A 56,211-nucleotide genomic window follows, 5' to 3' on the forward strand; every position below is an offset into this window, starting at 1 on the left:
CTCGCCGTGCGCGAAGGTCGGTGCGGGGATGCGATCTTTGGCCGACGCGATCTCGAGCGCTTGAGCGTAAAGCGTCGAATAGCGCCGGTCGGACTCCAGGACCGCGACACTGCGCGCATTGTGCACATTCACCCAGTCCATCGCGCGCGGGGAGCTCACTTCCTCGAGCCAGAGGTACGGATCTTCTTCGCTCGATTGAGCGGGGACTGCCGAAGGTACACGATGGAGAGAAGAAGTGCAGCTGGTATCAGACGCATCATCGAATTAAATCACCTTTATTGCTCGGGGAGTAAGTACATGTAGGTTCGCTGATCGCGAAGGATATTTTCATCGTTGGACGACCGCGAAAGCCCGTCAAATTTTATCCGTTTTAACGGCTTCGAACGTCACACCGGGTGCATTCTCGGCCCGCTGTTTGTTGTCGAGAGCGAACCGGCCCAAATCATTTTAACGCTGAACCAACGTCCGCCTTCGGGGAGCCAAAAGGGACTTTGGGATGGTCTGGGATTAAGTCAAATGATTGCAAGCAAGCGGAACGTCTAATACCATACAGCGCATCGATGATTCAAAGGTTGTTCATTGATATGGCTTAAGCGGTTTTCTCATGGCTAAGGATGCTGGCGCGATTGAAAATACCGTCAGACAGGCCGCGCGCATGTCGGGCGAACTTGGGATCCGTACGCTCGATCTCCAAGCGGATATTGCTGCCTTGGCAGGACGGGTAACCGCTCAGGCGACAACCATCGACGAGGTCGGATCTGATGCGAACATACTTGCGGGCGATGTCGACAATGTCGCTGCCGCAGCACGCGAATCGCGTAACGACACCACTGCCGCAAAGCATGTTATCGACGATTCTACCGCCCGATTAAACGCGGCGATCGGCAACGTGGTCGAACTGATTGAACAAGTTAGTCATATCCACGACGGGCTGGGCTCATTCAACACCGCGCTGAATGAAGTGGGATACATCAGCGCCAGCATCAATGTCATCGCGCGACAAACCAACCTCCTTGCACTTAATGCAACGATTGAAGCTGCGCGAGCGGGAGACGCCGGTCTAGGCTTTGCGGTTGTCGCAAGCGAAGTGAAAAAGCTGGCGGGGGAAACCGCCTCCGCGACCAAGCGCATCGAACAGTCGATCGCCACGCTTACCGTTGAGGCGGGCGGTATGCTGGAGCGCATCGGGGATGGGGTTGGAAAGGCCCAGTCGGCTCATCGTGGCGCAAAAGGGATCGAGACGCTGGTGGATCAATTGCGAGCGCTAATGCAGGGATTGGAGCGCAATGGTGACAGTGTTGCTGACCGTGTCGACTCCATGGTGAACGCCGTCAATCGTGTCCGCGCTGGACTGGAGGCCCTGACCGGTACGTCTTCACAGAACGCGACCGGGCTTCAGCAGCTCGCAAGCCGCGTTAGTGTCGTAAGCGACGACACAAACGCAATGTTGCAGATGCTGGCGGAGAGTGGAGCGGATATGCCGGACTCGCCTTACATTAACTTCGGCCTGCAAGTCGCGCGTTCGGTCGGCGAGGCTGCAACGGCGGCGATCGCCTCAGGCGAGATCGACCTCGCAACGATGTTGAGCGACGCTTACACTCCCGTGGAAGGGAGCGATCCGCCGGTGTTCACGCATCCTGCGCAGGCACTGCTGACCCGGTTGGCACGACCTCATCAGGAAAACGCACGGCACCTTGCCGGCTTTTTTGGGATGAGCTTTACTGACCGAAACTGTTTCGGCGCGGTGGCTATGCCGGAACGCTCACTTCCACAGCAGAAGGGCGATCGGACGTGGAACGCGGAGTATTCGCGCGCGGGCCTGATATACACCTATCCCGAGACCCAAATTCAGGTCCGCATTGAGACACCGTTTTGTTTAAAAGCCTATCGGCGTCCGCTTACCAGCGGCGGAGTCGTATTGTTGAAGCAGGTGATTGCGTCGATATGGGTGGCGGGCCGACATTGGGGCATTTTGCAGCTCGCTTACGAAAATCAAGGCTGACGCGGAATAATGCGCTCCGCCCGCCGGTGCGTCGTCGGACCGTTCCTCGCCAAAGCCCCTAAGAGCGACATCTTTTAACCTGAGGAAACAGGTGGTCCGGACGTTGTTTTATGACGGGGTCATGAGCTGAACCAACGTCCGGTTCCGGCTCGCACTAAGGGCCTCGCGAACGACCGGCATTGGGCCAGTTCCGCCGCGAGGCTGGCGACGGCTCTCGAGCGATCCAAGCCATTCCTCAACCGACGCGGGATGGCAGCACCATGCCAAACCCGCCATTCCCGATCCTTGAGCCGGCTTGGCAACTGTGCTCCCGTTTGCGACATCGCGGCGCGTCATGTCGGATTCCAAGAGCAGACGATCATGGGATCGACCGTTCCAGTGCGGCACCTACGTTAAAGCCTGAACCGATCGGCTTGGTCCGAGCGTAGCGGCGCGGTGAGAAGCCCATTTCACGCCGGAACGCAGTGTTGAAGGCATTCTCGGAACCGTAGCCAAGTGCATTTGCAATGCTACCCAGCGGCTCCCGCCCACTCGCCAAGCGGTCGGTCGCGAGCATCATGCGCCACCGTGTCAAATAGCCAATCGGTGTCTCGCCGACCCTGGCCCGGACGCGCAGCGTGAAGATTGACCGTTATAGTCCGGCCCGGCTTGCCAGTTGTGCCAACGTCCAGCGATGGGCGGGCTCTGCGTGCATCGCCTCGATCGCCTTTCCCAGATGCGGGTCGACGAGCGCATAGAGCAGGCCAACGCGGTCGCCGGCCTGCCGCGACAGATGAAGCCTAAACGCCCGAAGCAGCATCAGATGGGCCAGATGCCGCGCCGCGAGTATGCCGCCTGGCATTCCATCGCGCATCTCGGTCATCATATGGTCGCGCTGCTGACCGAGTATTTCGGCACGGTCGAGGCCTGCGACGTCCACGACTATGGCGTTGGCATCGTGGTGAGCGACTTCCTGTTCCCCGGCGATCTGCCGCTGGTCGACTTAAAGTCTCCAACCCGCCGTTCCGCCTGGCCGAGCAGTTCATCGAGCGCGCGCTCGAGACCAGCCGCGTAGGCGTCGCCGTGATCGTGCGCGCAGCGCTCCCGGAGGGCGTCGGGCGCTTCGACCGCCTGTTCTCGCGGCACCAACCGGCGCATGTGCTCCAGTTCACCGAGCGCGTCGTCATGCACAAGGGCAAGCTGTCCGCCACGGGACCGACGGCGACGACCTATTGCTGGATCATCTGGGGCGCGACTGGGGCGCGACCGACGTCGGCAGGATGGCGCATCCGTCGGCGCGGATCAGCTGGATCGTGCCGTGCGGGAAGCGGCTCGAGCGCGCGTCGAATTACCCCGTTGAGGGCAGCGACTTATATACGTGTGTGATCTAATGGTTACTAATAGCTATCTGGACCGACCAGGGTATTTCCGCCGTATGTTTATACCGTGTCGGTGGTAGAACAACAGGGCCGACCGAGGTGGGGCGAATCTCATCTAAGGTGGTGGGGCTAGGCTGGTGTCAGCGATGACGCCGGTCTAGCTTTCGGCGGTTGACCAACTATTGCGACGATCTTCGCGGCACAGCCATCTGCCAAGCTTAAGTGCGCTCGCTGGACGGATACGTCGCCCGATTTTGAACGAAGACCCCGTCGAGGTGTCCGATGCGGAACGGATCGCGGAGTATCAGGCAACCGACGGCGACCTAGTCGATCCCGACGTCGAGGCGAACATGCGCGCGATCGAGCGCCGCGGGCTCGACATCTAAGCCGGCAGATTGATTGACGACGAACCCAACGCGGAAACCGATACTAAACGCTGAATGCAGGCCGCTGCCTTCATCGATCTGCACGGCAAGACATGGCTGTATCTGTCACGGTCAGCATTAAATTCGGTCATCGATGGTCCGCGCGATACCGTTGAACACTGGGTGGACCTTATCGAGAAGATGCACACGATCGAGCAGTCGCCGCGGCATTAAGGTCGAACCGCTCCAGCGACACTCGGCGCCGACAGCTAGTTCGCGCTTGAGCAGCGCCGCGACGATCGTCTCGAACGGCCGGTGACAGCTATCCCCGGCATGGTTGCGCGGCGCCGCAGCCGGAAGGACTTCGTGGCAGTTTATGCGACGTGGAGGTACAAACCTTGCCCGTCATCAATTTTATATGCGCACGGCTTCGGCCGCGCGGTTTTCACCGCAGCGTTGGTCAGCATAAAAACTCATAGTAAGGAGCGACGTGGTCGTGAAGCACTCGAGTGGATCAAAAGCTCTGAGGCTCTAGTCTTGGCAGAAGAGGGTGCAACCTCATCTGACCGGCTTTTCGTCCTGATGATAGCCGACTGCCGCGCCATAAAGCGCAGCCAGACCCACCACTGCGACGAAGAGCCCGTAAAGACCGAAATAGACGGGATGAGATATACTTCGGAGGTGCACGCCGTGTATGCTGACCGCTCCGGCCAATATGTCGTGCACGAGCGATGCGAGCATTCCGATACCCACGCATCCAGACAGCAGCCGTTTTGCAGTTCTTTTCATCGGATAAGACTCCTTCGTTTCGGGAAGTAGAAGAAGGTTCGAACGTCTACAATTGGACGACGTCCGACGAGTCTAGCGAAGCGCTTCTTAACCGCGCCGATCAAGTACTCTATGTCGCAAAGCAATCAGGCCGCAACACCTCGCGTATCTCCGCCTTATTCTTGGACACAGGCGTTACCTCTGGAAACGGGAAGCAAGCCGGCATGCCCGAATTGAACGACGTCATCGCACTGACGGCGGCCGAGCGATTCGATTCCCGACGCCATCCTGCGCGAGGTCGAGCGGCGCGAGCTCGATATCTAGGCGCCCCGCAGCGAGGGCCTTACGGGGCGCGTCGCACGTTGGTTAACCAACTTTTGGGGCAACCAACATTGCCCGGCATCATTTCCTACCTGTCCGATTTCCAGGACGTGTGAAGGATATGAATTGCCCACAGCTGCAAAATGCCGCTCATGCGGCGCACCGCTCCTTGGCGGGAAATGCACGTCGCCGCTCTTGTGTCGAAGCCAGATCGACGACGCCCTCGTATCCGCAGAAGTGGAGGGCAAGGCGATCGGCGCAATAACCCGTCCCCGATTACAATCGAAACGTCCTACGTGGAGCGTCACCGAAGTTCGGCGTCTACCGAGAGCCCGCGCTTGAGCAGCGCCTTCATGATCGCTTCGAAGGGCCGGTGACAGCTATCCCAGGCATGGTCGCGCGGCGCCGCAGAGGCGTTCCAATAGACGCGCAGCGGCGCATCATCGCGCAGGAAGGGATAGAGCACCCCTAGCGCCAGCCGGACATCCGGCGGCGCGTTCGCCAAGCACGCGCGCGAAGGGCGCTTCTATTCCGACCGCTGTCGGTCTTGATGGGTAGTTCTTTCGCATTTAAGAGCAGAGATGCTAATACTCGTTACGTGCAGGGATATTTTGCGAGATTCTCGCTACCTTCACGTGTAAAAGGAAAATTGGCGTTGACTGAGGAAACCACGAATACCGTTGAACTTGCTGCTGAATTAACGATGGCGTGGCTGTCGAACCCAAATACGAGAACGTCGGCGGAGGATGTTCCGGCATTCTTGAAATCGATGCATCAGGCGGTCGTCGGCCTTTCAACAGACACGACCGCGGATGCGGCCGTTGCGGCGGGCACTGAATTTACCCCCGCTGTCTCTGTGCGCAAGTCGCTGGCAAGCCCGGACGTCATCATCTCAATGATTGACGGAAGGCCCTACAGGGCGCTGAAGCGGCATCTTTCTGGCAATGGCCTGACGCCGGAGCAATATCGCGCTCGCTATGATTTGAAAGACGATTATCCCATGACTGCGCCGTCCTATTCGGCAATGCGTAGTGATATGGCAAAGCGGATCGGCCTGGGCAGAAAGCCGGGACAGAAAGTCTCTTCCAAGGCTGAGACCCCCGCATTGACCGGCAAGCGTGGTCGCCCGCCCAAGGTGGTCGAGCCTGGTTAAAGTCAAAGGCGATGAGCATGGCGTTCATGCTCATCGCCCGGATGTGAGTGATTCCCCGTCGTGCGTAGGAAAGTTGGCGCCGGGGACAATCAAGTGACGGGAGCTTGATGCTTGCGGGCATCCTTGTAGGCTGCTGCCGACCGACCGGAATACCCCCGGCGCGAACTTCCGCGTTCCAGCGAGGTGGTTTGAGGAGGATCCCGCCGAGGCCTAAGGCAAGGTGCGGATGCGTTGCCTTGCCATAGGTTGGCGTCAACCAGATCGATACGTGTAAGTGACACGCCCTAAAAATCCGTGTAAAATTCGCGGATGTTGTATGGTTTCAACCTCATCGCGGATGACGATTTGCTTCTAGACGATGAGGGTGTCGAACTTCCCGACCTCGAGGCAGCAATCGCTCTTGCCACGCGCTTTGCCCGCGATCTGATTGCAGAAGAAGCTAGAGACGGCAGAGTTCCAATTGGATGGTCGATCACGATCGCCGATGACGCAGGAGCCGTGGTGGCGACTGTGCCATTCGCTGACGCGGTCGTCGTGCAGTAGAGGTAGCCACGACGCGGCATACCTGCCCGTACCCCGGCGAACCGGTGCCGGAGACCAAACCGCGCGCGAAGAGCTGAGGGAGGTAGGCGAGCTGGTACCGGACGGGATCAGGCGGCGCGCGCTTGATATTTGAGGAGATCCCGCTCGCCGCGTTCCATCGTGGTGGTTCGGGGAGGGTAAAACCGGCGGAACGGCACGCTCGACGAAGCCCATGGGCGAATGAGGGCCGATGCGCCAGCGCATCATCGTGACTTCGCCCACTCCGTAATCGATGTCCTGCGCGGTCGTCATCTCGCAATCGTATAGAGCAAGGCTCGCGTCGCAGCGCCTGCTGGCGCTGTCTCCCAAGGGGGCACCCATTCTCGTATTAGCCGGCACTTGTTGGCTTGCGACTGCGCTTTGCTGGTTCCGCCGCAACCACGGTTTTCGGCGTTGCCGCAGCCGCTCTGGGCTTCCGTCCCTTTGTGCCCAGGCCGATCTTCAGCGCCATGTCGCGGCGCGCAGCCGAGTAATTTTCGGCTACCATGGGATAGTCAGCCTTGAGGTTGTAGCGCTGACGATACTGCTCCGGCGTCATGCCGTGCGTCGAGAGATGGCGGCGCAGCGTCTTGTAGGGCTTGCCGTCGATCATCGAAATGATGTGGTCTTTCGAAGAGATCGAGCGGTGCGCGGAGACGGCCGATGTGTACTGCCTATCGGGTAAGCGGTCGTCGGTATTGAAACCAGAGGCGGTGGCGCCAGTCGCGAGTTCGGTGAGCGTGGCGTGCATCGTCCGCAGGAAGGCGGGCACATCTTCGCTCGACAGGCGATTGTTCTGATTGGACAGCCACGCGATCGTAAGTTCGGTGGCGAGTTCGACCGCGTGGATTGCATTCTCTTCGGACACTATCGCTCGCGCGACATCGGCTACTGCGCTGTCCATATCGTCGGCCGGGGTTAATTCCACCCAAAGGGCGGCACGGTTCGCTTGCTGGGATATATGTCTCAAATCCGCGTCGGACCTATCCTCATGACGGGGACATCGCGCAGACGAGGTGTTCGCAAGATCGCCGCATGATTGAACCGGAGCAAAAGCGGCCCCGCATTGGCCCGCGACCGCGGTCTGGGCCGCACCTTCGGCGCACCCCCGAGCCCCCTGCGGGTCTCGGCCATGTGGTGACGATCGCTGGGGCGGGCCGGCGTTGCCGTCCGGGATATGGACGCCGCGCAGCTGCGCGACGGCGTATTCGTGTGGCCACTCCCAGCAAGCGGGGAATGGTCGGCGCTCCCTGCTAGGCCCGCCCGCGGCGGCCGCAAGTCGGGCTGCGCCCGACTGCTCCACTACCGTTCCGCCCCTCACGGGTGCAGCCGCCGCTTAAGCGGGCCTCTCCAGTCGCTCTCGCCGCCCACCCCCGCTTTCCGGGGGTGGCCATGGTGGTTTTGGGCGGTGTTGGAGGTGAGCCATGCGGTCGAGCAACACATCGCGTCCCAAGGGTCGGCGTTCGGGAAAAGGCAAGGTGCAGGGTGCGGTTGCTCCGCCCGAGACGGTCAGTCCACGCGGGGACCTCTACAGGCAAGTTACCAACCGGATCATCGCCGAATTGGAGGCGGGGCGGTTTCCTTGGGTTCAGCCTTGGGAGGCGAGCGGCGCGGTCGCACCCGGGATGCCGCGCAACGCGCTGACCGGCCGGGCCTATTCCGGGATCAATATCCTGATCCTGTGGGCGACCGTTATCGAGCGGGGCTATCCATCGCAGAGCTGGCTGACCTTCCGGCAGGCGATCGAGGCGGGAGGGTGCGTACGCAAGGGCGAGCGTGGCACCACCGTGGTTTACGCCGACCGCTTCACCCCCGAGAGCGAAAAGGCGCGTGCGACCGAGAGGGGCGAAGGGGGTGGCGTACAGGGTTCGCTGCGGGGCAGCGAGGCCCGACAACCCCGACAGGTCGTGTTTCTCAAGCGCTTTACCGTCTTCAACGTCGCGCAATGCGAAGGCCTGCGCGAGGGGCTTGCGGCCGATCCTGCACCGCTCCCCGACGATTGTGCAGTGCCGCTTGCAGAGGAGGTCATCGCTGCAAGTGGTGTTCCGTTCCAGATTGGCGGAGCAAAAGCGTTCTACGCGCCCGGCCCCGATCTTGTGGTGGTGCCTCCACAGTCCGCGTTCTTCGATTCCGTCAATTATTACCGGACCTGCCTGCACGAACTGACCCACGCCACCGGTCACTCGACCCGGCTCGCGCGCGATCTCGCCAATGCGTTCGGGTCGGAAGGCTATGCGCGCGAAGAACTGGTCGCCGAACTCGGCTCCGCTTTCCTGTGTGCGGCGCTCGGCATCGTGCCGACCGTCCGGCATGCCGATTATCTGGCCAGCTGGCTCGACGTACTGCGCGGCGATGCCCGCGCGATCTTCCGCGCCGCCAGTGCCGCCAGCAAGGCCGCCGACTGGCTGCTTGCGCGGCATCACGACGCGGACGCCGAGCGCCCCGCGCTTCGCGACGCCGCGTGAGCGCGGTGTGTGTTCTCCCCTATCTGAAGGAGCAACCGTCATGGAATTGCTACCCCCAGACCTGCGCGCGGTGCTGCGCGCCAATGCGGAAAAAGCCGGTATGCCCACGCACGATCCCGCGCCTGTCCTCAAACTCTTTAACCCCGTCGGGCCCGCCACATGGCTGGCGACCGAATTGGACGATGACGGCGACGTGCTGTTCGGCCTTGCCGATCTCGGGTTCGGCTGTCCCGAGCTTGGCTATTTCAGCCTGTCCGAACTGGCGCGCGTGCGGCTGCCGTTCGGCCTCGGCATCGAGCGGGATATCGGTTTCGCCAGTGATTTCGCGCTGTCGCGCTGGGCAGAAGCCGCGCGGGTGACCGGCTCGATCCTGAGCGCCCAATCCATCCTGCGGCGGGCGGGGCGCGCGCCGGAGCCAGAGCTTCCGTCCGATCCCAAGGACGGCTGACGCGCCGCGCGTTTTCGCCGCAATCCAAACCGGTCCCGCTACCCCAGCGATCAATAAGGACGGGACCGGCACTCACAAGGAGCAAACCCATGAAGCTCGATTTTATTGCGCTCGACAAGCTGTCCGTCAGCAAGACCAACATGCGCTATGCGAAGAAAGCCCCAGACGTGTCGGATATCCTCCCCACCGTGCGCAGCCGGGGTGTCCTCCAGACGTTGCTGGTCCGTCCCAAACCCTGTTCTGAGCCTGCCGAAGGAGGCGATCTGCACGCTTTCGAGATCGTCGCGGGAAGCCGCCGCTTCCACGCGGCCCAGATCGTCGCCGCAGAGCGCGGCGAGGCCGAGCCGTTGCCGTGTGCGATCCTCGTTGACGGCGACGATGCCGCCGCCATCGAAGCCTCGCTGATTGAAAATCTCGCGCGGCTCGATGCCGATGAGGTGACCCAATGGGAAACCTTTACCCGACTGGCGCGCGAAGGCCGCAGTCTCGACAATATCGGCGATACCTTCGGCTTGCCCGCGTTGACGATCAAGCGCGTGCTGGCGCTCGGCAATCTGCTGCCGCGCATACGGACCCTCTACGCCGCACAGAAGATCGACCGTGGGACCGGCCGCCACCTGACGCTTGCCAGCAAGAGCCAGCAGAGAGCGTGGCTGGCCTTGCTCGACGATCCCGATGCCGGCGCCCCTGTCGGACACCAGTTGAAGGCATGGCTGTTCGGCGGCCAGTCGATCGCTGCCGCGCACGCGCTGTTCGACGTCGCGACCTATGCCGGTGCGATCGTCACCGACCTGTTCGGCGAGGACCGCTATTTCGCGGACGGCGAGGCGTTCTGGGCTGCGCAGAACGCCGAGATCGAGACGCGGCGCGCCGCCTATCTGGCGGCGGGCTGGGGCGATGTCGTGATCGTACCCCCGTCCGAGCAGTTCGCGTCGTGGGACTATGAAAAGACAGCCAAGCGCAAGGGCGGGCGCGTCTATGTCGATGTCCGCAGCAATGGCGAGGTGGTGTTCCACGAAGGCTATCTTAACCGCAAGGAGGCGGCGCGGATCGCCAAGGGGGAGAGCGCGGCTGCTGCGCCCAAGCCCGTCCGTCCGGAAATGACCGGACCGCAGCAAACCTATGTCGATCTGCATCGGCACGCCGCCGTGCGCGCCGCGCTGATCGATGCGCCGGGGGTCGCTCTGCGCTTGATGGTCGCGCACGCGATCACCGGCTCGCACCTGTGGGCGGTCCGGCCCGAGCCGCAGTCCGCGCATAACGACGCTATCGCAGAAAGCGTCGAGAATGCACAAGGCGAGGCCACGATCGACGCGCGGCGGCGCGCGGTGCTCGGGCTCCTCGGCTTCTCGCCCGAGGAGCCAACCCTGCTCGGCGGTCACGGCCACGCCTCTGGCCCGGCCAGAGATCGCGTCTCGGCGCTCTTCCTGCGCCTGCTCGACCTGCCTGATCCGGCGGTGCTCGATGTCGGCGCCATCGTCATGGGCGAAAGCCTTGCGGCAGGGAGCGCCGTCGTCGAGGCGGTCGGCCTCCATCTTGGCGTGCGGATGGAGCGCTACTGGCAGGCGGACGCGGCCCTGCTCGACCTGATCCGCGACCGCGACGTGTTGCTCGGCATGACCGCCGAGGTCGCCGGACCGATGGTCGCCGACGCCAATGCGGACGAAAAGGCAAAGACGTTGCGGCGGATCATCGCCGATCATGTCGGCGGCGTCGGCGGGCGCGAGCAGCGCAAGCATTGGGTGCCACGCTGGATGACCTTCCCGCCGTCGGCCTACACCGCGCGCGGCGGCGTCGGCACAGTCGCGGCGCATGCCAAGATGGTGGCAGCGCGAGCGGCGATCGATGCCGAACGGGTCGAGGAAGCGGCCGAGCAGGATGCCGCTCGGCCTGACAATGATGACACGCCTCAGGCAGTCGCTGCCTGACACGATCGAGGCGGCGGGCTCGCCCGCCGCCCCCTTGTACCCCGCGCCAAAATCCGGCCGCGCCGCGCGCCTGCGGCACGCGGCGCGGCCATAGGCAGCATGTCAGAGGTTCTGCGGAACAGCGGTGGGTGAACCCGTCCGGCGCGCTTTTCTCCGGGGCCCGAGCTGCTGTAGAGTGAAAAAACAGTGGCGCTGTGGCGGGTGGTGGAGAGCGCGTTCGATGACCCCGATCGTTCGGGAGAACGCTCGTGTTTCTGGCCGACCCGCGTCTGATCCTCGTCGCCTTCTTCATGGCCCGCCTGATGATCCACCTCGCGCTCAATGCCTTGCCGGTGGCCGCCGCCGTGGCGGCGTTCTTCGTCGTCCGCGCGGCGGACGGCACCCTCGTGCAATCGCTCCTCGCCGCCGGCGGCGAGGCGCTCGCGATCACTGCGTTCGGGCACGTCGCGATCCGGCATCTGACAACCCACTTGCGCGTGGCTTGGTGTTGCTCGCTTTTGTCGGTCCAGCGGCGTTGGTCGGGTACAATACCTTATGGACCGTATCGGCACCGGTCGGGAGCGTGGCACGCTGCGTCCTAGCGGTGGGGGCTGGCCTCTTCGTCGGCTCGGCTGTTTGGCAAAGGATGTCGCAAGCAGCGGAAACTGAGCTTCGAGACTGAAGAGCCTTGATCGGGATGCGCTTGGAGCAGATCTCCCAATCCGCCGGCTGGGATCGATCCGCTGGTCGCTGGTCGCTGCTGCGGCTTCGGCACGAGCGGGTCGCCAAAGCGGTAACGCGAGTGCGGATGCCCAGCTTCCGAGAGCCGAGGCTTGATCGCCGCTGCGCAAAGACCCGTCCTTCGTGGGGATCAAGGCCGCCTGCGGTCTCGTTTATGGCTGTCTAGCCGGAGGACGGCTGCGCCTCGAGTGCCTGAGCCGCAACCGCGTGCCCGTCCCTTTCTTCCCCTGTGCCTGCGGCCCATTCCTCGCGAGACAAGAAAGGGGCGTTCGCGCGGTCCTCCGCTTCGCTGCGGGCAGAGCTGCGGCGGCGCTCGCCTCCGGCTCCTCGACGCCATCGAGACGCATAGGGCGGCCTCGACAATCGAAGGACTAAAATCATGGCGAACATCGGCAGCTTCAAGAAGGTCGGCTCTGAATATCAGGGCGAAATCGTCACCCTCAGCGTCCAGACCAAGGGCGTCCGGATCGTGCCAGAGGAGAATCGCAGCACCGACACTGCACCCAGTCACCGCATCTATGTCGGCCGCGCCGAGATCGGCGCCGCCTGGGCCAAGCGCTCCGCCGAACAGCGCGACTATCTCTCGGTCAAGCTCGACGATCCTAGCTTCACCGCCCCCATCTTCGCCAATCTGTTCGATGATGCAGAGGGCGAGGGCTACACGCTGATCTGGTCGCGGGCACGCCGCGCCACCAACGACTGAGCCGATACGGCGCCCCGCCCGGGATCGGGCGGGGCGCATCTTCGCGCAGCAGCGCGACGGGCCGCCGTGGCGAGCAGGCGAACCGTCCATGGCGTTGCGCAGCAGTGGCGCGCTCGGTCTCGACCGACCCACCGGGTCGTGGCCGGTCATAGCGTGGCTGGGAAAGGCAGCAGGTTCCGCTCCGTCTGCTCCGTCCCCTCGTGCGCGACCACATCGATCGGCCGCGTGCGGCTCGCTTATAAGAGCAAGCCGCACGCGGTTACCGCGGCTCGAAGTCTTCGATTTGTCCCTCGACGTCGCGAACACGCCCCAGCGCTCCAGTTGCGATACGGTTTTCATGGCGATGGATGAGCGTGGCCACGCGTCCTCCTGAAAGACCGACCGAGCGGCCGACGGCTTCGAAGGATCCCAGACTGCGGTACAACGCGATCAGCTGTTCAGCCCGGTGATCCTGCTCCTGCCGGCTCGGGGCGGGAGGGACGGGTGGCTGCTGCTGTAGCGTTCCTAAATCTAGCGCCTTTGCCAAAAGGCGCCGGATTGCTTTCGCGCGATTCGCCGGACCGGCCTGGATCCGCCACCTAACGAGTGCGGCTATCAACTCAGGCGGCAGATGCGCGGACACTTGGCCCGCCGCGCGTCCCCGGAGTTGATCGCGCTGCATCTTTGCCATGCGCCATCTCGTGTTTGCGTTGAGCAAAAGCGATTGTCTGTTGTGACAAACCTATCAGATTGAACGCTATTCTCCAAGTATCGCCATGTCGCGATGCCAGTTGCCAAGCGGGAATCGATCACATGATCGGCATCGCATCTGCGGTGACCAGGTGGCGCGCCGCTCTGTCGGCGCTGCGCGGCTGCGGCTACGCTTCGACCCTCCCAACTTCAGGGGATAGACCCCGCCACAAGCTGGAATGGTCCGGATCGCTCGGTCCTTCCATGCTTCCTCCCCGACTTGGGAGGACCTGGCGATGGCCGGCGAAGACAAGGTGGACCGGTCAGCGCGGCGGGACCTCGATTTCGCCGGTTTTGCGCAGGAATTTCTGCGCCGCAACCCCGCGTATCGCCAGGATTATCAGGCGCTGGGACACGATCTCTCCACATCTGTGCAGGAGGTGATGGCCCGTCGATGGGGCTTATGCTTTTCCCTGTTCGCCGGACGCCGTCCCGGCTAGCGAACCGGCGCTGTGGCCGCCATCGACATCGCCCGCGACCGTCATTCTCGACGCGGCGCCCGACGATATCGCCGACGCGCGGCCCCTGGATCTTCACGGCTGGCCGCTGATTCTCGCGGATCGCGCCTTGCCGGATGGGCGCCACCTTGTCCTGGGCGACGTCGATGGCCCCCATCACCTCTGGTTGCGCGCTACGCTACCTGGGCAACCGCTCGCCTATATCATCGTCCGCGACCCGGCGATCGAGGTCCGCCGCCAAGCGGCGTGGCGACTGGATCGCCGTATCGGCGGAGCACCGCCGACGCGCAGCGCCGGCGCCTTTCGGCCCACACCGTTTCAGCGACAGCGCCTCGACCTGTTGCTCGACATCCTCGACATGGCTCAGACCCAACCCCGGCCGACATCGTACGATATCGCGCGTCGCCTGATCTATCCCGGCATGTCGATCGGCCGCGGCATGGAGTGGAAGTCGTCGACCGAGCGCCGGCGCACGCAGCGTCTGATCGAGGAGGCGCTTGCCCTGATGCGCGGGGGCTATCGCACATTGCTCCGCGGCAGCCTTGGGGGGCGACAAAAGTCGACAGCCTGAAATAGCCGCTCCGGGGCGCCGACCCTGCTCCGCCATTGTCCGCCGCATGGTTCCGCACCGCCCCACGCCGGCCGGTGCATCTAGGGAGGACGATCATGCCGCCAGAAGCCCTCGTACAGCGCCCGCGCTTTCTGAAGACACCCGATGCCGCGACCCATCTCGGTCTCTCCCCGCGCACGCTCGAAAAGCATCGCTGCTATGGTACCGGACCGATCTTTCGTCGGCTGGGCGGTCGTGTCGTCTATGCGATCGACGACCTTGAAGCCTGGGCGGCGATCGGCACGCGGCGCTCGACCTCCGATGCCGGCTCCGGCACCGTCTATCCGGCGCGGCGCCGCCCGGCCGAGGCATGATGCGGATGCCGCGCACCGCGCCTCCCGCTTTCGACGAGCGCCGGCAGCTCGAGCTGTTCCGGTCGGTGCCGGGCGACCTCGCGCCGCGCGATGCGCAGGATCTGATGACCTGGCCGTTCTTCAGCCTCGCCAAGTCGAAGCGCACCGCTCCGATCGACTTCCGCATGGGCGAGACCTGGATTTCGGTCGAGGCCGTGTCCGAACACGGCATGGCGACGATCTGGGATGCCGACGTGCTGATCTGGGCGGCGAGCCAGATCGTCGAAGCCCGCGATGCCGGGCGGCCGACCTCGCGCCTGATGGCGACGACGCCGCACGAGATCCTGACCTATGTCGGGCGCGGTACCGGCCGCGATAATTACGATCGCCTGAAATGTGCGCTCGACCGCCTCCAGTCGACCACCGTCGCCACGTCGATCCGCCAACAGCATCAGCGGCGGCGGCATCGCTTTTCGTGGATCAACGAATGGCAGGAACGCCTTGATGCCAGCGGACGCCCGCTCGGCATCGAACTGATCCTGCCCGACTGGTTCTATGCCGGCATACTCGAGCGCGGGCTCGTGCTCACGATCGACCGCGCCTATTTCGATCTCACCGGCGGCCTCGAGCGCTGGTTGTATCGCATCGTCCGCAAGCATGGCGGCCGCCAGTCCGGCGGCTGGAGCTTCGACGTGTCGCATCTTTATCTGAAATCGGGCGCGCTCTCGCCGCTCAAGCGCTTCGCCTTCGAGCTTCGCGCGATCGTGCGGCGACAGCCGTTGCCCGGTTACACGCTCGCCATCGAGCACGCCTTCGGTCGCGAGCGTCTGCGCTTCGCGCCGCTGCCGGTCGATCCGCTCGACGCCGCGATGCGCCGTCTCAAGCTTAAGTCTGTGGATAACGAGCCATGCTGATCGTCCTATCGGGAACCGACCGACACGTCCTATCGGGAACCCAGGAGTCGTCCTATCGGGAACCGAAATGTCCCCGAAACCCGCAGAAATCCGCGCGGAATCAGCGCTCCTCTAACGGTGCTAATAGAGAAGAATCCTTCGGATTCTTGCTAACGCTTCAGCGGCCTGTGGACGAACGCGGTACGCGCCGTCACGAGCGCCGCTTTCGAGCGGCCGTCGCGATGCCACCCAAGACTCGCTCTGGCGGGACCGGCGAGCATGCTGTCCGCATGCCGCGCGGCGTCGCAGGTGTAACGCAGGCCCTCCCTGCGCACGCTCTGCGCGTGCGGAAAGCCTGTGCATCGCGCGCGCTACAGGCCGCCTCCGGTGACGCATCATGAAGCGACCTCTTCCCGGCAACGGCGTTGGCGTGCGCGCCGTCCCGGCATCGCGCGATGCCGCGACGGAGGTCGAACTCATCTGGATCGAAAAGCGGCTCGAACACTGGATACGCTTCGGCCGAATTGCTGCCGAGCGCTTCGTCAGCCGCAAGATTCGGATCGTCGCTTTTCGACCGAATGCCGTGTTCGCGCTCTGCCGCTGGGCGTCCAATGACTTTGGTACGGTGCATTCGCGCGTCGACATACTGCGCGCGGTCGGCCCGTGCGAAGCCTATACCACCGCTCCGTTCGTGCGGCCCGGCGGCGAACTGTATCTGTCGATCCAGGGCTGGGCCAAGGTACGCGCGGTGCTCGCCGCAATCGACGCGGTCGAACATGCGGGCGTCGACCCGTGCGACGCGGCACCCGACCATTGGCGCCACGTCCACAACCGCTTGAGCGCCGGCGACGCGCCAAGACTCTACACCGCCGAGCGCCATGCCGCCTGGCTCAAGCGTAAAGCGATCGAAGGATGACCCGGCTCGGCTATGTCCTCGTGACCACCGCGCTTGCCGAACTGTTCGGTGGCCTGTTCGTCACCGTCGCGCTGCTGGCACCGCATCCCCGCTTGGTGTGGAACGCGACCGCCAGCGCACCGATCGGGCTGTATCGGCTGACGGCGATCGACCGCCCGGCAGTCGGCGATCTGGTCGCCGTGATGCCGCCACCGGCGCTCGCGCGCTTCCTGGACGAGCGCCGCTATCTCGCGCTCGGCGTACCGCTGCTCAAGCATGTCGCCGCCCGTTCCGGCGCGACGGTGTGCCGCGCCAGCGCGCGCGTCACGGTCGATGGACGCGTGGTGGCGATCGCCCGGACCAGCGACAGTCACGGTCGCGCACTCCCGGTTTGGCGTGGCTGCCGCGTGCTGCGCGCGCACGACCTGTTCCTGCTCAACGCGGTGCCGGACAGCATGGATGGGCGATATTTCGGGCCGCTGTCGAGCGATCGCCTGCTTGGTCGTGCGACGCCGCTGTTCACCCGCGGCGCAGCCGACGCGTCCTTTCAATGGCGCAGAGCCGACGCGCCGAACGCATCCCTTCACCAGCCTTAGGAGACCTCCCATGCAGATCGGTCGCTTCGCCCGCATCGGCGACACGTACGTCGGTCAGCTCGAAACGCTGGCGCTCACCGTGCCGTTGCGCATCGTGCCCGTTGCCCATCCCTGCGGGGAGCGTGCACCGGATTGGCGGGTGCATCTCGACGACGGCAATGCCGCGGCGGAGATCGGCGCCGGCTGGACCCACGAGCGCGAAGGGGGCGGCAGCTTCATCACCGTGCAGCTCGACTGCCCGACCTTCACGCGCCCGCTGCGCGCAAGTCTGCTGCAATCCCGGACGCAGGACGAGGTGCATGTCCTGATATGGGCCCGGCAGAAACGTCGTCAGCGCGAGGATTGAGCGATGTCCTCTCGCGCACATGGCACGCGCATAGGCCTGGAGCTGGCAATGGTGACGATCGCCCTTGCCAGTCCTTCGGCTACCGCTGGCGCCGTGCAGAACGCTGTCCTTCTGGCCGCTGCTTCTGCGCCCACCTATGCAGATTGCGTCGCCGAAGCAGCGCAGCGCTTCGACCTTCCCGAAACCTGGATTTGGGCTGTGATGCGCGCGGAGAGCCGCGGCGATCCGCGCGCGGTGTCACGCGCCGGTGCGATGGGTCTCATGCAGATCATGCCGGCGACGTGGACCGGCTTGACCGCACGCTATGCGCTTGGGTCCGACCCTTTCGACGTGCGCGCGAACATCCATGCAGGGGCCGCCTATCTGCGCGAGATGCTCGATCGCTATGGCGATCTCGGCATGGCGCTGGCCGCGTACAACGCCGGGCCTGGCCGCGTCGATGATTGGCGCGCGCGCGCACGATCGTTGCCGGCCGAAACGTCCGGCTATGTCGCCCGCATTGCATCCGCTGTCGGCATTTCGGCTGCGCGAACCGTCATCGTGCCCCGCGCGCCGTCGACCACCTGGCGCAATGCCACCCTCTTCATCGTGCGCAGGGATGGGGCTTCGGCCGGGAGCACCGATGCCGTCCTCGCGCGTCCGATCGACAAAGCCGCTGCACCGGTCGTGCCGGAATCCTCGCAACGGCGAGCCGAGCCGCTGCCAACCAACCCTCTGTTCGTCGCGCATTCCGGTCGAGGCGCGCCATGAACGCCCGTGGGGTAGCCTTGCTTGCTGTGGCGGTCTGCGGGCCAGATTCCTGGCGTGATGACGTCGTGGAGAAGGGAAAGAAGCAGCGATGGCAAGATAAAAGCCGCGTCGGACACCGACGCTTTTGTGGTTGCAGAAGAGAGGCTTATCCGTCGGGCAGCGGGGCTGCGCGTCGGACGAAAACGGGAGCAATTGGCAGTCTGCCACGGCGCGCGCGTCCGACAGCGCTTCGACGGGTGCCGGCATGAGCATCGACGACCAGGATTTTCGGGTTCGACCAGGCCGCAGCCGGGATGCCGGCGGCGCCGCGGCCGGCCGGTCGAAAAGCCTCGCCGCACAGGTCAGACGCGCCGGCGCACGCTCAGGGCGGCCGCGAATGCTCCAGCCCAAGGGACGCAGCACGCGCGTCGGCGCGCGCGGTCGCGGCCGCAACGCCCTGCTGCGGATCAGCCGGCCCGCCAATGCACGGCGCGTGACCGTGGTGGCCCGCGTGGTCCGGCATCGCGGGTCTCGCTTTCGCGCAGCCCCGCTCGCACGACATGTCGCCTATCTCAAACGCGACGGCGTGACGCGCGACGGACGCGACGCGGCGCTGTTCGATGCGCGCTCGCCCCCGGCCGATGGCGATGCGTTCGCCGAGCGCTGCGAAGACGATCGCCACCACTTCCGCTTCATCGTCTCACCCGAGGATGCCGCCGACATGACGGACCTGCGTGCCTTCACGCGCGAACTGATGGACGACATGGCCCGCGATCTCGGCACCGAGCTCGACTGGGTGGCGGTCGATCATTGGAACACCGACAATCCGCACGTGCATGTCCTGGTCCGCGGCCGCGTCGATGATGGCTCCGACCTGGTTATCGACGGCGACTATATCCGGGACGGAATGCGGGGTAGGGCCGAGGCGCGCGCGACCCTGGAGCTTGGTCCCCGCAACGAGCGCGACATCCGGGGCGCGTTGCAGCGGGAGGTCGAAGCGGATCGTTGGACCAGTCTCGACCGGGAGTTGCAGGAGCGGAGCGACGGCCTGGCGGGCGTCATCGATCTGCGCCCGGGCGGGGATGACGAAGAGACGCGCCGACTGCTGTGCGGCCGCGTCGACAAGCTCGAGCGGCTCGGCCTCGCCGAACTCCACGAGCCAGGCCTCTGGACGCTGCGCGCCGACGCCGAGCAGACGCTGCGCGATATCCAGGTGCGCACCGACATCGTCAAGACGCTGCATAACGCGATGCAGCGCGATGGACGCACGCCGGACCCAGTGGCGTTCGCGATCCATGACGCTGGAACGTCTGATCCGATCGTCGGCCGCCTCGTCGAGCGCGGCTTGCACGACGAACTGCAGGGAACGGCCTATGCGGTGATCGACGGCGCCGATGGTCGCACCCATCATGTCCGCTTCGACGATCTGGAGATGACCGGCGACGCCCGACCGGGCGCGATCGTCGAACTGCGGTCCTGGGCCGACGGCGGCGGCAACAACCGCATGTCGCTCGCAACGCGATCGGATCTCCCGCTCGACCGGCAGGTGACGGCGTCGGGTGCGACCTGGCTCGATCGCCAGCTCATCTCGCGTTCGCCGGTCGCATCCGAAGACGGGTTCGGCGCCGAGATCCGGGGCGCAATGGATGCGCGCGCGCAGGAGCTCGAAGCCTCCGGCCTGGCACGCCGTCAGGGGGCGGGCATGCGCTTCGAGCGCGACCTCATCGAGACGCTGCGCGCACGCGAAATGCGTGAGGCCACGGACGCGATCGCGCGGCGCACCGGGCTCACGCATCGCCCGTCGGGCGAAGGCGAGTATGTCGCCGGCGTCTACCGCGAGCGGGTCAACCTCGCCTCGGGTCGATTCGCGATGATCGAGGTCATCAGTGGGGATGGGGGCATGGGCTTCCAGCTCGTCCCCTGGCGGCCCGCGCTCGACTCGCATCTGGGCTCGCACATCAGCGGCACGATGGGGCCGGGCGGCAGTGTCGACTGGTCGATCGGCCGCGGCAAAGGTCTCGGTCTGTGATCTCGCCTCCCTCAAGCCGGAGGCCCATCCGATGAATGCCACCAGGATCCTGTGGGGTCAGGTCTGCGCCGTTTTCGCCATCGTCCTCGTGGCGATCTGGACCGCGACGCAGTGGACCGCGCACGCGCTCGCCTACCAGCCCGAACTGGGGCGTCCCTGGTTCCGGCTCGCAGGTTTACCGGTCTATCCGCCGCCGGCCTTCTTCTGGTGGTGGTTCAGCTTCGACGCCTATGCACCGCAGGTCTTCGCGGTCGGGGGCTATATCGCCGCGTCCGGGGGACTGCTGTCGGTCGTGGTCGCGATCGCCATGTCGGTCTGGCGCGCGCGCGAAGCGAAGAAGGCCGAGACCTTCGGCTCGGCGCGCTGGGCGACGCCCCGCGAGATCGCCCGCGCCGGCATGCTGAGCGAGGACGGTGTGGTGCTCGGCTGCCATGGTGCGCACTATCTGCGTCATGATGGTCCGGAGCATGTCCTGTGCTTCGCGCCGACCCGCTCGGGCAAGGGCGTCGGCCTGGTCGTGCCCACGTTGCTGACCTGGCCAGGCTCGGTGATCGTCCACGACATCAAGGGCGAGAATTGGCAGCTGACCGGCGGCTTTCGTGCCGCCCATGGCCGCGTCCTGCTGTTCGATCCGACCAACCCGGCGTCGGATGCCTACAACCCGCTGCTCGAGGTCCGCAAAGGCGAGTGGGAGGTGCGCGACGTCCAGAACGTGGCGGATGTGTTGGTCGATCCCGAGGGAAGCCTCGAGAAGCGCAACCATTGGGAAAAAACCAGCCACGCCTTGCTGGTCGGCGCGATCCTCCATGTGCTCTATGCCGAAGCCGACAAGACGCTCGCCGGCGTCGCTGCCTTCCTCTCGGATCCGCGCCGGCCGATCGAGTCGACGCTGCGCGCGATGATGACCACGCCGCATCTGGGCGACGCCGGCGTCCATCCCGTCGTTGCCTCTGCCGCGCGCGAACTGCTCAACAAGGCGGAGAACGAACGCTCGGGCGTGCTGTCGACCGCGATGTCGTTCCTGGGGCTGTACCGTGATCCCGTGGTGGCGCGGGTCACGCGCGCCTGCGACTGGCGGATCGGCGAACTGGTGAGCGGCACCGCGCCGGTCTCGCTCTATCTGGTGGTGCCGCCGAGCGACATCAGCCGGACCAAGCCGCTGATCCGGCTGATCCTCAACCAGATCGGGCGGCGCCTGACCGAGGAATTGAACGTCACGCAGCGACCGCATCGCCTGCTGCTCATGCTCGACGAATTTCCAGCACTCGGGCGGCTCGACTTCTTCGAATCCGCGCTCGCCTTCATGGCGGGATACGGCATCAAGGCGTTCCTGATCGCGCAGAGCCTCAATCAGATCGAGAAGGCGTACGGGCAGAACAATGCGATCCTCGACAATTGCCATGTTCGCGTCGCGTTTGCGACCAACGACGAGCGCACCGCCAAGCGCATCTCGGACGCGCTCGGGACGGCGACCGAGATGCGCGCCATGAAAAACTATGCCGGGCACCGGCTCAGTCCGTGGCTCGGGCATCTGATGGTCTCGCGCAGCGAGGCCGCCCGGCCGCTCCTGACCCCCGGCGAGATCATGCAGCTGCCAGCGCAGCAGGAGATCGTGATGAGCGCCGGTGTTCCGCCGATCCGTGCCGTGAAGGCACGCTATTATGCCGATGCCCGCTTCACTGCGCGGCTCCTGCCACCACCGGCGACGGCGGTGCGCGATGCTGCGCGCCGGCCAGCGGATGACTGGACCGTGCTGGCGCCGGTCGCCGCGCCAGAGCCACCTGCCGCGCCGGCAGCATCGTCGCCGCCAGGGCCGCCGGTCCCGGCAGCGCTGCCCACACCGGCGGCCGCGGTGCCAACGGAGACCGCCGATCCGCAATCCGCCTCGGACAGCGCTACCTCCGATATCGAGGCACGCGATACCGCCAATGCCGGCATCCGCCGCGAACCCGAACTGGGCGAGCATGAAGAGGTCGTGCCGGAGCCGCCCCGCGCACCCGTGAACGAGTTCGCGTTCGACACTGATGAACCCGAGGCGATAGCCGCGCGGAAACGGCGCGGGATCGAGCGCGCGATGGCGCGCACTGCGCGTGCGGCCGCGCTCGATCCGGACGATGGTGTGACGCTATGACCGCCACCCGCGAAAAGAGCAGCTTCCGGTTGCCGCCCGACCTGGTGCGCCAGCTCGACGGGTTCGCCAGGGCCAAGAAGGTCTCACGCACCGCGGTCGTCGAGGCGGCGCTCGCATCCTATCTGTCGCCCGACGGTGCCGATCGGCTCGAGGCGGCCGTCAGCCGGCGTCTCGACCGGGTCACCAGGCAAGTCGAACGGCTGGCCTTGCACGTGGACCTGTCGAACGAGGCGCTCTCCCTGTTCGTCCGCTCCTGGCTCAGCAATACAGCCCCACTTCCCGAAAGCGCGGTGAAGGCGGCGCAGGCGATGGGTGCGGAGCGCTGGGAGCGCTTCGTCAGCACACTGTTCGATCGCATGGAATCGGGGGTTCGACTGGCGCAGGAGGTCGGCCTCGACGTCGGATAGAGATCGCGGTGAGCCCTGCTTTGCTGCGTTGCAAACCAATACAGGACATTTTAAAACCGAGACCGGCGCGGAGTTTAGCGACCACCATCTTGTGTATGCCAAGAAAGGAGGTCTGCCATGCGCGCATTGCATGACCATTCCCCGTGACGGCTCGGCAACCCCATGATCGGCAGGTGATTTGCCGAGCGTCCTCCAGACTCTGTTGAACGCCGCTTCGGGCAGATGGGAACTGCCTATATCGGCATTTTAGGCGATCGCACCGACACAGGCTCGGAAAATGTGCCGGCGGTCGAACGAAGTCATGCGCACCCTTATCGACGAACTGGTTCTCAAGGTCTCCAATGCCGGATCCGAAACGAACCTTGCCGACGCCATGGCGTACGTCACGCGCCAGCTGGAATTCGATCACTTCGCACTATCGTATCAGCACCATGGCCTAAGCTCTACCGAGACGGATTTTCTCCTTCACGACTATCCCGCGCCGTGGGCGCAGACCTATGTCGAGTTCGATCTTGCCGGCAACGATCCGATCCGACGTGCCTGCGAACGCAGCATGATGGGGTTCCTCTGGTGCGAGCTCGACGATCTCGTGCCGATGAGCCCCGGCGACCGACGCATGCTCTCGGTCGGCAGGGCCAACGGGATCGGCGATGGCTATACGGTGCCGCGCCACCTTCCCGGATACGCGAGCGGCTCATGCACCTTCGCGTTGCGACCAGACCGGGTCATGCCGCGGCCGATGTTGCCTGTCGCCGAGATCGTCGGCGCCTTTGCGCTCACCACTGCCAGACGTCTGGCAGGCGAGTCGCCAATCATCGCCCGGCCAGTCCTTTCCCCGCGGCAGCGCGAATGCGTCCTGTGGTCGGCGCGCGGCAAGACGGCCGCCGACATCGCCACGATCCTGAGCATCGGCGAAGACACGGTCATCCAGCACCTTCGAACTGCGCGCGAGCGCTACGATGTCCACTCGCGCAACGCGCTCATTCTATGCGCCTTGTTCGACGGCCTTATCAGTTTCGCCGACATCCGGCGCTGGTGGTATTTCCACTGAGTCTGCGTCGCCCGCGCCCGGACATCCCCCTTTCTTGGGATGCCGGGCGTTCGTGAAAAGTGATCCTTGGGCGCCACCTCAAATGTAAGCTGGAGCCATCAATGACCGACCTTCTGGACCGGGCGCCGCGTGCGCTCGGCGACGCTTCCCTGCGGGCAATGTTCGCGGCCCGCAAACAGGTGTTCGTCGACTTGCTGAAGTGGGATTTGCCAGTGCTCGCCGGCGAATATGAACTCGACCAGTTCGACGATCCCGATGCCGAATATCTGATCCTGCTCGACGCCTCCGGACGGCACCGGGCGTCCGCGCGATTGCTGAAGACCGATCGACCGCATTTGCTCGGCGACCTGTATCCGTTTCTTTGCGCCGGCGAGGTCCCGGCGGGCCCCACGACCCGCGAGATCACTCGCTTCTGCCTCGATCGTCATCAGTCCTCGGCCGATCGGCGGTCGGCCCGCAACCAGCTCGTCACCGCTTTGGTCGACCATGCGTTGCGCGAGCGGATCACCGATTACACCGGCGTCGCCGAACTCGGCTGGTTTGCGCAAGTGCTCGGCTTCGGCTGGCGCTGCGCGCCGCTTGGCCGGGCGTTCGAGCAATCTGGACGGCCGCTCGCCGCCCTTCACATCCAGATCGACGATAGGTCGATCGACGGGCTCCGCCGCACGGGTGTGTACGCGCCGCTTACCCTCCGGCTCGCGCAAGAGGAGCTGGCAGCGTGACCGCCGTCACAACCGCCGACTGGGTCGAGCAACTGCACCACCAGGGATATTGCATCATCCCGGACGCCGTGCCGGCGCGATCGATCGCCGCGCTGGACGCTGATCTGGACCCGGTCTTCGCTGCGACGCCGTTTGGCCAGGGGCGTTTTTACGGCTTTCGCACAAAGCGGTTCGGCAGCCTGCTCCGCAGCTCGCTCCACTGCGAAGCGCTGGTGCTCCATCCGACCATTCTCGCGGTGGCCCAATCCGTCCTCGGGGAGGCGTGCGACCGCATCCAGCTGAATGTCGCGCAGGCCATCGAAATTCATCCCGGCGAGCCCCGTCAATTCCCGCATCGCGACCACGACATGTGGCCGGGCGCCAAGGGCGCGCATGAATATCTGCTCAACGTCATCTGGCCGCTGGATCGTTTCACCGACAAAAACGGCGCGACCGAAATCTATCCGTTCAGCCACGGCGTGGCCGGTATGGCGAAGGAGGACGTCGGCGAGCCGATCGTCGCCGCCTGCGATCCAGGGTCGGCGATCTGCTTTCTCGGGTCGACCGCGCACGGCGCGGGCGCCAACCGCAGCAGCGGCGTGCGCCGCGCGATCGTCATCGGCTACAGCCTAGGCTGGCTGAAGCCCTATGAAAATCTCTGGTTGGCCTATCCGCCGGAGGTGGCGCGCACCTTCTCGCACGAGCTTGCGCAACTCGCCGGCTACGTCCAGCACCGGCCGAACCTCGGCAATTACGAGGGGCAATGTCCCTCGATCCTGCTGCAGGACGAAGTGCCAGCGTACATTGGTGCAGTCGACGCACTGCGACCGGATCAAGAGGCGATACTTGCCGGTTTCCGCGACGTCGGCGGTGCCAGCGTATGAGCCCCGCTCATGTCCTCGAGCCGACCTACAACGCGATCAAGCACCGGCTGCTCGTCGGACATTGGCCGCCTGGGTTCCGGCTCGAGGCCGCGCGCCTCGCAGCGGACATCGGGGTGAGCATCACGCCGATCCGCGATAGCCTCAATCATCTTGCGGGTGAGCGGCTGGTCGAGCTGATGCCCGGCGAAGGGTTTCGGGTGCCGACGCTGAACGCGGCGGATCTGCGCGATCTCTTGAATCTCAATCAGCTGCTTCTGCTCGCAGCGATCGAGGAAAGTGATGTTCCTGTAACGGGATCGGCAGATGCCATAGCCATGCCGGACTTGGCTTCGGCAACCGCATCGCTGTTCCTGACTATCGCGAGTGCTTCCGGAAACGGCGAGATCACCGTGATGGTGCAGTCCCTCAACGATCGCCTTCACCCCTTCCGCCAGCTCGATGAAGCGGTGCTGGCGGACGCGGCAATCGAACTGGAGACGCTGCGCGCTTCCTTCTCGTTGCGCACGTCCCGCAGCAACGCCCGCAATCTGCTGCTTCGCTATCACGACGTCCGCAAGCTCGGAGCCGACCGCTACATCAAACTGTTGACTAGGGGGCGATCATGAGAGCCAACATGCTCGCCCTGCTGCTCGCCCTGCTGCTCGCCACGGCGGGATTGCTTGCGGGTTGCGCCAAGCCTCAACCGCGTTCGGTGCGCTATTTTGCGGCCCATCTCGACGAGGCGAACGGCGTTGCGAGCGATTGTCGCACCGGCGCCGTGCGGGGCGAAGAATGCCAGAACGCGGATACCACGCTGGAGGCGGATATTGCCGCGAAGCGGTTCAAGCATTTCCGCGGCAACTGAGCTCCGCCAAGGAGAAACGCCAGCCAGAGTATCAGCGCGCCAACGACATCGAAAGGGAACGACAATGCGTGCTTGCCGTCCGTGCATGCACCGTAGTATGTTGGATACCTAGGAGAACGCGCATGGCCAGCACGGGCAGACGTCAGCAACCGCCGATTACGATCCGCTCCGCGCGCGCCGTCGAGTTGTTGCGCACCTTAGTGGGCCCTGGCCGCAGTCAGGCCGAAGTGATCGAGCAAGCGCTTGAGCAGATGGCCGGCCGTCGCCCCTCACTCGCAGCGCTGCTCACACCTAAGGAGCCCATAGATGTCGACTGGGAGCCACCGCGATCCAGTCTGACACACCGGGATGCAGGGTTCGCGGACTGATGTATTTGCTCGATACCAATGTCGTGTCCGAAAGCAGGAAGCTTGGGTCTGCCCGCGCCGACCCGCAGGTTGTCGCGTGGATGTCGGCCGCCGATCCGGCCTCCACGTACCTGTGCACGATCACTCTGTTTGAACTGGAATATGGCACGCTGCTCATGGAGCGGCGCGACCCCGTGCAAGGGGCTATGCTGCGTCGCTGGCTCGGCGAAACCGTTCTGCCAGCCTTCCACGGTCGGATCCTCTCGATGTCGGCCGAAGTGGCAACGCGGTGCGCGCGTTTGCATGTGCCGGATCCGCGCAGCGAGCGGGACAGCTGGATTGCAGCGACCGCGCTGGTCCATGACCTGACGGTTGTCACCCGAAACGTCGCTGATTTCGTTCACACCGGCGTCAACCTTATCAATCCCTGGGGCGTGTCGGACGCGCCCAGCCGTCCGTAACCAGGATATTGCCCATGCGCAGCGAACTGGATCATCTCCCCCCGCAGAAGCGTCGCGAGCTCGAGCGCGTCGTCCAGATCATATTCGAGGAATTCGACGACGCGCTCGCGCTGGCCAATCACCCATGGAAGAAGCGCGGGCGCATCGAGAAGGTCATCCTCTACGGCAGCTATGCGCGCGGGGGATGGGTCGACGAGCCGCATACCGCGAAGGGCTATCAGTCCGATTTTGACCTGCTGATCATCGTCAACGACAAGCGGCTGACCGATCGGATCGACTATTGGTCCAAGCTTGAGGACCACCTCAACCGCGAGCTGGCGATCACCAAGACGCTCAAGACGCCGGTCAATTTCATCGTTCACACGTTGCAGGAGGTAAATGACGGGCTAGCCCATGGTCGCTATTTCTTCATGGACGTGCGGCGTGACGGGATCGCGCTTTACCAGGCTGTTGACGACGAATTGCACGAGCCCAAGCCCAAAACACCCGAGCAGGCGCTCGCAATGGCACATGAGTATTTCGACGAATGGTTTCCTGCGGCGATGAAGCGCTTTGATATCGCGAAGTATGATATCGAGAAGGGCTATCTCAAGGATGCTGCGTTCGACATGCATCAGGCGGCCGAGCGGCTGTATCACTGCGTTTTATTAGTTGTGACCTTCTACACGCCTCACGTGCACAATCTCGGCTTTTTGCGGACGCAGGCGGAGCGCCTGGATCGCCATCTTATCGAAGCCTGGCCCCGCGAGAGTCGCTCGGAACGCGCAATTTTCGAGAAGCTGAAAGAAGCTTACGTTAAAGCGCGTTATTCGAAGCACTATAAAATTACTGTCGAAGAACTCGAATGGATCGCAGCGCGTGTAGAACAACTCGGGCAAGTCGTTCTCTTGATTTGTAATGCTCGAATCACGCAACTCAGACAGGAACCGGATCCCCAGCGCGCCGGATGACGACGGTCGAATAAAGCCAATTTTGCGCTGGGTTGACCCTGGATCCGACATTCGCGGCGCGTTGGTGATTCTCAACTTCTGGCATTCGTTAATTTGGTCTCGGGTCTGGCTTCGGACCAAACCGCTTATCGGCTGAATTGCGAACGTTGATGGGTTCGTGCTGGTTCGTTCAGGTCGGCGACAAACGAACGCTGGTCGATTTTCGCTCGAGAGCTTTTATGCCCGGCAGCTGCCTTCCTCATTTATCCACGCAAGCGTTTTAGAAGCGCAACCCAAGCCTCTTCCGACCTCGGCCGTCGCTGGCTTGAAGGTCCGTATGGAGCGTGGAAAGTGACGGTGCATCGCTCAGGCCGGGCAAAGCACCTGCTGCATCTGAGATGGCCTCCAACGGACGCGAGGCCGAAGTCCCAACGGTGGACCATAAACCATCGGTAGAGCGGCTCTCCGGCAATAATGGACTGATTGTAGCAGTGGAAATGACATCGCGCGTGGATGTTGGCCTTTTGAGAGACGACATCACCAAGCGAGTGGAACCTGATATTTGCGCCCACGTCACAGCGAAAGATCGAGCTGGTCAGGATGTGACCGACCGCGTTCGCCCGCGATCTTGTCGAAGATCGACTGTGCGATGAATTCTGCGGCGCTTAATCGCATCCGCTCATCAGGCGCCGATAGACCTACGCGAACCCAGCCGGGAAGCGTTAGGACGGTTGCCGCGAGGTCGTCGGGCGTGACAACCGGTTCGGATTGATGATCGAAGCGAGCCATGCTCGCATTAGAACAAATGAAGAACATATCCGCAAGCCGATTCGCTGCGAGGCGATCAACGGACCGCAGATAGGACCGCAATCCTCACGACCGCTTCCTGGCCGGTACGACCCAGATCCAGATATTAGCCAAGCATTTTTGGCTTCCCAACTGCGGACATCTGTTCATCGGGAATTGATGGCCGGTTTCGGGGCGGTCGATCGTCGGTCGTTGGTTAAGCTGCCATTCCCGAAGCAGCGAGGGTCATCTCACCGACGCCATTGACAGCCATCTCCAGAAAAAAAAGCAGCACGAAACGCTGTGAGGTCAGCGTAATGGTCTCCTTGCGGAGCCTGAACGCGATGATGCTTGTCATATCAATGAATCCCGACCCTAGCGCGGACGCTGCCGGCCAAAGCCATCCGCGCTGGGTGTTTGGGCATTGGGCATGGGTTATTTTATCCCAGACTCTCGAACGCGGCGATTGACCAAGATCCGAATCCTATGGGGCAACGGCTATGTAACGGATGGCAAAACGTCTCCCCCCTTTGGCGGATAGAAGCCGCGTATCTCGTGCGGGTGACGGTTGAGCCGGGACATGGCAAGCCGATTTCGCTCCGTGCAAACATGACTGGCACAGAACGCTCGAAGCTCGGTGTCACCTTTACTGCATCTGAAGGTCTACGTGATAATTCCGCCAAATGCGGTTGGCGACGATCACGAACTGGGCTTACGGAATCACCGTTACCCTGACGCTTGCCTCGGGCGCAACAATGCTCGCAGCTTCTCACGCGCAAGACGACGAGCGGGCTGCCGTCGAGCAGCGATATCGCCTTGATAAGATCACATCGACCCTTGACGAGGATGCCACCCAACTGAGTGAGCTTGCTCGTCAGTTCGCGCTTAGCGGCAACACGGCGGACAAGCTCGCTTATTCACGCGAGCAAAACACGCTCGGAAAAATTGAAAGTCGCACAACGAACATCCGGGATGCTGGCGCTTCAGAAGGGGAATTGGCCGATCTCCATGGGGCCCTTAAGTGGACGGACGCCTTGCGGCCGCAGCAACAGGCCGCGATCGTCGCCCGCCAGACGGGTGATCGGGCACGCGCAGTCGAAATACTATTCTCTACCGAATACGAGCGCGAGCTTGATCGCGTTCAGGCGGCTATCAGATCCTTTCAGGATCACGTCGACGAGCGAACGAGCGCGACGTTGCAGGTTGCGACGAGCTCCGCCAAACTGTTGCAAGGTGCAGCCGAGGTCATGCTCAGCGTCACGGCGCTCCTTTTCCTCTGTGTTTTGTTTTTTGTATTCCGACAGCGCGTCCTTCGTCCCGTCGTTAAACTGAGCGATGTCGTCACGCGTTTGGCCGCACACGATTACGAAGCCGTCCCGCCCAATATCTCCCAGGTCGACGAGATAGGCGACATGGCAGAGGCCCTGCGCATCTTCCGCGCCACCGGCATCGAACGCCAGCGCCTCGAGCGGGAGCGGGATGCGGATCGTGCAATGCGAGACCTTATGTCGCGTATGACGCAGCGTATGCAGAGCTGCGACAGCATTGACGATCTGAAGGACGTGGCGCGGCGCTTCTTGCCGGAGATCGCGCCACGGCTCGCTGGCTGTCTCTATTTTCTCGATACTGCCAAGGATGCGATGGTCGAGGCGGTGTCGTGGCAGGATCCACGCCATTCCACCGACGAATTTTCGTTGCTTTCGTGCTGGGCCATCCGCCGCGGGACCGCGCACCGGCCCGCCGGAGATCAGATCGACGTACCGTGCGGCCACCTCGACGCGAGCGACGGCACCCGCCTGCCGGACACCATTTGCTTGCCACTCACCGGTCAGCAAGGCACGCTTGGTCTTCTATATCTCGAGCCATTACCGGGCGGCGCCTTGTCCGAACTGCCGGACATCTACCTGGAAATGCTCGCCGAGAATATCGGGTTGTCGCTGGACAATCTGCGGTTGCGCGAAGCGCTGCACGCCATGGCGATGGCAGATGCGCTAACTACGCTCGCCAACCGCCGTCAGCTGGATGCGGTCCTTGAAGCCGAACTCGACCGATCGGCCCGTTCGCAGACGGAAATTAGCTGCATCATGGCCGACATCGACCATTTTAAACGGTTTAACGACGAGGTCGGCCACGAAGCCGGCGATGCAGTCCTTCGGGCGGTCGGCGGCCTCCTGAAGGGCTTGGTCCGCGAGTCTGATTTGGTGTTCCGCTATGGGGGCGAAGAGTTTTTGCTTCTCCTTCCCGGTGTCGCTGCCGAGGAGGCTGTCGGCCGGGCTGAGAAGATTCGATCAGAGGTTTCGGCACTGCGTGTCCAGCATCGCGGAAACGATCTTGGAGCGGTGACGATATCCCTTGGCGTTTCGACAGCGCCGGCACCAAACGAGCGCGCAAAATTGGTTCAAGCCGCCGATGCCGCGCTGCTACGGGCTAAACGGCAGGGGCGTGATCGCGTGGTGAGCAGCGGCCCCCGCGTTGAGCAAAAGTTTGTCTAACCCACCTCGACCAGCCACAACAGAAGCACTGCGCCGTATTGCTGATAGACAATCGGGGAAGCGTTGACCCAGAATCCGACATTCAGGAACCCCTCGACGCTGCTCGAAAGCTGCCTTCCATTCATGTTCCGACTTTGGATTGGATTGGCCGCTAGCCCACTGGCGAGTTTCAAGGACGGAATCAGCATTTCCGCCGTTCGGACCTAACGGAACGATCGGCAAAGAGCAGCAGCAGCAACCAAATCCGTTCGACAATCTTGATCATGACGTCTTCCGGAACAGCCCGCATCGTCACACAGGCCCCTGTGCATTATTCGGACACAGATTCGCGGTAGCTTGGATCTCCGAGTCCGGAAAGCACGGCCCCGCAGCTCTTACTACGGCCCTCTAAACGGACCGCTGAGAGACGATGGCTTCCGCAACCAAGTTAAAACCGTCGGCCCGTCTTCATTCGTTACGCAACTTTTGAAGATGTTCTACTGCATTGCTGTTTCCGGGATTGATTTGAAGCGAGTGGGTATAATTCTCGATTGCATCCGTTAGATTTCCAGTGTCTTCGAGGATTTCGGCCAGACTGTCGTAGGCATTCCAACTCTTGGCAAAGAGTAGGGTGTTTAGCCGCAAAATCGCTACAGCCTGAACAGGTTTATGTTGTTCTAATAGCTTGTATCCCCAGGCGTTCAGCTCGTCCTCCTTCGGCCGGAACGAAGGGTTTTGAGCTTTGAGATTGGCCGCGACCTGGGGCGCGTGCTCAAATCCCTGGTCCAGCAATGCGGCCCGCAGCGTCTTGAGCGTCGGAGAGAGGCCGAACCCGTTGAATTCATGCATGTCCGGAATGTAGTAGGCGGCGACCTCGTCGGCGAAGTTCTCAGGATTTGCGCCTTGGAGGTTAGTCAGGATGACAACGGACAGATCGTCTTTTGGATAGACGAAAAAGGTCGAGCGCATCCCGCCGATCGGCCCCGCCGCAGGATGATCTGCCCGAGTCGTCACCGGCCAACCCAACCCAGATCCGTTCAGCAGCGCGCTCATACCGCCCGTCGTGCCGTCGTTCAGGACGGCCGATCTCCATAGCGCATCAAGGCTCGACTTATCTTTTAGAAGCTTGCCAGACTGAAGCGCCACCAGCCAGTTCGCAATGTCGCTCGACGTCGACAATATCCCCGCTGCTGTCCGGAAATACGGGGCAAAAGAGACGTATATTGCCGAGAGCTTGTCACGCTTCTTCCAAACGCCATCGACGTTCTGAAGGTAGGAATAGCCGCCTGCCGAATGTGGGACAACGTCGGAAGAATCGCCGAACCGGGTGTGGACCATTCCGGAGGGCTTGAATTGCCGTTCCTCAATGAATTTGGCGAAGGGCTCGCCGCTCAGCTTGTCGATGATCTTACCGATAATGACGTAGCCGGTCTGGTTGTAGCGGAAGCGTTCGCCAGTCTTGAATTCCATGGGAAGCGTCTTGACGGTAGCCCACGCAGAAGCTTCGCTGCCATCTCCGATCAGGTTTTCCTTGTTATCGATGATGTTCGGCAGCCCGGAAACATGCGCGAGCACCTGCTTAATTGTGATTGCCCTCCAGGCCTGCGGCAAATCGTCGAGGTACTTTGATATCGGGTCATCTAATTTAAGTTTGCCTGCCTCTACCAGTTGCATGATCGCGACACCCGTAAATGCCTTGGTGCATGAGTTGATTGAGAAGATGCTCTCCTGCGAGGCGGACACCCCGTTCTCAACGTTGGCGATCCCATAGGTAGCAGTCTTGATGACTCTGCCGTGACGGATGACGGCAACCTGCAGCGCCGGGATTTGCTCCTGGCGCATCTTCTGTTTGAGGAAGATATCCAAGTCGTTCTCAGCGGACTGAGCATGCGCCGGAAGCGCCAGGAACAGGCTGAAGAGGAGCATCAAGCGTTTCATATTGCGGGCATCTCGTCCTAGGGAGGACGCCCTCTTTCCCGTGACTTTGCCAAAGAGCAATAGCTCATTCCATGGCTGGACGGGTTCCACATTCGCCCGCGCTACAGAGTTCCAAGATTTTGGCTTTGACACCAATTTCCTTGGTTGTTGCTCAAGATGCGGATCAAGCCATCAATCATGACCCAAACCCCGCCATTCCCCGCGCTCATTCGCCTACCCAACTTCCGACGTTCATTCAGCTTTCAATATGGCGCGGTCCTGACCGCCGACCTAATTCTGCGTCCGGTCGTCGCGGCACAGATGCAGTGAGCGCGTTGGCCATCAAAGGTATTGATAAATCCCAGATATCCGGACGACCAACACGCTATTGGGCAGGATGGTATCGGGCTCGCCCGAATGTTCGCACTGCAGCGGTTTTCGAGCGTGCATTTGCGCATTGTTCTGCCAGCTCGGGAACGGTGCGCACAGCTGAGCGGTTTGCAGATGACCAAAGGGCAATCTTGTCCAAGGTACGAAAAAGGATCGCGCGCCATGGCTGCTCCGGAAGATCTGATGGAAATCTACACCGACGAGCTGAAGGATCTCTGGTCCGCCAATAACCAGATGAAGAAGGTGCTGAAGAAGATCACCACGAAAGCCAGCGACGCGGCGCTGAAAGAGATGCTGACCAACTCCCAGGCCGGCATCGAAAAGCACATCGAAGTGTTGAAGGAATTGATCGCGGCGAACGATGAGAAGGTCTCGAAGGAGCATTGCAAGGGCATGGAAGGTCTGGTGGCCGAGGCGACCAAGCACGTGCTCGAAGAGGGACCCGACAAGGGACCGTTGCTCGACGTCATGATCATCGCACAATATCAGCGGATGACGCACTACGGCATCGCCGGCTTCGGCACCGCGGCGGCCTATGCAGATGCGCTCGGCCTCAAGGCCGATACCAAAAAGCTCAAGGACGCCACAAAGGACATTTATGGCGGCGATGAATATATGACCAAGCTCGCGGAAACTACCGTCAACCTGCAGGCGGAAGACGCCTGATGCCACGCCCGCCGGCTTCGGGCGGCGGGCGCCTCAACAATGTAGCGCCCGGCGCTTCGGCCGGTTTAGCGCGGGCAGAATCGACCCAATGTCGGCCACTCCCAGCCCTCTCGCCGGCTCCCGAAACCGGCCGATGGTTCATCTAGCGAAACGGCCATTTCAGTGGACATCATTGCGGTTGGTGAACGGCGCGAAGGGGTAAGCGGTGTCGCCGCGATGATGGCGACCTACCGTCGCCTTTTTGCGGGAGTTGTCGCAGCAACGTCGTCGGCTCGGCTCTCCACATATGCACAGCCCGCTGCGCTCCCGGCCCGACATAGTGGGCAATGGCTTCCAACGCCTCGATCAGGCGCCGTCTCTCTAAACCCAGGCGCCGTGGACAAAGGGTATCCAGAGCTTGGTTGACGCAAGGGCGACGAAGCCGAGATAGGACTCGCTGGTTTTATCATAGCGGTGCGACGCGACGCCAGTTTTTGAGTTTGCTAAACAAGCGCTCGACGAGATTGCGGCAGCGGTATTTCGAGCGATCGTGCGGGATCCCCGCGCGGCGGTTCCTCTTGGCAGGGACGACCGCCTCGACGCCGGCTGCGACAAGTTCGGCGCAATGGGGGCGGCATCATAGCCCCTGTCGGCAAGCAGCCCGTCCCCGGTTCTACATAGGCGCCGTGACTCAGTCGGCACATCGGCGCGCAACGTGACGCCCTTTTCGTGCGGCTGGATACGATGCTCAAGCCCCCTTTTGCTATAACCCCGATAATATTTCATGTTTTTCGAAAGATAATACATAGATGATCTAAATCAACTATTTGATTTAATTTGGAACATCCGCTCGGCTCTCCGGGTTCTGGCATGGCATCACCGGAGATTATTACATGTTCATGCACAATAAGCGGCTTCAATATACTGTCCGCGTCTCCGAGCCGAATCCTCATCTCGCAACGATGATGCTCGAGCAATTTGGTGGCGCCGACGGCGAGCTTGCCGCTGCGATGCGCTACTTCACGCAAGGCCTCGGCGAGGACGATGCGGGCCGCAAGGATCTGCTGCTCGACATCGCGACCGAAGAGCTGAGCCATCTCGAGGTGATCGGTTCGATCGTCGCGATGCTCAACAAGGGCGTGAAGGCGCAGCTTTCCGAAGCGGCCAAGAACGAAGCCGAGCTCTATCAGATGATCGGGGCGAGCGGCAGCTCCGCGAAAAGCGCTTTGCTGTTCGGCGGTGGCCCCGCGCTTTGTGACTCAGCTGGCGTGCCATGGACCGCCGCTTATATCGACAGCCGTGGCGAACCGACTGCAGATCTCCGCTCGAATATCGCTGCCGAGGCGCGTGCGAAGATCGTTTATGAGCGCTTGATCGCGATCACGGACGACCCAGGCATCAAGGACGCACTGGGCTTCCTGATGACCCGCGAAGTTGCGCATCAGAAGTCCTTCGAAAAGGCGCTCTACGCGATCGAGAACAATTTCCCGACGGGCAAGCTGCCGGCGATTGAGAAATATGCGAACCTCTACGTCAATACCTCGCAGGGCGAGGGCGACACGAAGGGTCCGTGGAACTCGGGCGACCAGTGGCAGCGGATCGATGATCTGGAAGAGACGATGCCGATCGATGGCGGCGACGGCACGGCTTCGGTTGGACTCAGCAGCGACGACGCCAAGGTCGCACAGCAGATGGCGGCGCGCACGCTGTCGGATCCTGCGAGCGACCCGCGCACCGGCGTCGACCTCGGCGCGGGCCCGGGCGCTGGCCTAACCACCGATCAAGACTTTGGTGGCGCAGCCGACATCTTGGATGCGGTCGAAAAAGCCGATGCGATGACGGTCAACTAAAACGGGTCGGGGCCACCGGCCTCGATCTGAAACCTGAAAACGGAGCGGTTCGAAACCGCTCCGTTTTTTTGTCGACCGGTGCCCCGGACCGGCTGGAGAAATGTGTTGCCGCTCCCCTTTTTGTCGCGCTTCGTCTTCGCGCTCGTCTCCCTGACGATTCTTGCGGCAGGGGGATATCTGCTGTGGATCTGGTATCAGGGTGAATGGCTGCGCGATGCCGACGGCATGCTCGTGCACATCCGGCACGACTGGATGCTCTGGACCGGAGCAGTCGCGCTCCTTTGGTCGTTCCTTGGGCGCCTTCCACTCAGACTTCTCCTCGCTCGCGCCGATACCGACCCGATGCGGATCGAGCGGGGTAGCGGTCATATGCTCGACAGCCCGAGCGGCGCAAAACTCCATATTGAAAGCTCCGGGCCCGCGGATGCGCTGCCGCTGATCCTGGTCCATGGTTGGTCGGTCGACAGTCGGATGTGGTTCTACGCCAAGCGCGATCTGGCGACCCGCTTTCGCGTGATCGTCTGGGATCGCCCGGGGCTCGGCAAATCCCAGCCCGCCCCCGGCAAAAAGGTGTGCCTCTCCAATTTTGCAGAAGATCTCGCCACGGTGGTGGGGTCTCTTGGCGGCACCCCGGCGGTTGTCATCGGCCACAGCATTGGCGGGATGACGATACAGACGCTCGCGCGCGACCGCCCGGAACTGTTCGGGCGCGAAATTGCCGGCGTGGTGCTGCTCAACACGACCTATCACAACCCGCTCAAGACGATGGTGCTCAGTGGGCTCGCGCAAGCGATCCGCTGGCCCCTCCTCGAGCCGATGATGCGGCTTACCATCCTGCTCAAGCCGCTGGCCTGGCTTAGCGCGTGGCAGAGCTATCTTAGCGGTTCGACCCACATATCGGCGCGGATCGGCTTCGGCAAATATGTGACACGGTCGCAACTCGACGCCACTGCATGGCTGATGACGGTCAACTCGCCCGCCATATCAGCGCGCGGCGATCTTGCGATGTTTCGCTGGAATTCGGAGATGGCCCTTTCGCAAGTCATCGTTCCGTTGCTCGTAATCGGCGGGGACCGCGATATCGTGACCAAGCTCGAGGCGTCGCGGATAATCGCCACCGCGTCTTCGGCGCCGCTGTTGGTGGTCGAAGGCGTCAATCACATGGGCCCGATCGAACGCGCCGACGTCTACAATGGCGCTATCGCCGATTTCGCGGCCAAGGCGTTGGCCGTGGCTGAATAAGGGATCCCGGTCGGAGTGCTCGCTCGCTGGTCGGTCGTTATGGCCAATGGCGAGCCGGGCCGGTTTAATTCAGTGTTTTGATATGCTCGCAATATCGGGTCGAGGTCCGAGCAACCAACGCCGCGAAAATTGATGTCATGGCTTGGCCGCCTTCTGTCGCTGCAGGGAAAATCCATGGACGTGAAGATACGCACCACCGACGTGCCGGGCGTCAGCGCCGCCGTGCTGACGCTGCGCGCCGAATTGGCGGCAGAGTCGATGCGGGAGCTCGGCAGCCTGTCGCTCGCGGGTCGCGATGTTCAGGTGATGGAAGGCCGCGATGCAATCTGGGTTATCGTGCGCCGTCCCGGCCGCGGCGGGATAGCAGTGCGCGCGGCTTACACGCCGGGCGGCGCGCAAGCGGTGAAACGGCGCGAGCGCTCGTCCAGAACCGGGATCACCTTGGATATGATGAGCGCGCAAGGCAGCCAGTCAGTGGAAATCGGAGGGTCAGCTTCCGATCTGCCCACGTTGCGCATCACCGCGAAGCTCACGCCGGTCACGAACCTGCTCGTTCCGTTTCAACCGCGAGATATCTATCCGCTCGATGAGAATGATGACCCGCTTGCGGCGCAAGGCTCGGTCGAGGCGGCCCAGCGCGGACTAAATTCAGGCCTGATCTACTTCCACCTTGATGAGCCGGCCTTCGGAAGTGTGCTGTACTTCCAGAACCTGACCGCATTAAACGACTGGTTCATCGCGACCAGGACCACGCCCGACACGGCGGTCGGCGGGGTGTGGCCCGAACTCGGCTATTTGCCGCCGACGCCCGCGCAAACCGGCTCGCCCCCGATCGATCCGCTTCCTGCAGGCAGAGAGGTTACGGTCTCCGACGCGATCATCGTGTTCCACGACGATTCCGCGCGTAACGAACAGGACGGCGCCAAGCGCTTCCTGCAAATGCTCGGCACCGCCTATCGCCAGCTCGAACAGCCAGAGACCGAATTTCGCGACTGGGTCGCGCGCTCGCGCATGACGCTTGCCGATCTCGACACCGCGCAAGAGGCGACCGTTTCGCATTACGGGCATCGCTATTTCCATCCGTACACCGACGCCGAATATCCGGACATCATGGTGCAGATGTCTCTACTCTCGGCTATCCGGAATTTTGCGCTGTGGAGCGGCGAGGAAAGCGCGCTCGCAGACGAGATCGGTGCCGGCTTACACAAATTCCACGATCGTAAGCTAAAGACGATGCGCCGCTATCTGCCCAATGTCGGCAAGGACAAGGACAAGCTCGCGGTCGATAGCTGGTATCTCTATCATCCGCTGCTCAATCTAGGCCATCTTGCCGGCGAAGGCGATGCGCGCGCGCAGCGGCTGTTCACCGCCTCGCTCGATTTTGCGATCAGGGCGGCGCGTCATTTCGATTATGCTTGGCCGATCCAGTTCAAGGTCGATGATTTTTCGGTGATCGTCGAAGCGCGCAACGACGATGGCCTGGGACAGAGCGATGTCGGCGGCCTTTACGCCTATGTCATGCTTCAGGCTTTCCAGCTGACAGACGAGAAACGGTATCTCGACGAGGCTCGTGCGGCGATCGACAAAGCCAAGGGGATGCGTTTCGAACTCAACTATCAGGCGAACCTCACCGCCTGGGGCGCATCCGCCTGCATGCGGCTATGGCGTGTAACCAGCGAACAATCCTACCTGCGGCAGAGCTATGTCTATCTCGCCTCCTTTTTCCACAACTGTGCGATCTGGGAATCGAACATCTCGCAAGCGCGGAACTACAGCAATTTTCTGGGGGTGACGTGCCTGCACGACGGGCCGTACATGGCGATCTACGAATGTTTCGACAGTTTCGCTGCGTTCGAGCGGTATCTGAAAGACAGCGGCCCCGACCTTGATCCAGCCGCGCGGATGTTGATCAGCGAATATTGCAAATATGCGCTGCACCGGGCCTGGTTCTATTATCCCGACGCCTTGCCCGCTGGAGCGCTCGCCGACGAGCAGCGCAACGGTCATATCGATCGCAAGCTGTCGTTCCCACTCGAGGATCTCTACCATGACGGCCAGCCTGCGGGGCAAGTCGGGCAAGAAATCTATGGCGCTGGCGCGGCAATGGTCTTCGCCAGCCGTACCTTCCATGAGATCGAGGGCGCGCCTTTTCGGCTGTTCTGCGACCATTTCCTGATGACGCTCGAGCGGACCAGCGCCACCGCGCTCAGCTTCCGGCTCGATGGGGGAGACGGCTGCCGCGCCAGCGTCAGCCTTGTCCGGACCGGACGCTCGGCCTTGCCGCATTTCGTCATTACGACAGCGAGCGGCGATCGGCTGCGGGCCCATCACACCGGTGACGACCGCGTCGAATACCATGTTCCGGCTTCAGGCGGCATCACCTTGGGGTGGGGGTAGGCAGCGGATCGATCTGAGGCGCGGGGTCGGCGCGGCCGGGTTAGTCCTCGACGTTCGACGTCGCAGAATCCATGGTTACCACTTTGACTTTCGCCGCGCCGTAGATCGCCAACTTGTGCCGATATCCCACGTCGAAATCTCACTTGAGAAGGCAAGAACCGATCAAACGTTCGATCAGGCTCAATACCAGCAAATATACTTGTCGCGGTAGGAATCCGGGCGAAGAGCGCGGTGTCGCGACAGGAGGGCAATGTCAGTCGGACCAAGATTGTCCGTCGCGGCGATAACATAAAGCAATCCACTATCACCTGATCGGCGTTATCGCATGACATCGCCGACCAGAGTGCTGCCGGTCACCCAGGGTGTTGCGCTCCCAAAAACGATCGGAGATTGCCATGCCCGTTACGCTTCAGCCGTTGTTGAATAAACTCAAGCGCCGCAGCAGCCTGGAAGCGGAAGACGAACTCGCGCTTATGGGATTGCCATTCACGACCAAGGTACTTGAGCCGAGCAGATATCTAGTCCGCCAAGGCGACAAGGCGTCGTTCGGCTGCGTACTCCTTCAGGGCTTTGCGTACCGGCAGAAAGTTGTCGGGGACGGTGGTCGGCAAATCGTCGCGTTGCAAGTCCCCGGCGATGCGATCGACATGCAGAATTCGTTGCTCAAAATCGCCGATCATAGTGTGCAGGCGCTCAGTACAATTATGGTAGCGCGCATTCCATTCCAGGCGCTTCTTGACCTCGCGGCGTTGCGCCCTGCGATAGCGCAGGCCTTCTGGATGGACACGTTTGTAGACAGTTCGATCGCCTGGGAGTGGATGGCCAACATCGGTCGCCGCAACGCCCTGATGCGGGTCGCTCATCTCCTGTGCGAAATCGCGCTTCGACTGGAGGCTGTGACTTTCTGCGGTGGGGAATTGGACACGCCGGCGATGACACAGGAACAGATGAGCGATGCGCTGGGTTTGACGCCGGTTCACGTAAACCGCATGCTGAAGAAATTAGAGAATTTAAATTTGATCGACCGCAAGAGCAGGGCCGTTTCCATTATTAAAATGGCGAAACTTCGGGAATTTGCGGATTTCCAAGAGACTTATCTTCACCTGGATATGGTCAACAACTAGGTCCAAATCACCTGTCAATCCGCGGATGCTGTCACCACCACGCACGTCGATGCAATTGGTCTGGGGTTGATCGTGCCGGTCATTGCGGAGGGTATCGAAACGGTCGAGCAAGGGCGAGTCTGTGGCCGTCGATTGCGTGAAGGATCACGGTTTCAGATACGGCAAGGCAATCGATGGCAAAGCCATGGCAGGCTGAATGGGATCATTCGGCTGCACGGCTGGTGCCCGTCACCAACCGACTGGCATTGCTAATTTATTCGGGGCAGAACCTTGCGCCAATGCCGCAGACGCCGCCAGGCATCTACACCAGCCGAGGTGAGGTGGGCGGCCCACCGTCATCGATCTTAAGAGAGGCAAGGATCGCCACAAGCAAATCGTGGGAACGCCACATCGCCGCACCCGAACCATCGGCCGCTTCAGCGTGATCAAACTGCACCTCGACCGCTCTCTGGGTAATCTCGATTGCCTGGTCGGCGCTCAGTGTCGAGGTTTCGCACAGTCCGTGGATCAGGCTTTCGACCAGCAGCAGGGCGGCCTGGCCATAAGGATCAGACTTGGGCGCCGCCCCCTGCAATGGGGGATCGTTATCGTTCATGGGCATCGGAGTACCTTGCTGCAGGCGGGAGCTTGATAGGCTCTCAGCCGTCGACGCCTATTGAAACCTGCCAACGATGACACGTGGATATACTAATTTTTGCCCCTAGCGACAACACACACCAATTTTCGACAATAACATTCATCAATATTCTATTGGGTTGATGGAAGGTAGAACGTCACCATGGCAAACCCATTCCTGAAAAAATTGAGCGGGTTGGTCGAATTGACGGCTGATGATGCCTTGGCGGTTGAGGCCGCCACTTCCCGCCCCCGTCGCTACGTAGCCCGTCAGGACTTGATCCGCGAAGGCGACGAGACGGGGCCGGTGTTCGTGATGCTGGAAGGCTGGGCGTGCCGCTACAAGATCCTCCCGAGCGGCACGCGGCAGATTATGGCGTTCCTGATGCCCGGGGACTGCTGCGACCTGCACATCAAGCTCCTCGCCGAGATGGATCATGGGATTCAAGCGATCACGACGACGATGGTCGCGACGATCGCTCAACCGCTGATGCGGACTATGATGCGCGACCATCCAAACATCGCCGAGGCAATGTACACTGCTCAACTGATCGATGAAGGCATCATGCGGGCTTGGATCGTGAGCATGGGTCGGCGCAGCTCGTCCGAGCGCGTGGCGCATCTCGTCTGCGAGCTTTACCTCCGGGCGCGCAACATCGGTCTGACAGGCGAGGGCGAATTCGCCTTGCCGCTCTCGCAGTTGGTGCTCGCTGATGCGTTGGGAATGACGGCGGTTCATATCAACCGCATTCTGAAAGAGCTGCGATTAGCCGGGGCAATGGCCCTTACGCGGGGCAGCGTCACCATTCTGGACCCGATCAAGCTCGTCCAGATTGCTGGCTTCGACGAGAATTACTTACATCGCCGATTACGCCAAGCGTCCCAAGCGAACTTCGAAGAAACGGTCCTATCCGGTTCGGTCTGATGGCCATGAACGACTGGGCTCGCCACCGCCAGCGGTTAAATAAGCCGCCAATCGATCCGGCGTCACGTCGATAAGTTTGCCCACACCAAACAAGTTTTCGAATCTTTACATAGGTGAACAACCGGTACGGGTTTGCGCCTACCACAGCGTAGCTGGTGCAGGTGATGCTGCGCCAAAGCCTGGTGACGGGCGGCAAGCACGGATCGGAGGCACTTATGCAAACTGGCTCGATCGTACGTTCGCACACCACGCAACGGCCACGTCTCATTGCGAGTGAAGCTGGATTGCTGGAGCTGTTTGCCCCAACCCGGCCGCCGCCAGCGACGGATATCGTCATGCCTAGAAGTGAGCATGCGCGATTGTGGCGAGCGGATGCGATCCACCGCGCGAAGAACATGGCCCAAATGACGGCGTCCCTGGTGGAAGTTGCTGAACACCCGACCCGTGGTTGGCTGCCGCCCGAAGTGACATCGCAGGCGCGGCGTCTATCGCGTGCATATGAGGAACTGAGCGTAGCTGACGAGGCTCACGCCCCGGTTCCCTGCGCCGCGTTACTCACCGACATCGCCACGCGATTAGCCGACATCTTTGGTCGTTCGCGGCAGATCGTCATGACCGTATGCGCGCAACCGGTCCTGCTGCCGCCCGACGTGCGTCGCGCGTTGATTCTGATCGGTAGCGAATTGGTGATCAATGCCTTGAAATACGCCTATCCTTCGGGATCGGGCGGTACGATCTCGGTCAGCCTTGGCGCCAGATTTGGCGAGGTCGAGATGACCGTGGAGGACGATGGTGTAGGCGTGGCCGAAACCTATTCTGCCGGAAACGGCGGCGGCCTGCTCGAGCAACTCCAAGTCGTACTTGGCGCAACATTGACGCGGACCACGGGCGGGAAGGGCCATGGCTTCCGGGTTTCGATTTCGATTCCGATCGAGATGCCACAAGGCAAGGTCTCGTAAGTTCGAGACCTTGCGCGTTGGAAACGCCCCCCCCGGCCATGTAATCGAGCATCCACTGGATACAGACAATCCAGGATGCGGAATGGCTCGCAAAAGCGATCGACCATGGGATTCTGGCCGCCCCCTACGTTTCGCGCAGTCTACCAGCGCACCTCAGCGAAGGTGTCCGGCACCTGTCTGCGCATCCTATCGGAGCGCTCCGAAGTCGGGGGCCCGCTGGAAGACGCGGATGTCATCATATTGGCCCGATTTTGGCCCACGCTGCCGTGTACGATGAAAGACGCGGCGCAATCGACGCCATGAAGGATGACTGGCCTCCTCAAACGGTCTTCGCGATAGGGACGCGTGTGACGACCGAGCGGCGGTAATGGTTGCCCTCGAGCACGGCCTGACTATGCAGGACAGCGATTGGCCAGAGGTAAAGTTATGACAGATGAACTGCCTCACGGACACGAATGGACCGAAGAGCACCGCCGCCGCGCCCTTGATGGGGCGGGCGTTGCCCTCTGGTCGTGGAATGTCGAAACCGACCTGCTGAAAATGGATCAGCGAGGCTTTGCGCTGTGGGGAATAGCGTGGAGCGAAAAGGTGACGTTCGAAGAGCTGTCCGCCCATATTCATCCCTCGGATAGAGACCGCGTTCGCTCGGCGTTCGTCGCAACGCGCGCAGTCCTCGGAACATACGAGACCGATTTCCGCATCATGGTCGGGGACGAGGTGCGCTGGATCGCAGCGCGCGGACGGGGTGAGGACGTCGGTATCGTCGGCCGCACAATGTTCGGCATCTTTCTCGACGTTACGGGCCGAAAGCAGGCCGAAGAAGGCAATGAGCTGCTCGCCGGAGAGATGAGCCACCGGGTCAAGAATCTTCTCGCCATCGCCTCCGGCCTCACGACGATCACGTCGCGCTCGGCGAGCAGCATTGAGGAGATGGCGCAGGACCTGACCGGGCGCCTAGCCGCATTAGGGCGAGCACATGATCTTGTCCGTCCGCTCGTCGTTGGCAAAGCCGACGCGGCCTTACTCGGGGACTTGCTGTCGATTTTGCTCGCTCCGTATGACGACCTCGGCGCGTTCAAAGGGCGGATCCGTGTTGCCGTCGAACGAACCGCGGTGGGTGAAACGGCGGCTACAGGTATCGCGCTCGTGATCCACGAGCTTGCTACCAACTCTATGAAGTACGGGTCGCTTTCTGACGCAACCGGCACCCTCGACCTAACGAGTATGTCCGAGCCCGAGCAGATAGTCCTGACATGGTTGGAACGCGGCGGCCCGCCGGTCTCCCCTCCCGATGGCCCTGACGGATATGGCAGCAAGCTCATCAGGCGCACCGTAACCAGCCAACTTGGTGGTGCCATCGCTTATGATTGGTCGGCGGCTGGGCTGATCGTGACGCTTCGCATCAAACGAGCTCGGTTGTCTTTGTAACGGTAATGCCTTGCTCCGAACACTCGTTATTGCATAGTCTTCAGTGACATCTTCCAAAAAGGTCGGAACTTCGTGGAAGATGGCGTCGGTGAGCGGCTCCCGGATTAACGGGCTTCTACCTCTATCTCGTATCAGACCGTTTGTGGACGGATTGACGTGAAGCTCTTTCATAGTCGCGCATCGTGGTATCGGCGGTGTTGAAATAGCGCCACTCAAGCTGTTCTGTTCTAAAGCATGCGCCGGCGACGGTGCGGTAAGGAAGTAAGCGTGGTCTGAAACCGCGGAACGGCAATTCCTGATGATTAACTGCTCTTCCGGTTTCGGGATTTGCCCGTCAACCAATCTGGATTCGGCGCCGCGTTATCCCGGGCCTGTAAGAACGCCGACCAAACGCCCATGCCCAGCCATGTGATAGCCCAAGCCACTATGACAGCTGAGGCCGTCCATTCTGGTGCGTGAAAGTGATACAGCAGCCACGTGATTCCGCCGGTGACTGTCGTTCCCACCAAGAGAGCGCCATAAAGCGGTAGCAAGCGCTTGGTTGACCAAAAGAACAGCCTCATGGGTCGAGTATAGGCTTTGGCGGAACGTCCACAACTGCTCGTATTGGGCGTTGCCTACGCTGCTTCCGCGATGGGTTGCTCGTTTGCCCGGCGCCAGTTCCAGGGCATCAGCTCATCCCAACGCGATGCGGGCCAGTCGCCGGCGATCTTCGCAATGACGTCGGCAATGTAGGCCTGCGGCTCGACACCGTTGAGCTTGCAGGTCTCGATGACCGTGTAGATCGCGGCGGCGCGCTCGCCGCCGGCCTTCGATCCGGCGAACAGCCAGTTCTTCCGACCGATCGCGATGCTGCGCATGGCGCGCTCTGCGATATTGTTGTCGATCTCGAGGCGGCCGTCCTCGACGAACCGCGAGAGCGCGGTCCAGCGCTTGCGGCCATAGGCGATGGCCTTGGCGACCTCGGACTTGGGCGACAGGCGTCGCAGCGCGTCGTCGAGGGCGATGCGGAGCCCCTCGATCAAGGGCGCTGAGCGCTCCAGCCGGGTTCTTCGACGGACGTCTGGCGGGCTCCTGCGGACCTCTTCCTCGATTTTATAGAGGCTGCCGATCCGGGTTAGCAGGTCGGTGGTGAGCGGCGTCGGGCTGGTGGTGTGGATGTCGAAGATCTTGCGCCGGAAATGCGCCCAGCAGGCGACCTCGGTGATCCGGTTGGTGGCGCAGAGCTGGTCGTAGCCGGCATAGCCGTCGGCCTGCAGGAAGCCGGTGAAGCGGCCGAGCTGGGATCGTGGATGGGCGCCGGTGCGATCCTGGGTGAAGTGATACCAGACCAGCGGCGGACTGGTGCCGCCGGAGCCTCGGTCATCGACGACATAGGCCCATAGCCTTCCGGTCGCGGTCTTGCCGCGGCCCGGGTCGAGCATCGGCACCGGCGTGTCGTCGGTGTGGATCTTGGTGGCGCTAAGCCCGACCTCGCGGATGCGGCTGACGATCGGATCGAGCAGCGCCGATGCCTGGCCCGCCCAGCCGGCGAGCGTCGAGCGATCCAGCTCGATCCCCTGTGCCGCCATCATCTCTGCCTGGCGATAGAGGGGCAGATGATGGTCGAACTTGGCGACGACGACATGGGCAAGCGTCGCGAACGTCGCCTTGCCGCGCGCGATCGCCTTCACCGGGGCAGCGGCCTGGACGACCTTGTCGCAGGAGCGGCAGCTATACTTGGGGCGGATGGTGCGCACGACGCGCCACTGGACGGGCACGGCGTCGAGCATCTCGTCGCTATCCTGGCCCAGCGGACGCAAAGCGCCGCCGCACTCCGGACAGGCGCAGCAGCCCTGCTCGGGCTCGATCCGCTGCTCCTCGCGCGGCAGGTGGGCCGGGAGCGCGCGGATAGGCACCGACCGCTTTGCGCTGACCGGATCGTTACGGTGTGTGCTGGTCACAATGGCTTCGGCCTCGAGCTCTTCGAGCGCCAGCTCCAGTTGCGCGATCTCTTGGGTCAGCTTCTCCGAAGAGGTGCCGAACTGTATCCGCCTGAGACGCGCGAGCTGCACGCGCAGCGTATCGATGAGGATGTCTCGCGCGGAAATATCAGCGCGAGCCGACGCCAATGCGGCTTCGAGCTCGGCGATGCGAGCGTCTTTGTCAGAGGAGGAAAAGCCTGCGGCCGACACCGCGATTACATAGCAGATCGAGCGTCTTCGAGCCACGAAAACCGCCCAAATCCGGTGCTTTTTAGCCCGCCAGCGACGGCACGAATGTGCGTTCCGGGCGTCGCCAATCGATCCCTTCGAGAAGCATCGCAAGCTGGGCCGCGGTCATGGCGACCGAGCCGGTCGCGGTCGACGGCCAGACGAACCGGCCACGGTCCATCCGCTTGGAGAACAGGCACAATCCCTGGCCATCGTACCAGATTAGCTTGACCAGATCGCCGCGCTTGCCGCGGAACGCGAACAGCGCGCCGGAATGCGGGCTCTGCTGCAATGCCTGCTGCACGAGCACCGCCAGTCCGTCGAACCCCTTACGCATATCGGTCGCGCCGCAGGCCAGGAATATCCGTGTCAAAGGGGGAAGCGGGATCATCGCGCCAGGACGCCGATCACGCGCGACAGCGCGTCGGCATCGACCGATGCATCGACAGTCAGGCGCACGCCGGACGGCAGCTCGATCCTGATCCGACCCAGGCCAGGCTGGGCGATAGCGGGTGCCGGCAAGGCCGCTGCCGACTCGGCGATCTGGACCTCGGCGAAGCTAGGTTGCGACGGCACAGTCACCCCGGTCAACGCGCCCGACATCGCCTGCCGGCGCCAAGTATAGATCGAGCCGCTGCCGACCTCGTGGCGCTCGATCGCTGAGCGAACCGAACCTTCCGGCCCGAATGCGTCGCGTAGGATCGCCAGCTTCTGCTCCACGGTCCAGTGCCGCCGACCTGAAACGCGCCCGACGATCTGGATCCGACCGCTCATACGATCACTCGTATGACCGCTGGCTCGTTCGCCCGCTGGCTCTATAATCTCGTCTGACATCAATGCTCCGCTCAAAGAGCGGCAATCAGCCCGTCTGCCAAGCATCCTGCAAGGCGGCCTTCAGTCCACGCCTACGTAAGGAAACCATAGCCATGACTTTCAAATCGAACCGCGAAAACGCAGAACTAGCTCAGGTGGCGGCGAACTCGGCGACACTGGACAACGTGCGTCTTCGGGAACAGCGATCGGCGGATGCGTATGCCGCACTTGCTACGCGCGATGAACGTATCGCTGCTAAGGCCTCGGCGTTACGCGCAGCGAGTGAAGATCTGGGCGAAAGTGTGGAGCGATAGTCTCGCGTCACTCAGCTAGACGGCTTTCTTCAATGGCTCGGGCTTCTTGTCATCCGGCAGAATTTTATTGAGGTGCTCGTGCACCATTCGCTGGTTGAATGGCTTGGTAATGAACGTTGCTTTTTTGGGCATGTCGCCGTCAGCCGGAAGGGTGTGGCCCGAGGCAATAACGATCTCGATCAGCGGCCAATGCTCAGCGACGTGCCGCGCGAGAGCAAACCCGTCGATCGTCCCAGGCATATCCACGTCGGAGAACAACAACACGGTGCTTTCCCAATGCGTCGCCAGATGCACGATCGCTTCATCGCCGTCGAAACTTTCGTACACCCGAAAGCCGGCATCCTCGAGGATAAGCACCGTCTCCATCATGATGATCGGATCATCTTCAACGACGATGGCGTAGGGGATAGTTGAAAGCGGCATAAGCTTTTCAACTCGCTCCGCTGATTAAGGTTTCTCAGTGGCGGTAAGACGGTGATGCAGCATGGGCTAATCGCCATCGCTGTATTGGCGAAATTCGGCCACCGGGATTGGGCTGCCTCCTTCGTCGCCAATAGGTGGGGAAACTAATGAAAAGTCCGGATTATTACTAGCGACAAGGAGCTTGCAGGGATTCCGATCGTTGATGATGCGGGACCGTAGCATATGCCGCCACGGGACAGCGTCCTGCACACGCGGCCCGACGGAAACCATAGTATGCAACAGAGCCATAGCCTCGCAGCGATGCAGATCAAGGCGATCCTTTTCGATATCGACGGCACGTTGATCGACAGCAACGACTTCCATGTCCTTGCTTGGGAAGAAGCGTTTACCGAGATCGGAGCGCAATTCGACCGCCAAGCGCTACACGATCAGATCGGCAAAGGCGCCGACATGCTGGTCCCGACGCTTCTACCTGACCTTCCCAAGGATGCGCAGGAAAATCTCGGCAAGGTGCAAGGCCGGATCTTCAAGGCAAAATACCGAAGCGACGCGAAGCCTTTCGGTTCCGCGCACGACCTTCTCGCGCACGCTCACGCGCTCGGCCAACATGTCGTGCTCGCATCTTCGGCTTCTGCGGCCGATCTCGCGCATTATCTCGATGTGCTCGATGCGACCGAACTTGTGAGTGCGACCACGAGCAGCGACGATGTCGAGCGGACCAAGCCCGGCCCCGACATCTTCGTAACCGCACTTGCCAAGCTGCCGGGCATTGCAGCCAGCGAGGTATTGGTCGTCGGCGACACACCCTACGATGTCGAAGCTGCGCGGAAATGCGGGATCGCAGCGGTGGCGTTACGATCCGGCAGGTTTTCCGACGAGGTCCTAAGCGGAGCAGGCGCGATTGCAATTTATGATGACGCCGCTGCATTGCTCGCCGATTACGCGAATTCTCCCCTTGGTGGTCGAACCGAAGTAATCTGAGTGGGTCACATCAGCCGGTAGCAGCACCCCTGATAAATCGCTGAACCGCGTTATCGCAGGAAGCTCGGTTCGCAGCTTTGACAAAGCATCACTCTATGACTGACACCGTACCGGCAACGAGCAAACTCCGCAGATAACGGCTGCGGCCGGCTTTGACTTCGAAAGCACCTTATTCGGAGACAGTAGCCGACCTATGTCCAGCTTGGAGTTTACCGATCAAATCTTCCTATGGCAGAGCGTTTTAATCGCTGCCCTCGTCGGGGTCGATGTCACGGCCAGCTTTTGTGAGTTTCTCAGCCTTTTTAGGATCGTCCTGCGACACCTGATCGGCAATCGTTGTTTCGCCAGGGTTCTGTGCCTTCAGATCAGACGACGGATCAGCGCCCTCATCGTTGGCCATTTCGACTTCAGACATCTGGATACCCATCTATAATTTGACAGAATACGACTTAGCGGCGCTTTGCTTCGCATGGTTTGTATTGCCATGTGGCAGGCCCTTTGTACGTTATCGGATTTGACGAATGTTGATATAGAGCAATCCCGCCTAATAAATATTGACGTTGCAAGCGCCGATTGATTGGTGATGTATGCTGGGCCAAGGAATAAGTAGGGCGGAGCTGCCGCGATCGTCGTCAACCTCTTTTGCTAAATCGCTTTGGTGGTTCTAAGATACCAGTCAGCATCACGGCTAAAACCTGCGCCGGTCGAGCGGCATCTCCCTGTTCTCGTTGACAACAAGGTTTCCGACCTGCCGCGCTCCGAATGCGACTGGGTGCTCTCCACCAAATCGGACCCATTGGCACCTGAACGGACGTTTCCCTACCGGTCTTGCCGCCTGAAGGTGGCCGAGGTGTTATTTGCCCTCGTGCCCCCCCCGCCTCCGGCATGAATGAACGGCCGGTTACGGCGAAGGGCGCCCGAAAGCGGCCCGACCGCAATCCACCCATATTACCGAAGTGCATCCGCCCTAGATGTCACCGATTTCACCGGTGCTAGCGGGCCCCCTTGGGGCTTGCGACCCGGCTCACGATTTGGAGAAAGCTCTCACTGCAAACATGCGGCGTTCTCCACCCGTAAAAAAAGCGGGCGTCGACGTTGACACTATCGCGGCATCAGCCTGTTCGCGTCGCAAGTCCTCTTGCTACCAAACGAATGTATCGGCATCATACTTGGGCGTTGCGGAATTTTGGCTGTTGCAGCGTGGAGATATCCGCCAAGCATCATGAGCGCCGGTCCGCAAGGGACGGGCGGCCGCACCGGTCAAGGGCGTCTTTTGACGCTTGGACGACGGCATAGCACTGGAGTCAACGAGGCTGGTTTATCCCGGCCGACTTGGTGTTGCCTTCTCGAGACCGCCGGTGCCCTCTACTGCCCGCAATGTGCTTCGCGCTCAGCCGCCCGACGCCTGTGCGTCAGACGCAACAATGGAAGAATTGTACGTGGCGGAAGGGCCGCGACTATTGCGGTATTTCCAACGGAGGACCGGTGATAGTCATAGTGCCCCCGATCTCGTGCAGGACACGTTCGTGCGGTTCGCCAGCGCGGAACCGGTACCAAATCTTTTAAATCCGGCAGCCTATCTGCAGCGGATCGCGCGGAACCTACTGATTGATCGCGCTCGCAGGCCACAGTCGCAAGGTGTTTTCGTTCCGCTGGAGGAGTGGGATGCCGCGACATCCCCGGACCAAGAAGGTGCCTTAGACGAGCGCGATACACTGCGGCGCTATGAAGACGCTATCGCCGCCTTGCCCGAACGCACGCGAATGGTTTTTCTGCTCCATCGCGCCGACGACCTGACCTATCCACAGATCGCAAAGCGTTTGGGCATCACGTTCTGGACGGTTCAATATCATATGAAACGCGCCCTCACGCATCTCGACCAAACGCTTAACCATGATGACTGATCAAACGAAGCCGGATCCCGAGACAGATCGCATCCGTGCGGCAGCGGCCGCTTGGATTGTGCGCCTTGAACGTCACCAATCTCCACGCTTGCAGAGGAATCTCGAGCGCTGGCTGGCAGCTGACCCGCGACATGACCTCGCATATCGACGCATGACGCATCGCTTTGAAGATGCCCGTGTGCTTCGTGGATCGCAGCTATATGCTGCGCGGCCGGCGCTGGTCCGCCGTCGCTCAGTGCCTACCGTGGCTGCAGTAGTGACGCTTGCCGTCGCCATGCTGGCATTAATCGTGCTCCTGCCCAGTTTCCAGCGATCGTTGCCGTCCGCGGGGATAGCTGGCGCGCGAAAAGCTTTGGCCACGCGCGCAAGCCATAGTGTCACGCAAGCGCGGCGGATAGCCGCACCCGCTGCCTCGATCGACACGGTCGGCTTAGAGGACGGATCGGTTATTACCATCGACAGCGCCAGCGCGATCCAAGTCGCATTTGCGCACGACGCGCGGCACGTAACGCTGCTGCGCGGTCGCGCGCGTTTCGAAGTCGCACATGATGGTCGGCCTTTCACCGTCTTCGCTGGCGGTGGCTCAGTGACCGCACGCGGCACAATCTTTGATGTAGCGCTCAGCCCGCAGGGGCGAGTCGCCGTCGCTCTGATACGAGGCTCTGTCGATGTCGTACCGGCGGTCGATATCGCTTCCTCCCGAAGCGGCGGCGCCCTCGTCCTGCGGCTCGCGGCCGGGGAAACGGCCGGGTATGTCGGCGGCACGCTGCTTGGCACATCTGCAACGACGCGCACGGCCGATCTGCAGTGGACCGATCGGGCAGTCGACTTCGACAATGTTTCACTCAAGTATCTTCTCGATCACGGCAACCAGGGGGCGGGCTTGCCGATCGTAGCGAGCGATCCGGCGTTGCAGCAATTGCGCGTGTCAGGGCGTTTCGATCTTGCAGATCGCGAGCGCCTCGCAAAAAATCTGGCGACCCTGTTCGATCTTCACGTCGAGATCCGGAACGACGCTATCCAGCTTCGGCGGTGATACAAAACATTTTGTTGGAGAACTACTCGGTCGGCCACACACGACGTCACCCCCTCAAATCACATGGGGGGACCAAGCATGAATTCCAGAATCTTTGTGGCGACGTTGGCGGGTACGGCGCTTATTGCCATTGCCACCCCTGGAATCGCGCGGGCGCCAGCCATCGCGCATTATGATCTGCCGGCTCAAGAACTCGGCACCGCCCTAAGGGATGTCGGCCGGATCGCTCATGTCGAAGTCATGTTTTCCCCATCCGACGTTGCTGGGTTCCGGGTCCCGGCGATCCGGGGCGACCTGACCGTCAACGACGCGATCAGCCGGCTGCTTGGCGCCACTGGCCTGACGGCAACCTTTACGAATGGCGCGGTCATCATCCGGGGGCGATCCGCGGTTCCGGCTGCTACGGATGCGGCAAACGACCAGACCGATATCGTCGTGACCGGAACCCATATTCGCCATAGCGAACCGTCTTCGCCCGTCATCAGTGCAACGCGCGACGAGATCGAGAGAAGCGGGCGGTCGAGCCTCGGCGAGTATATCCGCGACCTGCCGCAGAATTTCGGCGGCGGCCAAAACCCCGGCATCGCTGGCGGCGGCGTTCAGGGCGGGAACGAGAATGTCGGCTCGACCTCTGCGCTCAATCTGCGCGGCCTCGGACCCGACGCGACGCTAACCCTCATCAACGGGCACCGCGTTGCGTACGACGGCGCGATTCAGGGTGTCGATATTTCGGCGATCCCACTGGCAGCTCTCGATCGCATCGAGATCGTCGCGGACGGCTCCTCGGCCCTCTACGGTTCCGACGCGGTTGGGGGCGTCGCCAACGTCCTCTTGCGCAAGGACTATCAGGGCCTGTGGACCTCGGCCCGGATCGCCGGGACTACCGATGGCGGTGATTTCCAGCAGGACTATAATCTCGTCACCGGCGGCAAGTGGCAGGGCGGGGGCGTCATGATCGCCGGTGATTACAACCGCTCGAGCACGCTGTTTGCGCGCGACCGGTCCTACACCCAGACGATCGATGGCTCGACCAGCCTTATCCCCGCGCAGCAGCAGGTCAGCGGCGTTCTAAGCGGGCACCAGCAACTGTCATCGGCGCTGACGTTCGACCTCGACGGACAGTATAGCCGCCGCACCAGCGACATGTCGTTCCCGTCAACCACCATGTCGAACGCCCGGACCAACGGCGCGCTTTTCCAGATGAGAGTCGCGAGCTGGTCGCTCACCCCGACACTCAAGCTCCAGCTTCCGAGCGACTGGCGGCTCGAACTCTCCGGCACGATTGGTCGCAGCCAGACCAACATTGCCTCCCAGAATTACGTCGCGCGCGCGATCTCCTCGACAACCGGTGGGTTCTACGACAATCGCCTTCACGCGATCGAGCTCCGCGGCGACGGCTCGCTGCTCGCGTTGCCCGGCGGTAACCTGGGCTTGGCGGCTGGCGCGGGGTATCGCGCGTTTTCCCTGAGCGCTAAATCGAGCATCACGGCGGCTGGCTCGACCACGAACCTCCTCAACATCGACCATCCGGAGAATGTGGCTTTCGCCTATGGCGAACTCTCGCTTCCCATCTTTGGCAAAGCCAATCGCACCGCCTTCGCCGACTTCCTGCAGCTCTCGGCCGCGGTTCGCTATGAACGCTACGAAGGTCTTGCCGACGTCGCCTCGCCCAAGCTCGGTCTAGTCTACCGTCCTATCCCGTCGACCACGGTCAAGGGTGGCTGGGGCAAGTCGTTCAAGGCGCCCACCTTCTACCAGCGCTACAAGGTCTATCAGGCGATCCTCCTGCCGGCCGCATCGCTTGGCGGCACAGGCGCGATCGCCAGCAGTCCAGTCCTCTACCTTGCAGGCGGCAACCCGGATCTGAAGCCCGAACGGTCGACAAATTGGAACCTCTCACTCGCCTATGAGCCTCCGTCGATCCCAGCGCTGAAGCTGGAAGCGAACTATTTCAACATACGCTATCGCAACCGCGTCGTGAACCCGATCACGTCGGTCCTAGGGCTGTTCAGCAATCCGCTTTACAGCACGCTGATCACGATCAGCCCGACGCCGGCACAGCTTGATGCGCTGATCGCTCCCACCGTAGGCGCTTTCGGACTGCAGAATGTCACGGGCAAACCCTATGACCCGACTACGGTCTACGCCGTGGTAGACGCCCGTTCCCAGAATACCGCATTTCAGGCGATTGAGGGCGTCGACCTGTCGGCGCAATATCGTTTAGACCTGTCCGCTGGAAATCGCCTGCTGCTCAACGCAGCCGGCAGTTATCTCGAGAGCGACCGTCGCCTGCTTGCCGGGCAGCCGAGCACTCCGACCGCTGGCGTCATTTTCATGCCACCGCACTGGCGCGCGCGTGGCGGCGCAACCTTGGACAGCGATACCGCGTCGCTTTCCGCTTTCATCAACTACATTGGCGGCGTCGATGATCAACGTGCGCTGCCCTTCACCCATGTCGGATCTTTTACTTCGGTCGATGTGGCTGCGCACTTTGCGCTCGCCGATACCAATGGCATCTTGCGCAACATCGAGTTCACGATCGCCGCGACCAATCTCTTCAACGAGAAGCCAGCGCTGATCCGCCAGTCCGCCGTGGTCGACCCGACCTATGATTCGACCAATTATTCGGCGGTCGGCCGTGCTCTGTCCATCACCGTCGCCAAGCGCTGGTGATCGATGCGCTTCTCTCTCCTATGGCTGACGGCAGCAGTGCTGCTGCCGTCGCTGGCTCCAACGCAGGCGAACGCCTCCTGTCATAGCCTTGATTGGCGCAGCACTCCGCTGCCTGCTGCCAAGCGAAAGCTGATCGCTGAGGATCTGGTGCGGCTGCGCGATATCGGACCAGTCGGCGATGACAGTCCATCCGCCCATGTGATGGCGATCTCACCAGATGGGAAATGGCTCGCCTTCCAGCTGCGGCAAGGCGATCCCGAGGACAATCGCTATTGTCTGGCGATGGTGGTCCAGCCTCTCGAAGCAGGGGGAGTCGCGCGCTTCATCGACACCGGTGGCGAATTTCTGCTCGCGCCCGACGGCGCCTCGACCTCGCCTCAGACCGCGATCGGCACCGCCGCCGCCGTCACACCGCGATGGGCGCCGACCGGTCAATGGTTTGGCTTCCTCAAGCGAGTTCGCGGTGCCAATCAGGTCTGGCGCGCGGATATGGGGAGTGGTCGAAGCAGCGCGATCACGCCGGCAGATCTTGACGTTGCGGATTTTCGGATCGTCGACAGCGGGCGGATCGTCGTTCGAATTTCGGCACTGCCAACGGCATCGAACGATGAGAGCCGGATTGGCTATCATTATGACGGGCGCTTCGTACCCATGCGGTCGAGCGTTCCAATCCTGCCGAGGAGCGAGACACGATACGCCGCCTACGACGTCGTCACGCGCGCCGAACACGTCGCCGATGCTGCGGAGATTGCACTCTTCGTCGCTCCACCCAATCGCGAGTCCACGCCCGCACGACCACGATGCGCGTTGTCCCGATCTGCACGCGGCAGTGGCGTCCTGGCAGCCACACAGATCGATATGACCTGCGATGCAACGGCACCGGTCAGTTGCCGAGCTGCGCTCTGCGAGAGTAGCTTTGGGCCACTTTGGATGGCGGGGAAGGCCGTGCGATACCTGCGCCGCGAGGGCTGGGCACGATTGTCGACCGCCATTTACGAATG

General features: G+C 62.1%; 61 protein-coding genes and 1 pseudogene (1 of these 62 only partly in view). 47 read left to right on the top strand and 15 right to left on the bottom strand.

The window, feature by feature from the left end:
* Positions 1-141: hypothetical protein (locus U1872_RS18340; protein WP_332794505.1), on the bottom strand; the 141-nt coding region annotated here is incomplete at its 3' end.
* A 192-nt stretch (positions 142-333) separates the two neighbouring features.
* On the opposite strand from U1872_RS18340, the gene U1872_RS18345 reads away from it, so the two are divergent.
* Positions 334-543, top strand: a complete 210-nt coding sequence (locus U1872_RS18345; protein ID WP_332794368.1) for a hypothetical protein — start codon at positions 334-336, stop codon at positions 541-543.
* A gap of 61 nt (positions 544-604) precedes the next feature.
* Positions 605-2,002, top strand: coding sequence for a methyl-accepting chemotaxis protein (locus tag U1872_RS18350; protein WP_332794369.1), 1,398 nt, complete (start codon positions 605-607; stop codon positions 2,000-2,002).
* 358 nt (positions 2,003-2,360) lie between these two features.
* Here the strand turns inward: U1872_RS18350 and U1872_RS22890 are convergent, their stop codons facing one another.
* Positions 2,361-2,627, bottom strand: coding sequence for a helix-turn-helix domain-containing protein (locus tag U1872_RS22890; RefSeq protein WP_443025415.1), 267 nt, complete (start codon positions 2,625-2,627; stop codon positions 2,361-2,363).
* 63 nt (positions 2,628-2,690) lie between these two features.
* Between U1872_RS22890 and U1872_RS18355 the strand changes: the two genes are divergently transcribed.
* From U1872_RS18355 to U1872_RS18370, 4 genes are all read left to right on the top strand, one after another.
* A complete protein-coding gene (locus tag U1872_RS18355; protein ID WP_332794370.1) occupies positions 2,691-3,056 on the top strand; it encodes a hypothetical protein in 366 nt (121 codons plus the stop codon).
* Between the two features lie 157 nt (positions 3,057-3,213).
* Entirely contained in the window at positions 3,214-3,372 is a 159-nt protein-coding gene (locus U1872_RS18360) for a hypothetical protein (protein ID WP_332794371.1), read from the top strand.
* Between the two features lie 242 nt (positions 3,373-3,614).
* A complete protein-coding gene (locus tag U1872_RS18365) occupies positions 3,615-3,746 on the top strand; it encodes a hypothetical protein (protein ID WP_332794372.1) in 132 nt (43 codons plus the stop codon).
* 54 nt (positions 3,747-3,800) lie between these two features.
* Positions 3,801-3,959: a hypothetical protein gene (locus tag U1872_RS18370; RefSeq protein ID WP_332794373.1), complete on the top strand. Its 159-nt coding sequence runs from the start codon at positions 3,801-3,803 to the stop codon at positions 3,957-3,959.
* A gap of 324 nt (positions 3,960-4,283) precedes the next feature.
* Here U1872_RS18370 and U1872_RS18375 read toward each other — a convergent pair whose 3' ends face one another.
* A complete protein-coding gene (locus tag U1872_RS18375; protein WP_332794374.1) occupies positions 4,284-4,514 on the bottom strand; it encodes a hypothetical protein in 231 nt (76 codons plus the stop codon).
* A 604-nt stretch (positions 4,515-5,118) separates the two neighbouring features.
* Positions 5,119-5,319, bottom strand: coding sequence for a hypothetical protein (locus tag U1872_RS18380; RefSeq protein ID WP_332794375.1), 201 nt, complete (start codon positions 5,317-5,319; stop codon positions 5,119-5,121).
* A gap of 150 nt (positions 5,320-5,469) precedes the next feature.
* Between U1872_RS18380 and U1872_RS18385 the strand changes: the two genes are divergently transcribed.
* Both U1872_RS18385 and U1872_RS18390 read left to right on the top strand, forming a co-directional pair.
* Positions 5,470-5,967, top strand: coding sequence for a Ros/MucR family transcriptional regulator (locus U1872_RS18385; RefSeq protein WP_332794376.1), 498 nt, complete (start codon positions 5,470-5,472; stop codon positions 5,965-5,967).
* Between the two features lie 309 nt (positions 5,968-6,276).
* Complete coding sequence (locus U1872_RS18390; RefSeq protein ID WP_332794377.1) at positions 6,277-6,510, top strand: DUF6894 family protein; 234 nt, start codon at positions 6,277-6,279, stop codon at positions 6,508-6,510.
* A 367-nt stretch (positions 6,511-6,877) separates the two neighbouring features.
* Here U1872_RS18390 and U1872_RS18395 read toward each other — a convergent pair whose 3' ends face one another.
* Positions 6,878-7,432 (bottom strand): Ros/MucR family transcriptional regulator, encoded by a 555-nt coding sequence (locus tag U1872_RS18395; protein WP_332794378.1) that lies wholly within the window; start codon positions 7,430-7,432, stop codon positions 6,878-6,880.
* Positions 7,433-7,952: 520 nt separating this feature from the next.
* On the opposite strand from U1872_RS18395, the gene U1872_RS18400 reads away from it, so the two are divergent.
* The 5 genes from U1872_RS18400 to U1872_RS18420 all read left to right on the top strand — a co-directional run bounded on the left by U1872_RS18400 (position 7,953) and on the right by U1872_RS18420 (position 12,792).
* Positions 7,953-8,993 carry an ArdC family protein gene (locus tag U1872_RS18400; protein WP_332794379.1) on the top strand — a complete coding sequence of 347 codons (1,041 nt, stop codon included), beginning with the start codon at positions 7,953-7,955 and terminating at the stop codon, positions 8,991-8,993.
* Positions 8,994-9,033: 40 nt separating this feature from the next.
* Complete coding sequence (locus tag U1872_RS18405; protein WP_332794380.1) at positions 9,034-9,441, top strand: DUF2958 domain-containing protein; 408 nt, start codon at positions 9,034-9,036, stop codon at positions 9,439-9,441.
* An 89-nt stretch (positions 9,442-9,530) separates the two neighbouring features.
* The gene (locus tag U1872_RS18410; protein WP_332794381.1) at positions 9,531-11,369 is read left to right on the top strand and encodes a ParB/RepB/Spo0J family partition protein; all 1,839 of its coding nucleotides are present in this window, start codon (positions 9,531-9,533) and stop codon (positions 11,367-11,369) included.
* 248 nt (positions 11,370-11,617) lie between these two features.
* The gene (locus U1872_RS18415; RefSeq protein WP_332794382.1) at positions 11,618-11,950 is read left to right on the top strand and encodes a hypothetical protein; all 333 of its coding nucleotides are present in this window, start codon (positions 11,618-11,620) and stop codon (positions 11,948-11,950) included.
* Between the two features lie 518 nt (positions 11,951-12,468).
* On the top strand, positions 12,469-12,792 hold the full coding sequence (locus tag U1872_RS18420; protein ID WP_332794383.1) for a DUF736 domain-containing protein: 324 nt from the start codon (positions 12,469-12,471) through the stop codon (positions 12,790-12,792).
* A gap of 259 nt (positions 12,793-13,051) precedes the next feature.
* Here U1872_RS18420 and U1872_RS18425 read toward each other — a convergent pair whose 3' ends face one another.
* Positions 13,052-13,462 (bottom strand): ribbon-helix-helix protein, CopG family, encoded by a 411-nt coding sequence (locus U1872_RS18425; RefSeq protein ID WP_332794384.1) that lies wholly within the window; start codon positions 13,460-13,462, stop codon positions 13,052-13,054.
* Positions 13,463-13,757: 295 nt separating this feature from the next.
* Here U1872_RS18425 and U1872_RS18430 point away from each other — a divergent pair, with 295 nt between their 5' ends.
* From U1872_RS18430 to U1872_RS18515, 18 genes are all read left to right on the top strand, one after another.
* On the top strand, positions 13,758-13,961 hold the full coding sequence (locus U1872_RS18430; protein ID WP_332794385.1) for a transcriptional regulator domain-containing protein: 204 nt from the start codon (positions 13,758-13,760) through the stop codon (positions 13,959-13,961).
* A gap of 43 nt (positions 13,962-14,004) precedes the next feature.
* Positions 14,005-14,550 (top strand): DUF2285 domain-containing protein, encoded by a 546-nt coding sequence (locus U1872_RS18435; RefSeq protein ID WP_443025416.1) that lies wholly within the window; start codon positions 14,005-14,007, stop codon positions 14,548-14,550.
* A gap of 95 nt (positions 14,551-14,645) precedes the next feature.
* Positions 14,646-14,903 carry a helix-turn-helix transcriptional regulator gene (locus tag U1872_RS18440; RefSeq protein WP_332794387.1) on the top strand — a complete coding sequence of 86 codons (258 nt, stop codon included), beginning with the start codon at positions 14,646-14,648 and terminating at the stop codon, positions 14,901-14,903.
* The gene (locus U1872_RS18445; RefSeq protein WP_332794388.1) at positions 14,900-15,796 is read left to right on the top strand and encodes a replication initiator protein A; all 897 of its coding nucleotides are present in this window, start codon (positions 14,900-14,902) and stop codon (positions 15,794-15,796) included. Before U1872_RS18440 ends, U1872_RS18445 begins: the two co-directional genes overlap by 4 nt.
* A gap of 376 nt (positions 15,797-16,172) precedes the next feature.
* The gene (locus tag U1872_RS18450; RefSeq protein ID WP_332794389.1) at positions 16,173-16,691 is read left to right on the top strand and encodes a DUF2840 domain-containing protein; all 519 of its coding nucleotides are present in this window, start codon (positions 16,173-16,175) and stop codon (positions 16,689-16,691) included.
* Positions 16,688-17,266, top strand: a complete 579-nt coding sequence (locus tag U1872_RS18455; protein WP_332794390.1) for a S26 family signal peptidase — start codon at positions 16,688-16,690, stop codon at positions 17,264-17,266. Before U1872_RS18450 ends, U1872_RS18455 begins: the two co-directional genes overlap by 4 nt.
* A gap of 10 nt (positions 17,267-17,276) precedes the next feature.
* The gene (locus U1872_RS18460; protein ID WP_332794391.1) at positions 17,277-17,612 is read left to right on the top strand and encodes a DUF736 domain-containing protein; all 336 of its coding nucleotides are present in this window, start codon (positions 17,277-17,279) and stop codon (positions 17,610-17,612) included.
* A 48-nt stretch (positions 17,613-17,660) separates the two neighbouring features.
* A complete protein-coding gene (locus U1872_RS18465; protein ID WP_332794392.1) occupies positions 17,661-18,362 on the top strand; it encodes a lytic transglycosylase domain-containing protein in 702 nt (233 codons plus the stop codon).
* A 244-nt stretch (positions 18,363-18,606) separates the two neighbouring features.
* Positions 18,607-20,370, top strand: a complete 1,764-nt coding sequence (locus U1872_RS18470; protein ID WP_332794393.1) for a relaxase/mobilization nuclease domain-containing protein — start codon at positions 18,607-18,609, stop codon at positions 20,368-20,370.
* A 31-nt stretch (positions 20,371-20,401) separates the two neighbouring features.
* Positions 20,402-22,501: a conjugal transfer protein TraG gene (locus U1872_RS18475; protein WP_332794394.1), complete on the top strand. Its 2,100-nt coding sequence runs from the start codon at positions 20,402-20,404 to the stop codon at positions 22,499-22,501.
* The gene (locus tag U1872_RS18480) at positions 22,498-22,908 is read left to right on the top strand and encodes a ribbon-helix-helix protein, CopG family (RefSeq protein ID WP_332794395.1); all 411 of its coding nucleotides are present in this window, start codon (positions 22,498-22,500) and stop codon (positions 22,906-22,908) included. Before U1872_RS18475 ends, U1872_RS18480 begins: the two co-directional genes overlap by 4 nt.
* A 301-nt stretch (positions 22,909-23,209) precedes the next feature.
* Complete coding sequence (locus U1872_RS18485) at positions 23,210-23,959, top strand: helix-turn-helix transcriptional regulator (RefSeq protein ID WP_332794396.1); 750 nt, start codon at positions 23,210-23,212, stop codon at positions 23,957-23,959.
* A 101-nt stretch (positions 23,960-24,060) separates the two neighbouring features.
* Positions 24,061-24,681 (top strand): acyl-homoserine-lactone synthase, encoded by a 621-nt coding sequence (locus U1872_RS18490; RefSeq protein WP_332794397.1) that lies wholly within the window; start codon positions 24,061-24,063, stop codon positions 24,679-24,681.
* Positions 24,678-25,544: a phytanoyl-CoA dioxygenase family protein gene (locus tag U1872_RS18495; protein ID WP_332794398.1), complete on the top strand. Its 867-nt coding sequence runs from the start codon at positions 24,678-24,680 to the stop codon at positions 25,542-25,544. Before U1872_RS18490 ends, U1872_RS18495 begins: the two co-directional genes overlap by 4 nt.
* On the top strand, positions 25,541-26,149 hold the full coding sequence (locus U1872_RS18500; protein ID WP_332794399.1) for a GntR family transcriptional regulator: 609 nt from the start codon (positions 25,541-25,543) through the stop codon (positions 26,147-26,149). Before U1872_RS18495 ends, U1872_RS18500 begins: the two co-directional genes overlap by 4 nt.
* 8 nt (positions 26,150-26,157) lie before the next feature.
* Positions 26,158-26,388, top strand: coding sequence for an EexN family lipoprotein (locus tag U1872_RS18505; RefSeq protein ID WP_332794400.1), 231 nt, complete (start codon positions 26,158-26,160; stop codon positions 26,386-26,388).
* Between the two features lie 367 nt (positions 26,389-26,755).
* On the top strand, positions 26,756-27,196 hold the full coding sequence (locus U1872_RS18510) for a type II toxin-antitoxin system VapC family toxin (RefSeq protein ID WP_332794401.1): 441 nt from the start codon (positions 26,756-26,758) through the stop codon (positions 27,194-27,196).
* A gap of 14 nt (positions 27,197-27,210) precedes the next feature.
* Positions 27,211-28,146 (top strand): nucleotidyltransferase and HEPN domain-containing protein, encoded by a 936-nt coding sequence (locus tag U1872_RS18515; protein WP_332794402.1) that lies wholly within the window; start codon positions 27,211-27,213, stop codon positions 28,144-28,146.
* A 552-nt stretch (positions 28,147-28,698) separates the two neighbouring features.
* On the opposite strand, the gene U1872_RS18520 is transcribed toward U1872_RS18515, so the two are convergent.
* Together U1872_RS18520 and U1872_RS18525 are read right to left on the bottom strand one after the other, a co-directional pair.
* Positions 28,699-28,914 carry a DUF6771 family protein gene (locus U1872_RS18520; RefSeq protein ID WP_332794403.1) on the bottom strand — a complete coding sequence of 72 codons (216 nt, stop codon included), beginning with the start codon at positions 28,912-28,914 and terminating at the stop codon, positions 28,699-28,701.
* 214 nt (positions 28,915-29,128) lie between these two features.
* Complete coding sequence (locus U1872_RS18525; protein WP_332794404.1) at positions 29,129-29,269, bottom strand: hypothetical protein; 141 nt, start codon at positions 29,267-29,269, stop codon at positions 29,129-29,131.
* Positions 29,270-29,594: 325 nt separating this feature from the next.
* Here U1872_RS18525 and U1872_RS18530 point away from each other — a divergent pair, with 325 nt between their 5' ends.
* Positions 29,595-31,403, top strand: a complete 1,809-nt coding sequence (locus U1872_RS18530; RefSeq protein ID WP_332794405.1) for a diguanylate cyclase — start codon at positions 29,595-29,597, stop codon at positions 31,401-31,403.
* A 447-nt stretch (positions 31,404-31,850) separates the two neighbouring features.
* Here the strand turns inward: U1872_RS18530 and U1872_RS18535 are convergent, their stop codons facing one another.
* Complete coding sequence (locus U1872_RS18535; protein WP_332794406.1) at positions 31,851-33,320, bottom strand: serine hydrolase; 1,470 nt, start codon at positions 33,318-33,320, stop codon at positions 31,851-31,853.
* A 396-nt stretch (positions 33,321-33,716) separates the two neighbouring features.
* Here U1872_RS18535 and U1872_RS18540 point away from each other — a divergent pair, with 396 nt between their 5' ends.
* The 5 genes from U1872_RS18540 to U1872_RS18560 all read left to right on the top strand — a co-directional run bounded on the left by U1872_RS18540 (position 33,717) and on the right by U1872_RS18560 (position 40,947).
* Entirely contained in the window at positions 33,717-34,355 is a 639-nt protein-coding gene (locus U1872_RS18540) for a ferritin-like domain-containing protein (RefSeq protein WP_332794407.1), read from the top strand.
* A gap of 872 nt (positions 34,356-35,227) precedes the next feature.
* Positions 35,228-36,184: a manganese catalase family protein gene (locus U1872_RS18545; protein ID WP_332794408.1), complete on the top strand. Its 957-nt coding sequence runs from the start codon at positions 35,228-35,230 to the stop codon at positions 36,182-36,184.
* A 105-nt stretch (positions 36,185-36,289) separates the two neighbouring features.
* Positions 36,290-37,426 carry an alpha/beta fold hydrolase gene (locus tag U1872_RS18550; protein ID WP_332794409.1) on the top strand — a complete coding sequence of 379 codons (1,137 nt, stop codon included), beginning with the start codon at positions 36,290-36,292 and terminating at the stop codon, positions 37,424-37,426.
* A 174-nt stretch (positions 37,427-37,600) separates the two neighbouring features.
* Entirely contained in the window at positions 37,601-39,823 is a 2,223-nt protein-coding gene (locus tag U1872_RS18555; protein WP_332794410.1) for a hypothetical protein, read from the top strand.
* 395 nt (positions 39,824-40,218) lie between these two features.
* Positions 40,219-40,947: a Crp/Fnr family transcriptional regulator gene (locus U1872_RS18560; protein WP_332794411.1), complete on the top strand. Its 729-nt coding sequence runs from the start codon at positions 40,219-40,221 to the stop codon at positions 40,945-40,947.
* 301 nt (positions 40,948-41,248) lie between these two features.
* Here the strand turns inward: U1872_RS18560 and U1872_RS18565 are convergent, their stop codons facing one another.
* Positions 41,249-41,542: a hypothetical protein gene (locus U1872_RS18565; RefSeq protein ID WP_332794412.1), complete on the bottom strand. Its 294-nt coding sequence runs from the start codon at positions 41,540-41,542 to the stop codon at positions 41,249-41,251.
* A gap of 183 nt (positions 41,543-41,725) precedes the next feature.
* On the opposite strand from U1872_RS18565, the gene U1872_RS18570 reads away from it, so the two are divergent.
* The 3 genes from U1872_RS18570 (at position 41,726) to U1872_RS18580 (ending at position 44,874) form a co-directional block, all read left to right on the top strand.
* Entirely contained in the window at positions 41,726-42,487 is a 762-nt protein-coding gene (locus U1872_RS18570) for a Crp/Fnr family transcriptional regulator (protein ID WP_332794413.1), read from the top strand.
* Between the two features lie 164 nt (positions 42,488-42,651).
* Positions 42,652-43,446, top strand: coding sequence for an ATP-binding protein (locus tag U1872_RS18575; protein WP_332794506.1), 795 nt, complete (start codon positions 42,652-42,654; stop codon positions 43,444-43,446).
* Positions 43,447-43,872: 426 nt separating this feature from the next.
* On the top strand, positions 43,873-44,874 hold the full coding sequence (locus U1872_RS18580) for a sensor histidine kinase (RefSeq protein ID WP_332794414.1): 1,002 nt from the start codon (positions 43,873-43,875) through the stop codon (positions 44,872-44,874).
* Between the two features lie 617 nt (positions 44,875-45,491).
* On the opposite strand, the gene tnpC is transcribed toward U1872_RS18580, so the two are convergent.
* Genes tnpC through tnpA form a run of 3 tightly spaced genes read right to left on the bottom strand, consistent with a single transcriptional unit; the run spans position 45,492 to position 47,840 of the window.
* The gene (gene tnpC / locus U1872_RS18585; protein WP_443025417.1) at positions 45,492-47,099 is read right to left on the bottom strand and encodes an IS66 family transposase; all 1,608 of its coding nucleotides are present in this window, start codon (positions 47,097-47,099) and stop codon (positions 45,492-45,494) included.
* Between the two features lie 10 nt (positions 47,100-47,109).
* Entirely contained in the window at positions 47,110-47,457 is a 348-nt protein-coding gene (gene tnpB / locus U1872_RS18590; protein WP_332794416.1) for an IS66 family insertion sequence element accessory protein TnpB, read from the bottom strand.
* Positions 47,454-47,840: an IS66-like element accessory protein TnpA gene (gene tnpA / locus U1872_RS18595; RefSeq protein ID WP_332794417.1), complete on the bottom strand. Its 387-nt coding sequence runs from the start codon at positions 47,838-47,840 to the stop codon at positions 47,454-47,456. Before tnpA ends, tnpB begins: the two co-directional genes overlap by 4 nt.
* Before the next feature lie 152 nt (positions 47,841-47,992).
* Here tnpA and U1872_RS18600 point away from each other — a divergent pair, with 152 nt between their 5' ends.
* Positions 47,993-48,193, top strand: coding sequence for a hypothetical protein (locus U1872_RS18600; protein ID WP_332794418.1), 201 nt, complete (start codon positions 47,993-47,995; stop codon positions 48,191-48,193).
* A 15-nt stretch (positions 48,194-48,208) separates the two neighbouring features.
* Here the strand turns inward: U1872_RS18600 and U1872_RS18605 are convergent, their stop codons facing one another.
* Complete coding sequence (locus U1872_RS18605; RefSeq protein ID WP_332794419.1) at positions 48,209-48,616, bottom strand: response regulator; 408 nt, start codon at positions 48,614-48,616, stop codon at positions 48,209-48,211.
* A 300-nt stretch (positions 48,617-48,916) separates the two neighbouring features.
* Between U1872_RS18605 and U1872_RS18610 the strand changes: the two genes are divergently transcribed.
* The gene (locus U1872_RS18610) at positions 48,917-49,597 is read left to right on the top strand and encodes an HAD family hydrolase (RefSeq protein WP_332794420.1); all 681 of its coding nucleotides are present in this window, start codon (positions 48,917-48,919) and stop codon (positions 49,595-49,597) included.
* Positions 49,598-49,838: 241 nt separating this feature from the next.
* Here U1872_RS18610 and U1872_RS18615 read toward each other — a convergent pair whose 3' ends face one another.
* Positions 49,839-50,012, bottom strand: coding sequence for a hypothetical protein (locus U1872_RS18615; protein WP_332794421.1), 174 nt, complete (start codon positions 50,010-50,012; stop codon positions 49,839-49,841).
* A gap of 1,009 nt (positions 50,013-51,021) precedes the next feature.
* Between U1872_RS18615 and U1872_RS18620 the strand changes: the two genes are divergently transcribed.
* The 5 genes and pseudogenes from U1872_RS18620 to U1872_RS18635 form a co-directional block, all read left to right on the top strand.
* Complete coding sequence (locus tag U1872_RS18620; protein WP_332794422.1) at positions 51,022-51,501, top strand: RNA polymerase sigma factor; 480 nt, start codon at positions 51,022-51,024, stop codon at positions 51,499-51,501.
* Positions 51,494-51,643: pseudogene (locus U1872_RS22895) on the top strand (DUF4880 domain-containing protein); the annotation flags it as partial. The gene U1872_RS18620 and the pseudogene U1872_RS22895, both read left to right, overlap by 8 nt.
* 114 nt (positions 51,644-51,757) lie before the next feature.
* Positions 51,758-52,537, top strand: a complete 780-nt coding sequence (locus tag U1872_RS18625) for a FecR family protein (protein ID WP_332794423.1) — start codon at positions 51,758-51,760, stop codon at positions 52,535-52,537.
* Between the two features lie 240 nt (positions 52,538-52,777).
* Positions 52,778-55,210, top strand: a complete 2,433-nt coding sequence (locus tag U1872_RS18630; protein WP_332794424.1) for a TonB-dependent receptor domain-containing protein — start codon at positions 52,778-52,780, stop codon at positions 55,208-55,210.
* Between the two features lie 3 nt (positions 55,211-55,213).
* Positions 55,214-56,211 carry the start of an Atxe2 family lasso peptide isopeptidase gene (locus tag U1872_RS18635; RefSeq protein WP_332794425.1) on the top strand. The gene runs 1,060 nt beyond the window's last position, so the window shows 998 of its 2,058 coding nt (coding positions 1-998); it begins with the start codon at positions 55,214-55,216; the stop codon falls past the right edge of the window.

It is taken from the genome of Parasphingomonas frigoris (assembly GCF_036663815.1).
Lineage (GTDB): Bacteria > Pseudomonadota > Alphaproteobacteria > Sphingomonadales > Sphingomonadaceae > Sphingomonas.

Coding starts and splice junctions, on each gene's coding strand:
- U1872_RS18410 (WP_332794381.1), top strand. CDS start 9,531: ATGAAGCTCGATTTTATTGCGCTCGACAAGCTGTCCGTCAGCAAGACC.
- U1872_RS18395 (WP_332794378.1), bottom strand. CDS start 7,432: ATGGACAGCGCAGTAGCCGATGTCGCGCGAGCGATAGTGTCCGAAGAG.
- U1872_RS18450 (WP_332794389.1), top strand. CDS start 16,173: ATGAAGCGACCTCTTCCCGGCAACGGCGTTGGCGTGCGCGCCGTCCCG.
- U1872_RS18555 (WP_332794410.1), top strand. CDS start 37,601: ATGGACGTGAAGATACGCACCACCGACGTGCCGGGCGTCAGCGCCGCC.
- U1872_RS18600 (WP_332794418.1), top strand. CDS start 47,993: ATGACTTTCAAATCGAACCGCGAAAACGCAGAACTAGCTCAGGTGGCG.
- U1872_RS18425 (WP_332794384.1), bottom strand. CDS start 13,462: ATGGCAAAGATGCAGCGCGATCAACTCCGGGGACGCGCGGCGGGCCAA.
- U1872_RS18490 (WP_332794397.1), top strand. CDS start 24,061: ATGACCGACCTTCTGGACCGGGCGCCGCGTGCGCTCGGCGACGCTTCC.
- U1872_RS18605 (WP_332794419.1), bottom strand. CDS start 48,616: ATGCCGCTTTCAACTATCCCCTACGCCATCGTCGTTGAAGATGATCCG.
- U1872_RS18540 (WP_332794407.1), top strand. CDS start 33,717: ATGTTCGCACTGCAGCGGTTTTCGAGCGTGCATTTGCGCATTGTTCTG.
- U1872_RS18400 (WP_332794379.1), top strand. CDS start 7,953: ATGCGGTCGAGCAACACATCGCGTCCCAAGGGTCGGCGTTCGGGAAAA.
- U1872_RS18390 (WP_332794377.1), top strand. CDS start 6,277: ATGTTGTATGGTTTCAACCTCATCGCGGATGACGATTTGCTTCTAGAC.
- U1872_RS18530 (WP_332794405.1), top strand. CDS start 29,595: ATGCGGTTGGCGACGATCACGAACTGGGCTTACGGAATCACCGTTACC.
- U1872_RS18350 (WP_332794369.1), top strand. CDS start 605: ATGGCTAAGGATGCTGGCGCGATTGAAAATACCGTCAGACAGGCCGCG.
- U1872_RS18525 (WP_332794404.1), bottom strand. CDS start 29,269: ATGACAAGCATCATCGCGTTCAGGCTCCGCAAGGAGACCATTACGCTG.
- U1872_RS18615 (WP_332794421.1), bottom strand. CDS start 50,012: ATGTCTGAAGTCGAAATGGCCAACGATGAGGGCGCTGATCCGTCGTCT.
- U1872_RS18510 (WP_332794401.1), top strand. CDS start 26,756: ATGTATTTGCTCGATACCAATGTCGTGTCCGAAAGCAGGAAGCTTGGG.
- U1872_RS18610 (WP_332794420.1), top strand. CDS start 48,917: ATGCAGATCAAGGCGATCCTTTTCGATATCGACGGCACGTTGATCGAC.
- U1872_RS18565 (WP_332794412.1), bottom strand. CDS start 41,542: ATGAACGATAACGATCCCCCATTGCAGGGGGCGGCGCCCAAGTCTGAT.
- U1872_RS18460 (WP_332794391.1), top strand. CDS start 17,277: ATGCAGATCGGTCGCTTCGCCCGCATCGGCGACACGTACGTCGGTCAG.
- U1872_RS18520 (WP_332794403.1), bottom strand. CDS start 28,914: ATGGCTCGCTTCGATCATCAATCCGAACCGGTTGTCACGCCCGACGAC.
- tnpA (WP_332794417.1), bottom strand. CDS start 47,840: ATGAGCGGTCGGATCCAGATCGTCGGGCGCGTTTCAGGTCGGCGGCAC.
- U1872_RS18575 (WP_332794506.1), top strand. CDS start 42,652: ATGCTGCGCCAAAGCCTGGTGACGGGCGGCAAGCACGGATCGGAGGCA.
- U1872_RS18480 (WP_332794395.1), top strand. CDS start 22,498: ATGACCGCCACCCGCGAAAAGAGCAGCTTCCGGTTGCCGCCCGACCTG.
- U1872_RS18560 (WP_332794411.1), top strand. CDS start 40,219: ATGCCCGTTACGCTTCAGCCGTTGTTGAATAAACTCAAGCGCCGCAGC.
- tnpB (WP_332794416.1), bottom strand. CDS start 47,457: ATGATCCCGCTTCCCCCTTTGACACGGATATTCCTGGCCTGCGGCGCG.
- U1872_RS18630 (WP_332794424.1), top strand. CDS start 52,778: ATGTTTTCCCCATCCGACGTTGCTGGGTTCCGGGTCCCGGCGATCCGG.
- U1872_RS18430 (WP_332794385.1), top strand. CDS start 13,758: ATGGCCGGCGAAGACAAGGTGGACCGGTCAGCGCGGCGGGACCTCGAT.
- U1872_RS18515 (WP_332794402.1), top strand. CDS start 27,211: ATGCGCAGCGAACTGGATCATCTCCCCCCGCAGAAGCGTCGCGAGCTC.
- U1872_RS18500 (WP_332794399.1), top strand. CDS start 25,541: ATGAGCCCCGCTCATGTCCTCGAGCCGACCTACAACGCGATCAAGCAC.
- U1872_RS18445 (WP_332794388.1), top strand. CDS start 14,900: ATGATGCGGATGCCGCGCACCGCGCCTCCCGCTTTCGACGAGCGCCGG.
- U1872_RS18475 (WP_332794394.1), top strand. CDS start 20,402: ATGAATGCCACCAGGATCCTGTGGGGTCAGGTCTGCGCCGTTTTCGCC.
- U1872_RS18570 (WP_332794413.1), top strand. CDS start 41,726: ATGGCAAACCCATTCCTGAAAAAATTGAGCGGGTTGGTCGAATTGACG.
- U1872_RS18485 (WP_332794396.1), top strand. CDS start 23,210: ATGCGCACCCTTATCGACGAACTGGTTCTCAAGGTCTCCAATGCCGGA.
- U1872_RS18535 (WP_332794406.1), bottom strand. CDS start 33,320: ATGAAACGCTTGATGCTCCTCTTCAGCCTGTTCCTGGCGCTTCCGGCG.
- U1872_RS18455 (WP_332794390.1), top strand. CDS start 16,688: ATGACCCGGCTCGGCTATGTCCTCGTGACCACCGCGCTTGCCGAACTG.
- U1872_RS18465 (WP_332794392.1), top strand. CDS start 17,661: ATGGTGACGATCGCCCTTGCCAGTCCTTCGGCTACCGCTGGCGCCGTG.
- U1872_RS18545 (WP_332794408.1), top strand. CDS start 35,228: ATGTTCATGCACAATAAGCGGCTTCAATATACTGTCCGCGTCTCCGAG.
- U1872_RS18580 (WP_332794414.1), top strand. CDS start 43,873: ATGACAGATGAACTGCCTCACGGACACGAATGGACCGAAGAGCACCGC.
- U1872_RS18470 (WP_332794393.1), top strand. CDS start 18,607: ATGAGCATCGACGACCAGGATTTTCGGGTTCGACCAGGCCGCAGCCGG.
- U1872_RS18505 (WP_332794400.1), top strand. CDS start 26,158: ATGCTCGCCCTGCTGCTCGCCCTGCTGCTCGCCACGGCGGGATTGCTT.
- U1872_RS18370 (WP_332794373.1), top strand. CDS start 3,801: ATGCAGGCCGCTGCCTTCATCGATCTGCACGGCAAGACATGGCTGTAT.
- U1872_RS18405 (WP_332794380.1), top strand. CDS start 9,034: ATGGAATTGCTACCCCCAGACCTGCGCGCGGTGCTGCGCGCCAATGCG.
- U1872_RS18420 (WP_332794383.1), top strand. CDS start 12,469: ATGGCGAACATCGGCAGCTTCAAGAAGGTCGGCTCTGAATATCAGGGC.
- U1872_RS18440 (WP_332794387.1), top strand. CDS start 14,646: ATGCCGCCAGAAGCCCTCGTACAGCGCCCGCGCTTTCTGAAGACACCC.
- U1872_RS18375 (WP_332794374.1), bottom strand. CDS start 4,514: ATGAAAAGAACTGCAAAACGGCTGCTGTCTGGATGCGTGGGTATCGGA.
- U1872_RS18620 (WP_332794422.1), top strand. CDS start 51,022: ATGGAAGAATTGTACGTGGCGGAAGGGCCGCGACTATTGCGGTATTTC.